We start from the raw sequence: 55,004 nt of genomic DNA on the forward strand, positions 1-55,004 counted from the left end.
CGCCGTCCGCGGGAGCGCGACCGCGGCCGCTCCCGTGCCGAGGGCCGCGAGGAGCACCTGTCGTCGGGACACCGGACCGGGCATGACGCTCCTCCGCGGAGGCGAGCACTCCCGGGACCTCCGGCGTGCTCCTCCGTGATCGGATCGTGACGGAGAGCACACCCGCCGGTGAGGGGACGCCACGTCTCGTTATCTCTTCGTTACCGACTGAACACGGTCAGTTGCATGTCTCGATTCAGCCACCTGCCTCCGGCCGCGGACCGGCGGGTCGGTCGTGGACCGGCCCTCCGGTTGGTCGTCACCGCCTCGGCGGGACGGTGCCGACCGAGCCGGACGCTTGTGGAGCAGACGCTCCACTAAGCTGTGGCAACCCCTCTCCACCTGACCCCGAGGAGCCGCCGGTGCCCCGGCCCCGCGTGCACGCGCCCGGTGCGGTGCTCGACGCCGCCGAGGAGCTGCTGGTGGAGCAGGGCCGGGCGCAGCTGACCGTCCGGGCGCTGGCGGCCCGGTCCGGGGCCTCGAACGGCAGCATCTACCACGCCTTCGGCTCCCTGGAGACCGTCGCCGGCGCCGCCTGGCTGCGCCGCGCGCGGCAGTTCCTCGACCTGCAGCGGGTCGCCGTGGCGGAGGCCGGCCGGGACGGCCGGCGGGCGGTGCAGGCCGCCGCCGACACCCCGGCCCGGCTGGCCGCGCGGGAGCTGCGGGCCGCGCAGCTGCTGTTCCGCCTGCAGCGCGACGAGCTGCTCACCGACGCCGTCGCCCCTGAGGTCGCCGACGGCCTGCGGGCGCTCGACACCGCCCTGCTCGACACCCTGCAGCTGCTCGCCCGCACGGTGTGGGGCCGCGACGACGGCGCCGCGGTCGGCGTCGTCACCGTCTGCGTCGTCCGCCTGCCCACCGCGCTGCTGCTGCCCGAGATCCGCGCCGGGCGGGTGCGGCCGCACACCCGCGCCCAGCTCGCCGCCGCCGTCGCCGCCGTCGTCGACTGCGGCCTGCCCTCCTGACCCCCACCGACCCGAGGAGCCCCCGTGCCCACGCTCGACCGCCACGACGACGTCTTCGTGCTCGACCTCGGCGACGGGGAGAACCGCTTCTCCCCCGACTGGCTCGCCGCCGTGGACGCCGCCCTGGAGGAGGTCGAACGCGCCGACGGGCCGCGCGCGCTGGTCACCGCGGCCACGGGCAAGTTCTTCTCCAACGGCCTGGACCTGGCCTGGCTGCTCGACCACGCCGACCAGCGCGACGCCTACCTCGGCACCGTCGAGCGGCTGTTCGCCCGCCTGCTGTGCTCCCCCGTCTTCTCGGTCGCCGCGGTGCAGGGCCACGCGTTCGCCGCCGGCGCGATGCTCGCCCTGGCGCACGACCAGCGGGTCATGCGGGCCGACCGCGGCTTCTGGTGCCTGCCGGAGATCGACATCGACCTGCCGTTCAGCCCCGGCATGTCCGCGCTGATCCAGGCCCGGCTGACGCCGCAGGTGGCGCACGTGACGATGACCACCGGACGCCGCTACGGCGGCTCCGACGCGCTGGCCGCGGGCATCGTCGACGCCGCCGTCGCCGAGGACGCCGTCCGCTCGGCCGCCGTCGAGGTCGCCGCCGCGCACGCCGGCAAGGCCGGCCCCGTCCTCGGCACGATCAAGTCCCGCCTGTACGGCCCGGTCCTCGCGCTGCTGCGCGGCGGCACCGCGCCCGTCGGCTGAGCGGCCGGGTCCGGTGACGGGCGACCCGGCGACGATCGAGCTGAGCCGGGCCGAGCTGCGCGCGGTCGCCGCCTTCGCGGCGGCCTGCGCGCGGCCGGCGCTGGCGGTCTTCGAGCGCGACCGCCCCGGCGACCCGCGCCCGCGGGCCGCCGTCGACGCCGCGCAGGCGTTCGCCGACGGGGCGGAGCGGACGACGGCGCTCCGGGACCGCGCGTGGGACGCGCAGCGGGCGGCGCGGGAGGCCCGCGACGCGGGGCTGGCCGCGGCGGACGCCGCCGCGCGGGCGGCGCTGGACGCCGCCGGTGCGGCGTTCCTGCACCCGCTGGCGAAGGCCACCCAGGTCCGGCACGTCCTGGGGGCGGCCGCGCACACCGCGCGGGCGTTCGAGCTCGCCGCGGGGGACGACCCCGCCGACGGTGCTGACCACGTCGCGCGGGCGCGGCACCTCGCCGGTCCCGTCGTGGTCGACGTGCTGCGCCGCTACCCGCCCGCCCCGGCCGGCGGCGGGCGGGTCGGCGAACTGCTGCGCGCGCTGGACGCGTCCCTGCGGTGACCCGGTCGGGGTCAGGTGAAGGTGACGCCCCCGAACCGGCCGAGGTCCAGCTGCCGCATGCCGACCTGGTGGTACGGGTTGACGCCGCCCTGCAGGACGCCGAGGCACGCGCACTTGTCGAACCGCGCCTGCCGGACCTCCGCGGGGAAGGACCCCGACCACACCGAGCCGTCCTCGCCCTCGGCGTAGTAGTAGAACCACCGGTTGCCCGTGTCGTTCGGCCGCGTCTCGGTCTCGCCCGGGTCCAGGACGACCCACCCGCGAACGTCCCACGGGTCACCGCAGAAGCCGCAGTCGTGGTCCAGGCGCATGTAGGCGACGAACACCCTGCTGCCGTGGGAGTTGGTGAACCGCACGTCCGCCACGGTCAGCCCCCGTCCTGCTCGCGGATGCGCTCGGCCAGCGGTCTGCGCATCGCGTCGGGGACCTCGGACGGCTCCCGCCGCCGGTGGCGCCCGTCCGTCGACTCCGCCGTCCCGGCCTCGGCCGGCTCGAAGCCCGGCCCGGTCTCGTACAGCTCGGACCGCACGGGCGCGAAGGACCCGTTGTCCTCGTCTCGCCAGCCCGACCGCGCCATCTCGCCTCCCGGACGTCGACCCGATGCGCCCGTCCGATCATCTGCAGGGCGCGTCACCGCCGCGTCACCGCCGCGTGCCCGCCGGGCCGGGGCGGTTGCCCGGGGCCGGGAGGCGGACCAGGCTGGCCGGCGCGGGGGACGTCGACGGAGCCGGGCGACCGGAGGTGGACCGTGCCGCGCGTGGCGATCGTGACCGGCGGGACCTCGGGGATCGGGCGGGCGCTGAGCGCGGCGCTGGTGCGCCGCGGCGACACGGTGGTCCTCACGGGCACCGACGGCGCAGCCGCGGCGCGGGTCGCCGAGCAGGTCGCCGCGGACGGATCAGGCACGGCGTCCGGGATGACCGTGGACGTGCGCGACGCGGCGGCCGTCGGCGCCCTGGTGACGGGCACCGCGTCGCGGTACGGCCGGCTCGACCTGCTGGTCAACAACGCCGGCGTGGGCATCGGCGGCCGCACCGACGAGCTGTCCCTGGCCCACTGGGACCGGGCCGTCGACGTGAACCTGCGGGGCGTGGTGCACGGCGTGCACGCCGCCTACCCGGTGATGGTGCGCCAGGGGTCCGGGCACATCGTGAACACCGCGTCGGTGGCCGGACTGCTGCCCAACCCGGGGTTCGCGCCCTACGCCATGACGAAGTGGGGGGTGGTCGGGCTCTCGCTCGCGCTGCGCGCGGAGGCCGCCTCCCGCGGGGTGCGGGTGACCGTGGTGTGTCCCGGCGGGGTGGACACCCCGATGCTGGACAGGGGGATGCCACCGGACCTCCCGCGAGTGCCGAGCGTCGAGGCGATCGACGTCCGGACGGTGATCCGGAAGCTGAACGGAGGCCGGCTCTACGACGCCGACGACCTGGCCGCCGACGTCCTGCGCGGGGTCGACCGGAACCGGGCGATCGTCGTCGCGCCCCGGCAGGCCCGGATCGCGTGGCGGCTGATGCGCCTGTCGCCGTCGCTGTTCCTGCGCCTGTCCCAGGCGCTCGCCGCCCGCGACCCCGATCTGCGGGTGGCCACCGGCGCAGCGGCACCTCCGGAGGGGGTCGACGTCCCCGGCCGGCGCCTCAGCGGGGGCCGAGGGCGGTGAGCAGGTCGGCGCGGGCGGTGGCCAGCGAGGGCCCGTACCAGGTCAGCGCCCGCCCGGACACCAGCACCGAGCGGACGCCGGGGAACGCCTCGGGGCCGTCGTCGGCGGTGAACGGGTAGGGCTCGTCGGGCAGCAGGACGACGTCGGGCGCGGCCGCGAGCACGTCGTCGACCGCCACGTGCGGGTAGCGGTCCTCCCCCGCCCCGAAGACGTTGACGAGCCCCAGCCGCGCCAGCACGTCCCCGGTGAAGGTGCGCGGGCCCACCACCATCCACGGATCCCGCCACACCGGGACGGCGCAGCGCAGCGGCGGCGCGGGCACCGGCCGCGCCCACTCGGCGGCGGCGGTGGTCAGCCAGCCGGGCTCGGGCACCTGCAGCGCCTCGGCGAACAGCCGCCGCATCGACGCCAGCGCCTCGTCCACCGACTCGATCACCGTCACCCACACCGGGGTGCCCGCCGCCCGCAGCCGGTCGACGTCGAGGCGCCGGTTCTCCTCCCGGTTGCCGACGACGAGGTCGGGCGCGAGCGCCGCGATCGCCGCCCGGTCGGGGTTCTTCGTGCCGCGGACCCGGGCCACGTCCAGGTCGGCCGGGTGCGTGCACCAGTCGGTGGCGCCGACCAGCCGGTCGGGCACGGTGACCGCCAGCGCCTCGGTCAGCGAGGGCACCAGCGACACGATCCGCCGCGGCGGCCGCGGCAGCTCGACCGGGCGACCGAGGTCGTCCTCAGACATTCCGGCGGTACTGGCCGCCCACCTCGAAGAACGCCTCGCTGATCTGGCCCAGCGAGCACACCCGGACGGCGTCCATCAGCGCGGCGAACACGTTGCCGCCCGACGTCGCCGCCTCCTGCAGCGCCGCCAGCGCCGCCGGTGCCTCGTCGGCGTGCCGGGCCTGGAAGTCGGCGAGCCGGCGCAGCTGCGACTCCTTCTCCTCCTCGGTCGCCCGCGCGAGCTCCAGCGGCTTCGGCGGGGTCTCGTCGCGATGCGGGTCGAGGAAGGTGTTGACGCCGACGATCGGCAGCGAGCCGTCGTGCTTGCGGTGCTCGTAGAGCATCGACTCGTCCTGGATCCGGCCGCGCTGGTAGCCGGTCTCCATCGCGCCCAGCACCCCGCCGCGCTCGGCGATCCGGTCGAACTCGGCGAGCACCGCCTCCTCGACCAGGTCGGTGAGCTCCTCGACGATCGCCGAGCCCTGCAGCGGGTTCTCGTTGCCGGCGAGACCCCACTCCCGGTCGATGATCATCTGGATCGCCAGCGCCCGGCGCACCGAGTGCTCCGACGGGGTCGTCACGGCCTCGTCGTAGGCGTTGGTGTGCAGCGAGTTGGCGTTGTCGTAGATCGCGCACAGCGCCTGCAGCGTGGTGCGGATGTCGTTGAAGTCCATCTCCTGCGCGTGCAGCGACCGGCCCGAGGTCTGCACGTGGTACTTCAGCTGCTGGGAGCGGGCGTTGGCGCCGTAGCGGTCGCGCATCGCCACGGCCCAGATCCGCCGCGCCACCCGGCCGATCACCGTGTACTCGGCGTCCATGCCGTTGGAGAAGAAGAAGCTCAGGTTCGGCGCGAAGTCGTCGATCGCCATGCCGCGCGCGAGGTAGGCCTCGACGTAGGTGAAGCCGTTGGCCAGCGTGAAGGCGAGCTGGCTGATGGGGTTCGCCCCGGCCTCGGCGATGTGGTAGCCGGAGATCGACACCGAGTAGAAGTTGCGCACCCGGTGGTCGATGAACCACTGCTGGATGTCGGCCATGCAGCGCAGTGCGAACTCGGTCGAGAAGATGCAGGTGTTCTGGCCCTGGTCCTCCTTGAGGATGTCGGCCTGCACCGTGCCGCGGACGGTGGACAGCACCCAGGCGCGGATCTCCTCGGCCTCGGCGGCGTCGGGCTCGCGGCCCTCCTCCTCCCGGAAGCGGTCCAGCCGCTGCTCGATCGCGGTGTTCATGAACATCGCGAGGATCGCCGGCGCCGGGCCGTTGATGGTCATCGACACCGACGTGGTCGGGGCGCACAGGTCGAACCCGTCGTAGAGCACCCGCATGTCGTCGAGCGTGGCGATCGAGACGCCGGAGGTGCCGACCTTGCCGTAGACGTCGGGTCGCGGGTCGGGGTCGCGGCCGTAGAGCGTGACCGAGTCGAACGCCGTGGACAGCCGGGTGGCCTCGCCGCCGGACGACAGCACCCGGAACCGCCGGTTGGTGCGGAAGGCGTCGCCCTCGCCGGCGAACATCCGCGCCGGCGCCTCGCCGGTGCGCTTGAACGGGAAGACGCCGGCGGTGTACGGGAAGGAGCCGGGCAGGTTCTCCCGCCGCAGGAAGCGCAGCAGGTCGGCGTCGTCGGTGGTGCGCGGCAGCGCCACCCGCGGCACCTTCGTCCCGCTGAGCGTCTCGCGGGTCAGCGGGGTGCGGACCTCCGTGCCGCGCACGGTGTAGACGTACTCGTCCCCGGAGTACTGCTCCACCCGCGCCGGCCACTCCTCCAGCAGCGTGCGCACGTCGGGCAGCAGCTCCCGGGCGGCGGCCTCCGCCGCCTCCCGCGCCGCCTCGGCGGCCGCACCCTCCAGGACCTCGGCCGCGGTGGTCAGGTGCTGCCGGCGCCGGGCGAGCGCGGCCTGCTCCTCGGTGACCCGGTGGTGGCCGCGGACGGCGTCGGCGACCTCGGCGAGGTAGCGCGCCCGCGACGACGGCACGACGCTGCTCAGCCCGGTCGAGGCGCGGACGTCGACCCGCGGCAGCACACCGGCGCCCGCGGGCAGCCCCTGCTCCACCAGCAGGCCGAGCAGGTGCTGGTAGAGCGCGGTGACGCCGTCGTCGTCGAAGCGGGCGGCGCTGGTGCCGAACACCGGCATCTGCTCCCACGGCTGGCCGAACGCCTCGCGGTTGCGCACCATCTGCCGGGCGACGTCGCGGCGGGCGTCCTCGGCGCCGCGCCGCTCGAACTTGTTGATCGCCACGACGTCGGCGAGGTCGAGCATGTCGATCTTCTCGAGCTGCGAGGCGGCGCCGAACTCCGGCGTCATGACGTAGAGCGAGACGTCGCTGAACGGCACGATCGCCGCGTCGCCCTGACCGATGCCCGGCGTCTCCACGACCACCAGGTCGAAGCCGGCGGCCTTCACCGCGGCGATGACGTCGTCGAGGTGCTCGGGCACCTGGGCGCCGGCGGTGCGGGTGGCCATCGAGCGGAAGAAGGTGTGCGCGCCCTCGCCGGACTCCAGCGCGTTCATCCGGATCCGGTCGCCGAGCAGCGCGCCCCCGCCGCGGCGGCGGGTGGGGTCGATCGCGACGACGGCGACCCGCAGCTTGTCCTCCTGGTCGCGGCGCAGCCGGCGCAGCAGCTCGTCGGTGAGCGAGGACTTGCCCGAGCCGCCGGTGCCGGTGATCCCGAGGACCGGCACGGTGCGCCCGGCGGCGGCCTCGCGGACCCGGGCGGCGAGGTCGGCGTCGGCACCGGCCTCCAGCACGCTGATCGTGCGGGCCAGGGCGCGGGGGTCGCCGGTGAGCAGCGCGTCGACGTCGGGCCGCTGCGCGGTGAGGTCGACGTCGCAGGCCCGGATCAGCTCGTTGATCATCCCGGGCAGGCCGAGCCGGGCGCCGTCCTCGGGGCTGAACACCCGCACGCCGCGCTCGGCCAGCAGCGCGATCTCCTCGGACACGATCACGCCGCCGCCCCCGCCGAACACCTGCACGTGCCCGGCGCCGACCTCGGCCAGCCGCTCCTTGAGGTAGCTGAAGTACTCGACGTGCCCGCCCTGGTAGGAGGAGATGGCGACGCCCTGCACGTCCTCCTCCAGCGCGGCCCGGACGACGGCGTCGACCGACCGGTCGTGCCCGAGGTGCACCACCTCCGCGCCCTGGCTCTGCAGCAGCCGGCGCATGACGTTGATCGCCGCGTCGTGCCCGTCGAACAGGCTCGCCGCGGTGACGAACCGGACGGGGTGGACGGGCACGTGCAGCTCCGCGGAGGCCATGCCCGAACGGTAGGCGCGATTTAGTAGGACGTCCAACTACTCGTCGGTAGCCCGCCCGGACGCGCCGCGCGGGAACCCCTCGCCAGTCGCCGGGCGTGGTGTCAGAGTGCCCGCCGTCCCCGAACCGAACGGAGCACCTCCCCCATGGCCTTCCGCAACCTGATGGCGAAGCTCGGCGCCGGCAACGCCACCGTCGACGCCGTCCTCGACACCCCGGTCACCACTCCCGGCGGCACCGTCACCGGCACCGTGCACCTCACCGGCGGCCAGATCGCCCAGGAGATCAACGAGCTGCGGGTGTCGCTGCAGGCCACCGTCGAGGTGGAGAGCGGTGACCACGAGTGGCGCGAGAACGTCACCTTCGGCACCGCGGTGATCGCCGGCGCCGGCCGGATCGAGGCGGGCGCCCGGGCGGCCGTCCCGTTCAGCTTCCCGGTGCCCTGGCAGTGCCCCTTCACCACGCTCGACGGCTGGACGCTGCGCGGGGTGAAGATCGGCCTGCGCACCAAGGTCGACGTCCCCGGCGGCGTCGACCCCGGCGACCTCGACGCGGTCACCGTCGAGCCGCTGCCGGTGCAGCGCACGGTGATCCAGGCGCTGGCGGGCCTCGGCTTCACCTTCCGCGGCGCCGACGTCGAGAAGGGCCGACTGGCCGGCAGCGACCTGCCCTTCTACCAGGAGGTCGAGTTCGCGCCGCCGTCGTCGCTGCGCGGGCGGGTCAACGAGCTGGAGGTGACCTTCCTGGCCTCGCCGCACGGCGTCGAGGTCGTCCTCGAGGTCGACCGGCGCGGCGGGCTGCTCACCGAGGGCCGCGACGTCGGCGGCCGGCTGCACTTCGGCCACCACGACACCGACGTCTCCGCGGTGGCCGCGCAGCTCGACGCCGCCGTGCGCCAGCTCGGCGGCCGGCGCGGCTGGTTCTGACGCTCGACCGGGAGACGGCGGCCGCGCGGCTGCGGGACCTCCCGCGCCGCGCGGCCGCCCGTCCCGACCTGCGCCAGGCCGCCGTCGCCGTCTGCGTGACCGGGCCGCCGGAGCGGCCGGCGCTGCTGCTCACCCGCCGGGCAGCGGGCCTGCGGGCCCACGCCGGGCAGTGGGCGCTGCCCGGCGGCCGGCTCGACGACGGCGAGACACCCGTCGACGGCGCGCTGCGCGAGCTGGCCGAGGAGGTCGGGCTGCACCGCGGTCCCGACGACGTGCTCGGTCTGCTCGACGACTACGTGACCCGGTCGGGCTACGTGATGACGCCGGTGGTGGTGTGGGCCGGCGAGGTGGGCGACCTCTCCCCCGCCGAGACCGAGGTGGCCGCGGTGCACCGGGTGCCGCTGGCCGACCTCGACGTCGACCCGGTGCTGGTGACCATCCCCGAGTCCGACGCGCCGGTCATCCGGCTGCCGCTGCTGGGCGGGTGGCTGCACGCCCCCACCGCGGCGGTCGTCCACCAGTTCTGCCAGGTCGCCTGCCGCGGCCGGCACACCCGCGTCGCCCACCTCGAGCAGCCGGTCTTCGCCTGGCGGTAGCGCACGCCGCGGGCACTTCCACGGAAGTGCCCGGTCCCGACCGGTGCACTTCCGTGGAAGTGCACGGCTCGGCGTCGAGCGCCCTCAGCGGCCGGCGCGGGTGTTGAGCCGGGCGGCCCGGCGGGTCAGGTGGTCGCGCTCGGCGAGGTCGGGCGCCCGCCGGGCCGCCTCGGCGTAGAGCCGTGCCGCCGTGTCCAGGTCGCCCGCGGCCTCGTGCAGGTGCGCGGCCACCGCGGTGTGGCGGGGCAGGGAGTCCTCCAGCTCCGCCAGCGCCGCCAGCCCGGCGCGCGGCCCGTCGGCCTCGCCGACGGCGACCGCACGGTTGAGCCGCACAACCGGACTGTCGGTGAGGCGCACCAGCTCGTCGTACCACTCGACGATCTGCACCCAGTCGGTCTCCGCGGCGGTGGGCGCGTCGGCGTGCAGCGCCGCGATCGCCGCCTGGGCCTGGAACTCGCCGAGCCGGTCGCGCGCGAGGGCGGCCTGCAGGATCGCGACCCCCTCGGTGATCGCCGCGGTGTCCCACCGTGTCCGGTCCTGCCCGGCCAGCGGCACCAGGCTGCCGTCGGGTGCGGTGCGGGCGGCCCGCCGCGCGGAGTGCAGCAGCATCAGCGCGAGCAGCCCGGCCACCTCGGGGTGGTCGACGACGGCGGCGAGCTGCCGGGTCAGCCGGATCGCCTCGGCGGCGAGGTCGACGTCGCCGGAGTACCCCTCGTTGAACACCAGGTAGAGCACGCGCAGCACCGTGGCGACGTCGCCGGGCCGGTCGAACCGCACGCCGGAGACGGTGCGCTTGGCCCGGCTGATCCGCTGGGCCATGGTCGCCTCGGGCACCAGGTACGCGCGGGCGATCTGCCGGGTGGTGAGCCCGCCGACGGCGCGGAGGGTGAGCGCGACCGCCGACGACGGCGTCAGCGACGGGTGGGCGCACAGGAAGTACAGCGCCAGCGTGTCGTCCACCCCGGAGGCCGGGCCGGGCGGCGGCTCCTCCTCGACGAGGTCCTCGCGCCGGCGCCGGGCGGCGTCGGCCCGGGTGGCGTCGAGGAACCGCCGCCAGGCCACGGTGACCAGCCAGGCCCTCGGGTCCCGCGGCGGGTCGGCCGGCCAGACGCGCAGCGCCTCGACCAGCGCCTCCTGGACGGCGTCCTCGGCCGCCGCGAAGTCGGCTCCGCGGCGGACGAGGACGCCGAGCACGCCCGGCGTGAGGCTCCGGAGGAGGACCTCGTCCAGGGGAGCGGTCACTCCGTGACGGTGGGGGCCGCGCCGAGGAACGGGCGCACCTCGAGCCACTCGTGGATCGGCTCGCCGCCGGCCCCGGGGGCCGCCGACAGCTCGCCGGCCAGCTCGATCGCGCGCTCACGGCTGTCGACGTCGACGACCATCCAGCCGGCGACGAGGTCCTTGGTCTCGGCGAACGGGCCGTCGACCACCGGCGGGCGGCCCTCGCCGTCGTAGCGGACCCACATCCCGTCGGCGGCGAGCGCCTGGGCGTCGACGAACTCGCCGGTGCCCTCGAGCCGTGCCGCGAAGTCGTCCATGTAGCGCACGTGCGCCGAGATCTCCTCCGGCGTCCACTTCTCCATGGGGACGTCGTTCACCGCCGCCGGGGCGCCGCGGTAGTGCTTGAGCAGCAGGTACTTGGCCATGTCGTCTCTCCTCGCTGGGTGCGGCCCATCCTGGCCGCGTGCACCCCGGGGACGGAGCCGGTCGGGGGTTCTCGACATCCCTCCGTGCACGTCCGCGGAAGCCCGGTCCCTGCGGTGCACTTCCGCGGAAGTGCCCGGGGGATGTCGAGCACTTCCGCGGAAGTGCCCGGGCCGTGCCGTGCACTTCCGCGGAAGTGCCCGACAGGGGCGGGTCGCTCAGCGGCGGTGCCAGCGGGCGGCGCCGTAGGAGGCCAGCGCCAGCACGACCCCCGACAGGACGGCGCTGCGCGGGCGCACGTCGCCGGTGGCGCGCGAGGTCCACACCGCGGCCGCGTCGAGCGCGGTGAGCAGCAGCGTCACCTCGGTGGTGCGCCGGGCCTGCGGTGCCGGGGTGACCAGCAGGGCGGTGCCCATCGCGATGTTGCGGGCCGCGCCCAGCCGCACCAGCAGCGGCAGCGCGACGTCGTCGCGGGCGGCGTCGGGCCGCACGCCGAGGGTGCCGGCGATCCACCGCGGCGCGAACAGCGCCGCCGTCCCGATCCACACCGACAGCGACCCGACCGCCGTGCGGGTGACGTCCCAGTCCCGATCCCTCACGCCGGGCCCTTGCCCGCGAACCGCCTGGTCGAACCGGCGGTGAGCACCAGCACGACGGCGAGGAAGGGCAGCGTGACCCAGCTGGCCACCACGTCGCTGACCGTGGCCACGGTGAACGCCGCCGCCGACGGCGCACCCAGCGGCCCGAGCACCCCGTCGACGCCGAGCGCGGCCACCGACGCCGGCAGGGTCAGCAGCGCCGACACCGACCCGCCGAGCACGACCCCCGCCAGCACCGCGGCCGGGGAGACCCGGACCGCCCGCAGCGCCGTCGCGGTCCCCCGGCCCAGCGCCCCGCGCGGGCGGACCCGGCCGGCGCCGGGCAGGTCGGTGAGCGCGCCGGTGAGCCACAGCTGGGCCAGCAGGCCGGTGGTGAAGCCGACGACGTCGACCAGGAGCGCGGCGCCGGCGCTCGGGTCGCCGTACACCAGCAGCTGGCGCGCCACGTCGGGCACGGTGTTGACCAGCGTGACCGCCAGCGAGGTGGCGTAGACCGGCCCGGCGTGCCGGCGCAGCAGCGCCAGAGCCGCGCGGACGGTGTCGCCGACGCTCACGCCCGGGTCGCGACGGCCTGGATCCACCGGTCGCCGGCGGCCCGCCGCAGCCGGCCCTCCGGCACGTGCAGGCCGGAGGCGGCCAGCTCCGCGACCAGCTCGTCGGTGGAGAACCGGTCGGCCGGGTGGCGCGACACCGCCCGCAGCGCCGGGGCGTCGACGAACCGGCGGGTCATCTCGGTGAGCGCCAGCTGCCCGCCGGGCCGCAGCACCCGCGCGGCCTCGGCGACGGCGGCCCGCCAGTCGGCGATGTGGTGCAGGGCGTGGAAGTCGACGACGAGGTCGACGCTCGCGTCGTCGACCGGCAGCGCGGTGGCGTCGCCCACCCGGAAGGTGACCCGGTCGGCGAGGTCGGCGCAGCGCACCCGGGCGCGGCCGACGCTGGCCGGGTGGACGTCGAACGCCGTCACCTCGGTCGCGCCGAGCCGCTCGACGGCGACCCGCGCGCCCAGGCCCCGGCGGCCGGTGCCGATCTCCACCGCGCGGGCGCCGTGCGCGCCGAGCCGGCGCAGGACGGCACCCTCCACCCGGTACCCGATCTCGTACCGCAGGCGGGAGTCCACCCACAGCCGGTTGGCGTTCACGAAGGTCGGGGGCACGGCACGGCTGCCGCGCAGGTCGGGGCGCATGCCGCGCGGCTACCCCGTCCGCGGCGGGACAGTCACGGCGCGAGTGCGGCGTACACCTCGCGCGCGTGGTCGAAGACCAGGAAGTGCCCCTCGCCGGCGTACCAGTGGGCGCGGCAGCGGGGCAGCATGGCCGCCAGCACCCGACCCAGCCCGACCGGCACCTGCCAGTCCTGGGTGCCGTGCCAGACGTGCACCTGCTGGCGCACCTCCCCGACCGGGAAGCCCCACGGCCGGAACAGCAGCGCCCGGTCCTCGGCCAGCGACGCGGCACCCTGCCGCAGCCCCTCGGTGAACGTCGCGGCCAGCACCCGGCGGACGGCGGGGCGGCCGATGACCCGCCGGTCGGCGGGGTTGAGCCGCACCTGCAGGTAGCGCGGCAGCAGCGCCGGGCGGACGGTCAGCGGCGCGAAGACCGGCCGCAGCAGCGCCGACGTCGCCGGCGAGGGCCGGTGCACGGCGGCGCGGACCGTCGGCGGCAACCAGCCCGGCCAGGGCCAGGGCACGTCCGGCGGCGGCGCGCCGCCGAGGACGCCGACGGTGTGCACCCGGTCGGGCAGCGCGTGCGCGCAGGCCAGCGCGTACGCCGCACCGCCGGAGAGGCTCAGCGTGGCGAACCGGTCGACGCCGAGGGAGTCGAGCAGCTCGACGACGTCGCCGGGCCAGTCGGTGACCCGCCGGCCCGGCCGCGGGTCGGACCGGCCGAAGCCGGGCCGGTCCGGGACGATCAGCCGCACGCCCCAGCGGCGGTAGGCGGCGGGGTCCTCGACGTGCCGCTCCAGGCGCGAGCTCGGCGAGCCGTGGCAGCCGAGCACCGGCCGGCCCTCGGGGTCGCCCCACTCGGCGTAGGCCATCGTGCGCCCGTCGCGCAGCTGCAGCCGGCCCTCGCGGGGCCCGTCGGCGGGGTCGGTGCTGCCGGTGTGCATGGCGGGGCGCTACCCCCGGCCGTCGGACGCATGCGGCAGCCTGGGCGCGATGGGACCCCAGACGCCCCCGCGCCGGCTGGACGCCGCCGAGCCCGCCCACCTGCGCGACCCGCGCGACGCCACCGCCGTCGTCCACCGCTACGCGGCCGACGGGCCCCTGGCCGCGCTCGTGCGGCGCTTCTGGATCCCGGTGTGGTCGGTCCCGCCCGGGTGCGAGTCGGTGCAGCGGGTGCTGCAGCACCCCGCCTGCCTGCTGGTCGTCTCCCCCGACTCGGCGCGCTTCCACGGCGTGGTCACCGGCCTGTCCACGACGACGCTGACCGGCGAGGGCTGGGCGGCCGGCGTCATGCTCACCCCGGCCGCCGGCGCGCTGGTCGCGGGCGGTCCGGTGGCCCCGTTCACCGACCGGTCGGTCGACCTCGGCGAGGTGCTCGGCGACGATGGCGCCCGGCTGGCCGGGCGGGTCCGGGCGGCGATGGCCGCCGACCCCTCCTCCCCCGCCGCGCACGCCGCCGCGACCGCCGCCTACGCCGACGTGCTGCGCCGCTTCCTGCCGGTGGACGAGGAGGGGCTCCTGGTCGACCGGGTGGTGGCGCTGGTGGAGTCGCGGCCGGACCTGACCCGGGTGGACCAGCTGTGCGCCGCGACCGGGCTGTCGGAGCGGGCGCTGCAGCGGCTGGTGTCCCGACGGCTCGGGCTGACCCCGAAGTGGCTGGTGCAGCGGCGCCGGCTGCAGGAGGCGGCCGGCCGGCTGCGGGAGCGCGCGGTGACCCTCGCCGAGGTCGCCGCCGACCTCGGCTACGCCGACCAGCCGCACCTGACCCGCGACTTCGCCCGCGTGACCGGGATGACGCCGGGCGAGTTCGCCGCCCGCTACGGCGAGGCCCGACCGCGGGCGGCCGACCGCCCGCCACGCCCCGGGTAGTCTCCTCGGCGCGCGTCACACAGCCGGCGTGCAGGAGGGGGCCTCGCCCCACCCGTACGGGGTCCTGGAACCACCGGGTCCCCCGACCTGCAGCCGGCACCCACCGCCGGCCACCCCGGCCCCCGGAGTACGACACGTGACCCGCCCCGACGACGACCTCTTCTGCGCTGCCCTCCTCGACCTCGGCCTGGTCCCCGCCGACCGGCCCCTGCCGCTGCTGCTCGAACAGGTCGCCGCCCTGGCCGCCGACGTGCTGGGCGCCCGGCCGGCGCTGTCGGTGACCGTCGTGGGTCCCGACCGCGGCAGCACGGTCGGGGCCAGCGCCCAGGTCGCGGCCTCGCTCGACGAGGTCCAGTACACCGCCGGGGAGGGGCCCTGCCTGACGGCCGCCACGACCGGCGAGGTGGCGGTGGTCGCCGACACCGAGCGCGAGCAGCGCTGGCCCGCGCTGACCGCGGCCGCCGCCGCGGGCGGCGTCCGGAGCCTGGTGTCGACGCCCTTCCCCTCCCGGTCCGTGGCCGGGGGGCTCAACCTCTACCTGCAGCCGCCACTGACCGCCGGCGGCGTGCCCTGCGACCGCGCCGAGCGGTTCGCGCGCCACGCCACCGTCGCCGTGGCCAACAGCCACCTCTACGGCCGCAGCGTGCAGCAGGCGCAGAACCTGCACGCAGCGCTGGAGTCCCGCGCGGTCATCGACCAGGCGAAGGGCGTCCTGGTGGAGCGCTACCGGCTCACCGTGACCCAGGCGTTCGAGGCGCTGGTCCGCGTCTCCAACGAGACGAACACCAAGGTCCGCGACCTCGCGGCACACCTGGTCGACACCGGCGAGTTCCCGCCGGCCTGACCCGCCGGGCGGGCGGTCCTGCCGCCCGGGATCTCGAGCGGCAGGACCTGACCGGCCCCGGCCCCCCGGGTGGCGGCGCCGGCTGCGACCAGTGTCGGGGCCGGTCCGCCCGGCCGCGACCGCCGGCCGGCGCTCGCGTCCCCCTGCCGCGTCGCCCGGCCGGCGCTCAGCCGTGCGCGGCGTGCCCGTGGCTGTGCACGCCGTCGGGCCCGTGCCGCTCGTCGGGCACCGGACCGCCGTCGTCGGCCGCGCGGTCGACGCCGTCGCGGTCGGCGGCCCGGTTGCGCCGCAGGTCGACCACGCCGAGCACCAGCGCGGCCGCGGCGCCCAGCACCGACACCCCCAGCCCCGCCGCCGCGGCGAGGGGGTAGTCGTCGCCGGTGGCGCCGAGCACGAGGTAGAACAGGCCGGGCAGCGCCGCGGTGCCGACCGCCGCGCCGAAGCGCTGGGCGGTCTGCAGGCCGCCGCCGGCCGAGCCGGCCATGGCCACCGGCACGTCGCGCAGGGTCATCGTGATGTTGGGCGAGATCACCAGGCCGCCGCCGATGCCGCCCAGCAGCAGCGCCGGCGCGATGGCCCACCCCGCCGCCGACGGCGGGACGAGCAGCAGCACGCACGCGGCCGCCGCCAGGCCGGCGATCACCGTTCCGAGCCCGAGCACGGTCAGCTTCCGCCCGTACCGCTCGACCAGCCGCCCGGCCACCACCGCCGAGGACGCCGACCCCAGCGCGAAGGGCGTCACCGCCAGTCCCGACTGCAGCGGCGTGTAGCCCAGGCCGGTCTGGAAGAACAGCGCGAGCACCAGCCAGATGCCGCTGAAGCCGACGAAGTAGACGGTGCCCAGCGCCGCGCCGATGCCGTACCCGCGGGTCTGCGTGACCAGGCGGGGGTCGAACACCGGCTGGCCGTCGCGGGCCACCACCCGCCGCTCCCAGGCCACGAAGCCGGCCAGCAGCGCCGCGCCGACGACGAACAGCCACCACAGCCGTGACAGCCCGCCGGCCTCGGCCTGCACCAGCGGGAAGAGGACGGCCAGCGCCCCGGCGCCGAGCAGCAGCACCCCGAGGACGTCGATCCGCCCGCGCCCGCCCGACCCGCCGCGCGGCAGCAGCCGCAGGGCCAGCAGGAAGGCGACGACGCCGATCGGCACGTTGACGTAGAACAGCCAGCGCCAGCCGTCGGGGCCCGACGCCAGGCCGAGGATCGCCCCGCCGGCGACCGGCCCGACGGCGGTGGAGATGCCGACCGTGGCACCGAACAGGCCGAAGGCCCGGCCGCGCTCGGCCCCGCGGAACAGCTGCTGGATGAACGCGGAGTTCTGCGGCGCGAGGCACCCGGCGGCCAGCCCCTGCACCAGCCGCGCGGCGACGAGCCAGCCGATCGACGGCGCCGCGCCGGCGGCCGCGCTGGCCAGCACGAACCCGGCGAGGCCGGCGAGGAACAGCCGCCGCCGGCCGAGGGCGTCGCCCAGCCGCCCGGCGGGGACCAGCGCCAGCCCGAAGGTCAGCGCGTAGCCCGACACCACCCACTGCACCGTGGCCGGCGTGGCGCCGAGGTCGTCCTGCAGCGAGGGCAGCGCCACCGACACGATGCTGACGTCGAGCAGCGACATGAACCCGACGACGAGGGTGACCGACAGCGCCTGCCAGCGCCGGGGGTCGGGCCGGTACCCCTCGTCCGGGCCGGCGGCGGAGCGGGGCGCGGTCTCGGCCGGGGAGCGGGGTGGCACGACGGGGGGCCCTACCCGGTCGTGCGCGACCGACACCCGCCGCCCGCGCGTCGCACCGGCCGGGACAGCGCAAGAACGGTCGGGCGCCGCGGGCGCGGCGCTCGCCAGACTGGTCCCCGTGACCCCACCCGGACGCGACCGGCTGCGCGAGCTCCTCGACGCCGTCCTCGACGAGGACAACCGCACGCTCACCGACATGGCCGGCGACGCCTACGCCTCCCCGTTCCACTTCAGCCGGCAGGTGTCGGTCGGCGCCGGCGAGTCACCGGTGGCGCTGCGCCGCCGGGTGGTGCTGGAGCGCGCGGCCTGGCAGCTGCGGCAGGGCGCCAGCGTCACCGAGGTGGCCCTCGCGGCCGGCTACGAGTCGGTCGAGGGGTTCAGCCGGGCCTTCGCGCGGGCCTACGGCCGCACGCCGGGCAGCCTGACCACCGGCGACGGCGGCGTGCGGGCGCGCGACGAGCACTGGCTGCCCGCGCCCAACGGCCTGCACTTCCACCCGCCGTCGTCGCTGTGGGTGTCCGACGAGCCGGTGCGCCGCGGCGGCGACGCGGTCACCGCGCTGCTGGTGCACCACGGCGTCGAGGACACCCGGGCGCTGCTCGAGCTCGCCAAGGGCCTGCCCGACGAGGAGTACCGGCGGGTGCGCGCCCCCGGCCTGTCGGTGCTCGCGTGGAGCGGCACGGAGGAGACGCTGGCCGCCGTCCTCGACGAGCTGGTGTGGACCCTCGAGGTCTGGGTGGCCTCCATCGAGGGCGGCGACACCCCCGCGCGCGGCGCCGACGACCCGGCCGCGCTGCTGGACCGGCACGACGCCGTCGCACCGCGGTGGCTGGCGGCCGTGCGGGAGGTGTCCCGGCGCGGCGCGTGGAACGACCGGCTGGTCGACGCGCTGTGCGAGCCGCCGGAGAGCTTCGTCCTCGGCAGCGTCGTCGCGCACGTCCTCACCTTCTCCGCGCACCGCCGCCTCCTGGCGCGGCACTGGCTGCGCGCGGCCGGCGTCGAGGTCGACGCCGGCGACCCCATCGAGTGGCTCTCCCGGAGGGACCGATGACCCGCACCGTCTACTACACCGCCACCTCGCTGGACGGCTTCATCGCCGACGCCGAGAACTCGCTGTCCTGGCTGCTGTCGCGCCAGGTCGACCAGGAGGGGCCGATGGGCTTCTCGACGTTCGAGAAGTCACTCGGCGCGATGGTCATGGGCGCCACCAGCTACGAGTGGATCCGCGAGAACGGCGGGCCCGACCCCTGGTCCTACGCCCAGCCGGCCTGGGTGCTCACCCACCGCCGGCTCGAGCCGTTCCCGGGCGCCGACATCCGGTTCGCCGCGCCGGGCACGCCGGAGGAGCTGCGCGCGCTGCACGCGGACATGGCCGCGGCGGCCGGGGACCTCGACCTGTGGGTGGTCGGCGGCGGGCCGGTGGCCGCACAGCTGGCGGGCGTCGGGCTGCTCGACGAGGTGGTCGTCGCCATCGCGCCGGTGACGCTGGGCGGGGGTGCGCCGCTGCTGCCGGCGCGGGTGGAGCTGGTGACCCGCGAGGTGGCGCAGAACGGCGAGTTCACCTGCGTCCGCTACGACGTCGTCCGCTAGCTACTGGTCGGCGCGGATCACCGAGACGTCGAACTCGACCTGGATGCGGTCGCTGACCAGCACGCCGCCGGTGTCCAGCGGGGTGTTCCAGGTCAGGCCCCAGTCGCTGCGCTTGATCGCCAGCGCGCCCTCGAAGCCCACGCGGGTGTTGCCGAACGGGTCGCGCGCCGAGCCGGTGAGCGTGAACTCCACGGTCACCGGCCGGGTGACGTCGCGGATGGTGAGGTCGCCGGTGACCTCGTAGACGCCGTCGTCGACCTGCTCGACGTCGGTGGAGGCGAAGACGAGCTCCGGCCACCGCTCCACGTCGAGGAAGTCCGGCGAGCGCAGGTGGGCGTCGCGGTCGGCCTGGCCGGTGTCGATGCTGGCCGTCCGGATGCGGATGCCGACCGTGCTCGCGCCGGGCTTGGCGACGTCGAGGTGCGCCTCGCCCTCGAAGTCGGTGAACGCGCCGCGGACCGTCGTCACCATGGCGTGCCGCGCCCGGATGCCGATGCGGGTGTGCGCGACGTCGATCGTGTAGTCACCCGAGACGTCGGACAGCGCGGCCGTCGCCGCGTCGAAGTCGGTGGGACCGCCGTCGGGTGCCCGGTGCTTGGCCACGTGGTCGTCCTTCCCCCAGTCAGCCTCCCCATCCTCTCCGATCAGCCCGGCGCTGCCACCGCCGGGCTCCCCGGGGGCGGTCAGCGGCCGGGGCGGAAGGGGTTGCGCCCGGGCCGGAACAGCGTCTCCTGGGCGAGGCTGGCGGCCAGGACGCCGTCGCCGGTGGTCACCGAGCCGGTGTACCAGCCGCGCCCGCCGGAGACGGTGTGCGGGACGAGGTCGACCAGCACCCACTCGTCGAGCCGGGCCGCGCGGTGGAACCACACGGCGTGGTCGAGCGTGGGCCCCGGCGCCGCCTCGTCCTCGGGCAGCGCGGCCAGCCCGGTGCCGATGTCGGAGAGGTAGGTCAGCGCGCACGCCTGCAGCAGCGGGTCGCCGGGCAGCGGCACCGTGGCCCGCGCCCAGAACCGGGTGGGCGAGGAGGCACCGGGGTGGGGCTGGGCCGGGCGGCGGCTCTCCATGGTGAACAGCCGCGGCAGGGTGAACGGCACGCTGTCCTGCGGCGGCTCGGCGGCCGGCGCCGCCGCCACCTGCAGGTCGGGGCCGGCGGTGGGCGCCTGGAAGGACGCCGACATCGACAGCACGACCTCGCCGCCCTGCACCGCGACGACGCGGCGCGCGGAGAACGAGCCGCCGTCGCGGTCGCGGTCGACGCGGAACACCGTCGGGCGGGCGGCGTCGCCGCTGCGCAGGAAGTAGCCGTGCAGCGAGTGCGGCAGCCGCTCGGGCGCCACCGTGCGACCGGCGGCGAGCAGCGCCTGGGCGGCGACCTGGCCGCCGTAGAGCGGCAGCGGGTCGGTGAACACCAGCGTGCTGCGGTAGAGGTCCCGGTCGATCTCCTCGAGCGTCAGGACGTCGAGCAGCGTGGGCCCGTCGGCGGTCGCCGTCACGACCGCCGACCGTAACCGGGCGCCGGGACCGCCCCGCAGGGCGGCCCCGGTCGGAGGACCCCCGTGCCCCCCACCCCTCGCACGCTCGGGGCGGGCCCCCGCACGGGGCCGCCCCGAGCGCGGCGAGGAGGCGAGCTCAGGACGCGACTAGAGGAGCTCGAGGATGGTGGCGTTGGCCTGGCCGCCGCCCTCGCACATCGTCTGCAGGCCGTAGCGGATGCCGTTGTCGCGCATGTGGTGCACGAGCGTGGTCATGATGCGCGCGCCCGAGCCGCCGAGGGGGTGGCCGAGGGCGATGGCGCCGCCGTTGGGGTTGAGCGCCTTGGCGTCGGCGCCGATGTCGGCCAGCCACGCGAGCGGCACCGGCGCGAAGGCCTCGTTGACCTCGAAGGCGCCGATCTCGTCGACCGACAGCCCCGACTTCGCCAGCGCCTTCTGCGTGGCCGGGATCGGCGCGGTGAGCATGACCACCGGGTCGGCGCCGGCCAGCACCGCGGTGTGCACCCGGGCGACCGGGCGCAGCCCCAGTTCGGCGGCCTTCTCGCTGGTGGTCATCAGCAGCGCGGCGGCGCCGTCGGAGATCTGCGAGGAGTTGCCGGCGGTGATGACGCCGTCCTCGCGGAAGGCGGTCTTCAGCGTGCCGAGCTTCTCCACCGTGGACTCGCGGATGCCCTCGTCCTGGCTCACCACCGTGCCGTCGGGCGTGGTCACCGGCGCGATCTGGGCGTCGAAGCGGCCCTCGGCGCGGGCGGCCGCGGCCTTCTCGTGGCTGGCGACGGAGAACTCGTCGCACTGCTGCCGGGAGAGGCCCCAGCGCTGCGCGATCGTCTCCGCGCCCAGCCCCTGGTTGATCTTCGCGCCGGCGTAGCGCTCGAGGAACCGGGTGCCGAAGGGGTTGGCGTCCTGCCGTGCGCTGCCCATGGGCACCCGCGACATCGACTCCACGCCCCCGGCGACGACGACGTCGTAGTGCCCGGCCACCAGCCCGGCGGCGGCGAAGTGCACCGACTGCTGCGAGGACCCGCACTGCCGGTCGACGGTCACGCCGGTGACCGTCTCCGGCCACCCGGCCGCCAGCGCCGCCGTGCGGGCGATGTCGAAGGTCTGCTCCCCGACCTGGGACACGCAGCCCCAGATGACGTCCTCGATCTGCGCCGGGTCGACGCCGGCCCGCTCGGCCAGCGAGGTCAGCACGTGCGCCGACAGGTCGACCGGGTGCACCCCCGACAGCCCGCCGTTGCGCTTGCCCACCGGCGTGCGCACCGCCTCCACGATCACCGCGTCACGCATCGTTGCTCCCCTCGACAGGTGTGGTCACCGGCACACTAACCCCCGCCCGCGGGGGTGCCGCGGGACCGCAGCAGGAGTCCCGCCGGCACGGCCGCGAGCGTCGCGGCGGTGACCCAGCCCAGGGGCGTCCCGGCCAGCGGCAGGGACGTCCCCGCGCTCGCCCCGGCGACGAGCAGCACGACCGCCACGCCCAGCGCCGTGCCCAGCTGGGCGGCGGTGTTGAGCACGCCGGCAGCCGTCCCCTGCAGCTCGGGGACGACGTCGGTGCCGAGCGCGGTGGCCGCCACCGACGACAGCCCGATGCCGAGCCCGGAGACGGCGACCCCGGCCGGGACGGCCTGCGGGCCCGCGGCCGCGGCGAGCAGGACGAGGTCACCGGCGGCGACGACCGCCAGGCCCGCCGCGGCGGCCGTGCGCGCCGGGACCCGGCCGAGCACCCGGGCGGCTCCGGCGGCGCCGGCCACCACGCACAGGCTGAAGGGCACCAGCGCCAGGCCCGCGGCCGCCGCCCCGAACGCCTCGGCCTCCTGCAGGTGCAGCGTGGCGAGGGTGACCGCCGAGCTCGTCCCGGCGGTGTTGGCGGCCGAGGCGAGCACGCCGGCGCGCAGCCCGGGGTGGCGCACGGCGGCCCGGGGCAGCAGCGGGTCGGCGGCGCGGCGCTCCACCGCCGGGAGCACCGCGGCGGCCGCCAGCCCGGCGACGACCAGCAGCGCCCCGGGGAGGCGGCGCCCGGGGTCCTCGACCAGCGAGGCCCCGGTGACGACGGCGGCCACCGCGACGGTGAGCACGCCGGCGCCGGCCAGGTCCAGGGCGCCCGCGGCGCGGCGCGGGACGGGCGGCGCGGTCCGGCGCACCGCGGCGAGCAGCAGGACCGACAGCGGCACGGTCAGCCAGAACAGCACCCGCCAGCCGGCCAGCTCGGTGAGCACGCCGCCGAGGACCAGGCCCGACGCCCCCGCCGCCGCGCCGGTCGCGCTCCAGGCGGCCAGCGCCCGGCGGCGCGGCGCCCCGTCCGCGGTCGCGGCGGTGAGCAGCCGCAGCGCGGGCGGCACCGACAGCGCGGCGGCCACCCCCAGCGCGCCGCGGGCGGCCACCAGCACGCCCACCGACGGCGCGGTCGACGCGCCCAGGGACGCGATCCCGAAGACCGCGAGCCCGGCCTGCAGGACCCGGACGTGCCCGTACCGGTCGCCGAGCCGGGCGCCGAGCACCAGCAGGGCACCGAAGAGGACGGCGTAGACGGTGACCACCGGGGTCGCCGCGGACGCCGGTGCGCCGAGGTCGGCCAGCACCGTGGGCAGCGCCGCGACCACCAGCGTCGTGCCGAGGACGTCGACGAACTGGACCGCGCACAGCACCGGCACCGCACCGTGGGCGGTCCGGGGGGCGTCGACCTCGGGGGTCATGTCCGAGGCGGGTACCCGGCTTCTTCATCGATGAAGCACGGATCATGGGCCCGTGCCCGCCGACCGCCCCCGGACGCTGCGCGACGTCGCGGCGCAGCTGGGCGTCTCGGCCAAGACGGTGTCCAACGCGTTCTCCCGCCCCGACCAGCTCTCCCCCGCGCTGCGCGAGCAGGTGCTGGCCACCGCCGCGCGGCTGGGCTACCCGGGTCCCAACCCGCTGGCCGCGGGGCTGCGCCGGGGCCGGGTCGGCGCGATCGGCGTCGCCTACGACAACGGGCTGTCCTACGCCTTCGACGACCCGGTCGCCGTCGCGCTGCTGGCGGGGGCCTCCACGGTGGCCGAGCCCGAGGGCGCCGGGCTGCTGCTGGTCCCCGGGTCGACCGACGCGCGCCGGCGCCTGGCCGCGGTGCACTCCGCCGTCGTCGACGGGCTGGTGGTCTGCTCCCTCGGCGACGACGACCCGCTGCTGGCCGCGGCCGTCGCCCGCGGGCTGCCGCTGGCCGTCGTCGACCAGCCCCGGCCGGCGCGGCTGGCCGCGCTCGGCGCGCCGGGGACGCCGTGGGTGGGCGTCGACGACCGGGCCGCCGCGGCCGCGCTGGCCCGGCACCTGCTCGACCTCGGGCACCGCAGGCTGGCCGTCGTCTCCTTCGGGATGCACCGGGAGCCCATCCGCCGCGGGCCGGCCGACGAGGCGGTGCAGGCGGCGGCCACCTACGCCGTCACGCGCGACCGGCTCGCCGGCTACCGCGAGGCCGTCGAGGGCGCCGGCCTGGCGTGGTCGGCGGTGCCGGTGTTCCACGGCGAGGACAGCACGCCGGCGGTGGGCGAGGCCGGCGCGGCCGCCGTCCTCGCCGCCGACCCCCGGCCGACGGCGCTGCTGTGCCTGAGCGACCGGATCGCCGAGGGGGTGCTCGCGGTCGCCGCCCGCCTGGGCCTGCGGGTGCCGCGGGACCTGTCGGTCGCCGGGTTCGACGACGCCGCCCCCGCGGCCGGCCTCGGGCTGACCACCGTGCGGCAGCCGACCCGGGAGAAGGGCGGCGCGGCGGCGCGGGCCCTGCTCGACCGGATCGCCGGCCGGCCGGCGCCGGGGCCGGTGCTGCTGCCCACCGAGCTGGTGGTGCGGACCTCGACCGGCCCGGCGCCGGGGAGCTAGCGACCCCGCCAGACCGGCGGTCGGCGCTCGGCGAACGCGGTCGCGCCCTCGCGGGCGTCCTCGGAGGAGAACACCGGCTCGATGAGCTCCTGCTGGCGCGCCCAGCCCTCCTCGGCGGTCCAGTCGGCGGTGCCGCGGGCGATCTCCTTCGTCGCGGCGACGGCGAGCGGGCCGTTGGCGGCGATCACGCCGGCGAGCTCGACGGCGGCCTCCAGGGCGCCGCCCTCCTCGACGACCCGGTTGACCAGCCCGACCGCGGCGGCCCGCTCGGCGTCGACCGGCTGACCGGTCAGCAGCATCTCCATGGCGACCGCCCGCGGGATCCGCCGCGGCAGGAACAGCGCGGCGCCGGCCGCGGCCACCAGCGAGCGGCTGACCTCGGGCACGCCGAAGCGCGCCGTCCGCCCGGCGACGACGAGGTCGCAGGCGAGCACCAGCTCGAACCCGCCGGCCAGCGCCCAGCCCTCGACGGCGGCGACCAGCGGCTTGCGCGGCGGGGTCTGGGTGATGCCGCACAGCCCGCGGCCCTCGATCGCCGGCCGCTCCCCGCGCAGGAAGGCCTTGAGGTCCATGCCGGCCGAGAAGGTGCCGCCGGCGCCGGTGAGCACGCCCGCGCGCAGGTCGCCGTCGGCGTCGAGCTCGTCGACGGCGGCGGCCACGCGCTGCGCGACGGCGGCGTCGAGGGCGTTCTTGGCCTCCGGCCGGTTGATCGTGATGACCTGCACGGCGCCGCGGCGCTCCACCAGCACGGGATCGGGCACGCTGTCGGTCACGGGCGGACCTCCTCGTCTCGGCGCCCCGCTCAGCGGGGACGCGACCACTCCTCCAGGACGGCGGCGGCGTCGGCCGGTCCCGGCGACACCGGTGCGGCCGGACCGGCCGGGGTCCGGGAGAACCGCGGCGCGGGCGCCGCCTGCACCACGCCCTCGACCTCGGTGAACGTGCCGCGCGCGGCCAGGTGCGGGTGCCCGGGCGCCTCGGCGGGGTCCAGCACGGGGGTGACGCAGGCGTCGGTGCCCTCGAACACCCGCTCCCAGTGCGCGCGCGGGTGCGCGGCGAAGGCCGCGGTGAACGCCTCGCGCAGCCGGGGCCAGCCCTGGCGGTCCGACTGCGGCGGCAGGCCGGCGTCGGCGAGCCCGAGGCCGGCGAGCAGCTCGGCGTAGAACTGCGGCTCCAGCGCCCCGACGGCGACGAACCGCCCGTCGGCGCAGGGGTAGACGTCGTAGAAGGGCGCGCCGCCGTCGAGCAGGTTGGTGCCGGGGCGGTCGGACCACGCGCCCATCCCCCGCATCGACCACATCAGCTGCGACACCAGCGCGACGCCGTCGACCATCGCGGCGTCGACCACCTGGCCGCGGCCCGACCGCGACCGCTCGTGCAGCGCGGCGAGGACGCCGACGAGCAGCAGCATCGACCCGCCGGCGTAGTCGGCGACCAGGTTGAGCGGGGCCTGCGGCGTCCGCCCGTCGCGGCCCAGCGCGGCCAGGGTGCCGGTGAGGCCGAGGTAGTTGACGTCGTGCCCGGCGCGGTCGGCCCACGGCCCGTCCTGGCCCCAGCCGGTCATCCGCGCGTACACCAGCCCGGGGTTGCGGGACCGGCACTCCTCCGGGCCCAGGCCGAGGCGCTCGGCGACGCCGGGCCGGAAGACGTCGAGCAGCACGTCGGCGCGTGCCACCAGCGAGAGCACGAGCTCGCGGCCCTCGGGCGTCTTGACGTCGGCGACGACCGGGCGGCGCCCGCGCAGCACGACGTCGCGTCCCGCGCCGCCGACCCGCAGCCCGCCGGAGGGCCGCTCCACCCGGACGACGTCGGCGCCGAGGTCGGCGAGCACCATCGCCGCGTGCGGGCCGGGCCCGATGCCGCCGAGCTCGACGACGCGCAGCCCCGCCAGCGGCCCGCTCACGCCGCCGTCCGCAGGTGCCGGTCGAGGAAGCGCAGGATCCGTCCCCACGCGTCCTCGGCCGAGGGCCGGTGGTGGCCGCCGCCGAGCACCTTCTCCAGCGCGGTGATCGCCCCGGGGTGCCGGTTGAGGAAGGAGTGCCCGGCGTCGGGGTACTCGTGCACGTCGTGCTCGACGCCGAGGTCGGTGAGCACCCGGTCCAGCCGGCCGGCGGCGCCGCGCAGCGCGGGGTCGCGGCGGCCGTAGCTGGCCACGACCGGGCAGGCGCCGGCCAGCACCCGCTCGGCGTCCTCCGGCAGGAACCCGTAGTTGGGCGCGGAGACGTCGAAGCCCCGGGTGGCGGCCACCAGCGCGAACCCGCCGCCCAGGCAGAACCCGAGGACGCCGACCCGGCCGGTGCAGTCGTCGCGGTCGGCGAGGAAGCGGCGGGCGGCCTCGAGGTCGCCGAACGCCGGGCCCTCGCCGCGGCTGAGCGCCCGGAACGTGGCGCGCAGGCAGCGCCGGGCCCCGCCGGCGCTGAACAGGTCGGGTGCGACCGCCAGGTAGCCCGCGGCCGCGAGCCGGTCGGCGTGGTCGCGGACGTCGTCGGTCAGCCCGAACACCTCGTGGACGACGACCACGCCGGGCCAGGGTCCCTCCCCCACCGGCGGGACGGCGAGGTGCGCGGACAGCTGCGGGGTGCTGACGCCACCGGGGACGACGGTGCTGGGCAGGACGGCCTCCGGGGTCTCGGGCGGCGGGTCGGCGGGCCCGACGCTAGCCCGCCGGTGTGGCCGGCGTCTCACCGGGCCGGGTGCCGCGCGGATCACGGTCCGGGGGCTGGCGCGGACGCCGCGGCGGGAGGACAGTTGGATTTGCAGACCCAGCAGGTGGAAGCCGGTTTCCTGTGACCGGCACCGCACCTGGCGGGCCCGCCGGGGACGGCCGGGAGCGACCGTCGCCGTGGACCGTCGCCCGGAAGGAACCGTCATGACCCGCCTCCGCTCCGCCCTCACCGCCGCTCGCGCCAGCGCCCGGACCCGCCGCGACGAGCGCGCCCTGCAGCGCGCCCTCGCCGCCGCTCCCACCCAGGAGTCGGCGCACGAGATCGCCGCGCTGGCCGCCCGCCGCTGACGCGCCGGCACCTCCCTCCGGCCCCGCGACCCCCGGTCGCGGGGCCGAGCCGTCTCGGCCAGGTGTGGTCTGCGCAACACCTCCGGCGCTAGGGTGGCACTCAGTGCCATCCCCGGCGCAGCCCGGCCCGACGGGTCCGACGGAGCAGGAGACGACATGGCGAACGCGTGGTTCGAGACGGTGGCCGAGGCCCAGCGGCGGGCGAGGCGGCGGCTGCCCAAGGGCGTCTACGGCGCGCTGGTGGCCGGGTCGGAGAAGGGCCTGACCGTCGACGACAACCTGCGCGCCTTCGACGAGCTGGGCTTCGCCCCGCACACGGCGGGCCTGTCCAACAAGCGCGAGATGGCCACCCGCGTCATGGGCCAGGACGTGTCCATGCCGGTCCTGATCAGCCCCACCGGCGTGCAGGCGGTGCACCCCGACGGCGAGGTCGCCGTCGCCCGCGCCGCGGCCGCCCGCGGGGTGGCGATGGGGCTGTCCTCGTTCGCCAGCAAGCCGGTCGAGGAGGTCGTGGCGGCCAACCCGCAGACGTTCTTCCAGATGTACTGGGTGGGCACCCGCGAGGAGATGCTCGCCCGCATGGACCGCGCGAAGCGGGCCGGCGCCGTCGGGATGATCGCCACCCTCGACTGGTCCTTCGCCTACGGCCGCGACTGGGGCAGCCCGTTCATCCCGTCGAAGATCGACTTCGAGGCCGCCCGCCGCTACGCGCCGCAGGTGCTGCTGCGCCCGCGCTGGCTGTGGGACTTCGCGAGGACCGGGCAGATCCCCGACCTCACCGTCCCGAACATGGTCCCCACCCCGGGCGAGACCGCGCCGACGTTCTTCGGGGCGTACGGCATGTGGATGCAGTCGCCCATGCCGAGCTGGGAGGACGTCGCCTGGCTGCGCGCGCAGTGGGACGGCCCGTTCATGCTCAAGGGCGTCATGCGGGTCGACGACGCCCGGCGCGCCGTCGACGCCGGCGTCACCGCGATCTCGGTGTCCAACCACGGCGGCAACAACCTCGACGGCACCCCCGCCTCCATCCGCGCGCTGCCGGCCGTCGCCGAGGCGGTCGGCGACCAGGTGGAGGTCCTGCTCGACGGCGGCATCCGCCGCGGCAGCGACGTCGCCAAGGCCCTGGCGCTCGGCGCGAGGGCCGTCCTGATCGGCCGGGCCTACCTCTGGGGGCTGGCCGCCAACGGGCAGGCCGGCGTGGAGAACGTGCTCGACCTGCTGCGCGACGGCCTCGGCTCCTGCCTCACCGGCCTCGGCCGGGAGTCCACCGCCGAGCTGTCCCGCGACGACGTCGTCGTCCCGCCCGGCTTCGAGCGGCGGCTCGGTGTCGAGGGTCCCGACGCGCCGGTCGAGTCGGCGCCGCCCTCGCGACCGAGGCGCGGCCGCAGCTCCGCCTGAACGACCGACGCCGCGGGGGCGGCGGTGACCGGATCGGGGTGGTTCCCGCCACAGGAGGCTGACCCGGACCGCCGACGCCACCTATGCTCTCGCCGTCATGGGCACGGGGGGTGCCGGAACCGTCGCGTTCCGGGTGTTGGGTGAGGTCGGCGCCGTCCGGGACGGGGTGCCCCTCGACCTCGGGGGTCGCCGGCAGCGGTCGGTGATCGCCCGGCTGCTGGTCGCCGGTGGCCGCATGGTCCCGGCCGAGATGCTGGTCGCCGACCTGTGGCGGGCCGCCTCCCCCGCCGACGCGATGGGGTCCCTGCAGGCCCACGTCAGCCACCTGCGCCGCATCCTCGAGCCCGGCCGCGCGCCGCGGACGCCGGCCCGGCTGCTGGTCACCGTGCCGCCCGGCTACGCCCTGCGCCCCGACGAGGACGCCGTCGACGTGCTACAGGCGCTGCGGCTGCTCGACGAGGGCGACCGGCTCGCCGCGACCGACCCGGGTGCGGCCCGGGACCGCTACAGCGCCGCGATCGACCTGTGGCGGGGCCCGGCCTACGCCGAGTACGCCGACGAGCCGTGGGCCGCGCCGGAGGCCGCCCGCCTCGACGAGCTGCGCCTGACGGCGATCGAGCGGCGCGCCGCGGTGGCCCTCGACGCCCCCGGCGGGCGCGACCCGCTGCCGCTACTGCGCGCCCACGTGGCCGAGCACCCGCTGCGCGAGGAGGGCTGGCGGCTGCTGGCGCTCGGGCTCTACCGCGCCGGCCGGCAGGGCGAGGCGCTGGCCGCGCTGCGCGACGTCCGCACGCGGCTGGCCGACGAGCTCGGCGTCGACCCCGGCCCGGAGCTGCGGGCGCTGGAGGAGGCGGTGCTGGCCCAGTCGCCGTCCCTGCTGCCCGCACGCCCGCCGGCCCCCGCCGTCGGCCGACCCGGGCCGGTCGCCGCCGAGCCCGCACCGGTCCCGGTGCCGGTCCCCGGGCCGGCGCCGGAGGTGCCCCGCCCGGTCGGCCGGGACGCCGAGCTCGCCGCGCTGGACGCGGCGGCGGCCCGCGCCGCGGAGGGCCGGCTGCAGGTCGCCGTGCTCGCCGGGGAGGCCGGCAGCGGGAAGTCCACCGTGCTCGACCACCTGCGCGCGCAGTACGCCGGGCGGGGCTGGACCACGCTCGCGGTGTCCTGTCCGGAGACCGACGGCGCGCCGCCCGCGTGGCCGTGGGCCGCCGCGCTGCGCGCGCTGGCCGCCACCGTCCCGCCCGCGGACCCCGCGCCGCTGGCCCGGCTGCTGACCGACGACGCCCCCGCCGACACCGGCGGTGACCCGACCGGCAACCGGTTCCGGCTGCACCGCGCGGTGGCCGGCTGGCTCTCCGCCGTCGCCTCGGCCACGCCGCTGCTGGTCACCGTCGACGACCTGCACCGCGCCGACCGCGAGACCACCGCCCTGCTGCTGGACCTGCTGCCGGCGCTGGCCGGGTGCCCGGTGCTGGTGGTCGCCGGGCACCGCGCCGAGGAGAGCGGCGGGCTGGCCGACGTCCTGGCCGCCCTCGCCCGCCGCTCGCCGCTCGGCCTGTCGCTGCGCGGCCTGGACCGCGGTGCCGTCGACGCGCTGGTGGAGGACTGGGCGCTCACGCCGGTCGACGGCCGCACCCGCGCCGCGATCGCCGCCCGCGCCGACGGCAACCCGTTCTACGTGCGCGAGCTGCTGCGGCTGGTCGACGCCGGCGCCGACGTCGACGCCGTCCCCGGCACCGTGCGCGACGTCGTCCGGCACCGGCTGGCCACGCTGCCCGCGCGCACCGGCACCCTGCTGCGGCTGGCCGCCGTCCTCGGCCGCGACGTCGACGCCGAGGTGCTGCTGGCCGCGGCCGCCCCGGCCGACGGCGCCGACGACGAGGACGCGCTGGTCGAGGCGCTGGAGACGGCGCTGGTCAGCGGGCTGCTGGTCGAGCCCGGCGCCGGCCGGCTGCGCTTCCTGCACGCCCTGGTCCGCGACACCCTCTACGAGGACCTGTCCTCGCTGCGCCGCACCCGGCTGCACGGCCGGGTGGCCGCCGTCCTGGAGCGCCTGCGGCCCGACGACGTCACGGCGCTCGCCCACCACACCGCCGCGGCCGGGCCGGGGTCGGCCGCGGCCGCGGGGCGCTGGGCGCAGGCCGCCGCCGAGCTCGCCGAGCGCCGCTTCGCCCACGCCGACGCCGCGGTCATGTGGGGCCGGGCGGCCGAGGCCACCGCGACGGCCCGGCCCGGCGACGGGGCGGCCCTCGCCCGGCTGCTGGGCGCCCAGGCGCACGCCACCGCGCTGGCCGGCGCCGTCGGGGAGGCGCGCGCGCTGCGCACCCGAGCGCTGGCGGCGCTGCCCGAGGACGCGCCGCCCGGGCTGACCGCCTCGGTGCTGCTGTCCTCGGACGTGCCGACCTTCTGGAACGCCTGGGTCGACCCCGTCGACGACCGGTTCGTCGAGCGCACCGAGCGCACCGTCGCCGCCCTGCCCGCGGGGGACCCCCAGCGCGCCCGGCTGCTGACGGTGCTCGCCGTCGAGCTCGAGGAGCGGCACGAGGACCGCGCCGTCGAGGTCTCCGCGCGGGCGCTGGCCGACGCCCGCCTCGGCGGGGACCCGCTGGCGCTGGCCCACGCCCTGACCGTCCGGCAGTTCCACGCCGTGCGCGGGACCGACCGCAGCGAGGCCACGGCGCTGGGCACCGAACTGCTCGCCGTCGCCCAGCGCGAGGGCTTCGGCCTGTTCGAGGCGGTGGCGCGGCTGGTGCTGCTGCAGGACGCCTGCACCGTGCTCGACCTCGAGGCCGCCGACGTGCACGCCCGGGAGGCCGAGCGGCTGTCGTCGGCCTACGGGCTGCCGCTGCTGCACGGCATCGCCCGCTGCTACGCCGGCCTGCGCGCCGCCGTCGCCGGGCGCACGGCCGACGCCGAGGCCGCCTACGACGTGGCCGAGCAGGCCCTGCTCGACGCCGGCTACTACCCGCAGGTCGCGCGGGCGCTGCGCCTGACCACCCAGCTCTCCCTGCAGCTCGCCGACCCCGGCGCCTGGACGGTCCCGCCGGAGGAGATGGCCGCCCTCGCACCGATCTCGCCGGAGCTCGCGGCCGAGATGCAGGCGCTGGCCCTGGTGCTGGCCGGGCGGGCGGAGGAGGCGCGGTCGCTGGGCCCGTCACGCCACCGCGTGGTGCGGGACCTGTTCACCCCGTTCCTGCAGTACTGCCGCGGCCTGGTGGGGCTGGCCCTCGGCGACGCCGCGCGGATGGCCGAGGCCGAGACCGAGCTGCTCCCCTACCGGGACACAGTCTGCGGGACGCACACCGCCCAGATGGCGCTCGGCCCGACGGCGACCCTGCTGGCCCGGCTGGCCGCCGCGCGCGGTGACCTGGCCGCGGCCGCGGCGCACCGCGAGGTCGCCGTCGCCGTCGCCGCGCGGACCGGCCACCCCGGCTGGATCGCCGACGCCCGCGACCTGCCCGGCCGGCGCGACTAACCGCCGGCGGCGGTCCCGACGACGAGGTCGCGCCGGCGCCGCCAGCCGGGCTCGGCCAGCCGCAGGACCACCCGCAGCGGAGCCGGGGTCGCGGCCAGCAGCCCGGCCCGCTCGGCGGGGTCCCGGCAGGTGTCGGCGAGCCACGGCAGCGCGAACGCCGCCTGCCGCAGGCCGGTGCCCCGGGCGCAGCGCGCCTCGTAGCGGGCCAGGTCCCGCACCGACACGCACCGGCGCACCACCGGGAAGACCTCCCGCTCCTCCTCCTCGACGTGCTCGTCGAGCGCGTCGGCCAGCTCCGCGAGGGCGGTGGCGGACGCGCCCGCGGCGGCGGGATCCGCGGCGGCGAGCCCGGGCAGCGCCGCCCCCGCCCGTCCGATCAGGGCGCGCAGGGCGGCGTGGTCCTCGGTCAGCGGCTGCAGGTCGGCGGCGTGCGCCCCGGCGCAGGCGGCGACCACCGGCCACAGCACGGCGTCCTCGCGCTCGGTGTGCGCCCGCACCTCGCCGAGCACGGCCCGCCCGAAGGCGACCAGCGCCCGCCGCCGCTCGGGAGGGCACGGCGCGCCGCCGGCGACCTCGGCGGCGACGTCGGCCAGCAGCCGGCAGCCGCGGCGCAGCGCGCGGTGGGCCAGCGCCAGGCGCGTGACGTCGGCCTCGGGCTCCCCCGGGCGGCGGGGGGTGACGGGGAACGGCAGCGGGGCGGTCGCGGTCACGGTCGGACCGTCCCGCGGTCCGGTTGCCGGTGACTTGCGACCGACTGCCGCAGCTCCGGAAGAGCCCGGGAGGGCCAGGGGTTGCACCGGGCAACGACCGTCGTCGCCGTCCCCAGGAGCTCCCCCATGCGCGTCCCGCTGTCCGTGCTCGACCTCGCCCCCGTCGCCCGCGGGGAGACCGTCGGGGAGAGCATCGCCGCCAGCGTGGCCCTCGCGCAGCGCGCGGAGGAGGCCGGCTACCGGCGGGTCTGGTACGCCGAGCACCACAACATGCCGGCCATCGCCTCCTCGGCGACCAGCGTGCTCATCGCCCACGTGGCGGCCCACACGCGCACGATCCGGCTCGGCGCCGGTGGGGTCATGCTGCCCAACCACTCGCCGCTGGTGATCGCCGAGCAGTTCGGCACGCTGGCCTCGGTGCACCCGGGCCGCATCGACCTCGGCCTCGGCCGGGCACCGGGCTCGGACCAGAACACCGCCTGGGCGCTGCGCCGTGACCCCGCCGCCGCGGAGCGCTTCCCGCAGGACGTGCTGGAGCTGCAGGGCTACCTGACCGGCCGCTCGCGGGTCCCCGGCGTCCAGGCGGTCCCCGGGCGCGGGACCGACGTGCCGCTCTACGTCCTGGGGTCGTCGATGTTCGGTGCGGGGCTGGCCGCCGCGCTGGGTCTGCCCTACGCCTTCGCCTCGCACTTCGCGCCGCAGCTGCTCGAGCCGGCCGTGGCCGCCTACCGGCGGGACTTCCGCCCGTCGGAGCAGCTCGACGCCCCCTACGTCGTCGCCGGGGTCAACGCGCTGGCCGCGGACAGCGCCGAGGCCGCACAGGCGGGGCTCGCGGCCACCCGCCGGCGGCTGGCGGTCGGCCTGTTCGGCCAGGGCCGCGACCTGTCCGACGACGAGGCGGACCTGCTGCTGTCCTCCGGCGCCGGCCGGCACGTGGACTCGATGCTCACCCACACCGCCGCCGGCACCCCCGACCAGGTGCGCGAGCAGCTGACCGCCTTCGCGCGGCTGGCCGACGCCGACGAGCTGATCGTCGCCCACCAGGCGCCCACCGCCGAGGCCCGGCTGCGCTCGGTCACCCTGGTCGCCGAGGCGATGGACGCCGTCGCCGCCTAGCACCTGCCCGGGGGTGGCGGGACGGACACCGCCGCCCCCTCGGGGAGGATGCGCGGGTGCACCCCGAGACCGTCCTGCTGCTCGCCCTCGCCGCGGTCGCGGTCATCGTCGCGGCCCGCTGGCTGGCCGAACGGACCGGTCTCCCGGCGGCCGCGCTGCTCACCGTGACCGGGCTGGTCTACGCGCTGCTACCCGGTCCGAACCTGACGCTGGATCCCGAGGTCGTCCTCACCGTCCTCATCCCGCCGCTGCTCTACAGCGCCGCGCTGGACTCCTCGCTCATCGCGATCCGGGCCAACCTGCGCACCGTCGTCGGGCTCTCGGTGCTGCTGGTGCTGGTCACCGCGCTGGTCATCGGCGCCGGCTTCGCGCTGTGGGTGCCCGGCGCCACGCTCGCGGCCGGCATCGCCCTCGGCGCCGCCGTCGCCCCGCCGGACCCCGTCGCCGCGCTGGCCGTCGGCCGCCGGGTCGGCCTGCCCCCGCGGCTGGTCACGCTCATCCAGGGCGAGGGGCTGCTCAACGACGCGACCGCGCTGACCCTGCTCACCGTCGCGGTCGCCGCGGCCTCCGGCGACGGGTTCTCCACGTGGGGCGCGCTGGGCCAGTTCGCGCTGGCCGCGGCCGGCGGGGTCGCCGCGGGCCTGCTCGTCGCCCACGGCATCCGGCCGCTGCGCCGGCTGCGCCGCGACCCGCTGACGTCCAACGCGATCTCCCTGGCCACGCCGTTCGTCGCCTACCTGCTGGCCGAGAGCGTGCACGTGTCCGGCGTGCTGGCCGTCGTCGTCGCCGGTCTCGTCATCGCGCACAACGCGCCGTACTGGCAGTCGGGGGCCACCCGGCTGCAGACCGACGCGGTGTGGCGGCTGGTCGACTTCCTGCTCGAGGGCGTCGTCTTCCTGCTCATCGGCCAGCAGCTGCCCGCGGTCATCCGCGGCCTCGGCCAGTACGCGCCCTCCACCGTGGTCGTCGCCTCGGCGATCACCGTCGGGGCGGTCCTGCTGGTGCGGCCGCTGTGGCTGTGGCTCACCGAGCACGCCCCGCAGGCGCTGCACATGCGCCTGGGCGGCTCGCCGGTCGAGGACGAGACGACCCCGCCGGGCGGGCGCTCCCCCGCGGCGCCGCGGCTGTCCGGCCGGGAGATCACCGTGCTGAGCTGGGCCGGCACCCGCGGCGTCATCAGCCTGGCCGCCGTCTTCACCATCCCGCTGGTCACCGACACCGGCGACCCCTTCCCCGACCGCGACCTGCTGCTGTTCTGCGCGTTCCTCGCCGTGCTGGTCACCCTGGTCGGCCAGGGCGCCACGTTCGCGCCGCTGGTCCGCCGGCTGGGCCTGCGCGCCGACGCCGCCGACGCCGCCCGGCTGCGCAACCAGGCGCGGGTCGCCGCCGTCGAGGCGGGGCTGACCCGGCTCGACGAGCTGCAGGCCGAGCAGCACGACCACGTCGACGACGCCGCCATCGCGTCGATCCGCGCCGCGCTGCGCACGCGGGTGGACCGCTACCGGCGGCGGCTGGAGGTCCTCGAGGACGCCGCCGGGGAGGTGCCGATGTCCCCGGAGTACGAGGCGGCGCTGCGGGTGCGCCGGGCGGTGATCGACGCCGAGCGCCAGGAGCTGCTGCGCTGGCGCGACCTGGGCCGGCTGCCCGACGACGGGCTGCGCACCCTGGAGCGCGAGCTCGACCACCAGGAGCACCTGCTGCCGGCGCGCCCGGTCTGACGGCGCCGGTCAGGGGCGGTAGCGGGTCTGGCCGTGCGGCCCGCCGAAGAGGAGCACCTTCGCCGGCGCGACCCGGTAGACCCAGGCGCCGCCCTCGGTGGCGCCGCCGGAGTCGCTGAGCTCGACGAACTCCTCGCCCCGGACCTCGAAGTGCCAGTCCTCGCCGTACTTGGCGTACCAGGCGGCCGCCAGCGCCTGCAGCGCCCCCGGGTCGGTCACCCGCACCGCGGTGCCCTCGACCACGACGTCCCGGCCGCTGTCCCAGCCGTGCGCGCCGGTGCTGCCGGTGGTCACGGCCACGTGCGGGTTGGTCTCGAGGTTGCGCCGCTTCTGCTCGGCGGCGCCGGTGCAGAGGCGAAGGCGCCGTCGTGCCAGACGCCGACCAGCGGGACGGCGTGGGGGCGTCCGTCGGCGCGGACGGTGACGATCCAGTAGAGCTGCGCGTCGGCGAGCAGCCGTTCGACGTCGGCCCACGGTGGTGCGGAGGCCGAGGCGTCGCCGTAGCGGGGGTCGATCCGTCCGGTCGTCATGTCGGGAGGACCGGCCTGCCGGCGGCGACTCATCGCCCGGCGGCGGGCGCTCCCGGGCCGGTGCAGGCGAACAGGAAGGCCGGCGGCACGTTCCACGGCGTGACGACGGTGCGCACCGCGGCGAACCGGCGGCGCAGCTCGCCGCGCACCAGCGGCGAGTACTGGATGACCAGCGCCGTCCCGCCGGGGCGCAGCGCGCGCGGCAGCACGTCGAGCAGCCGGCGTCGCAGCCCTGCCTCCAGCGAGGTGAACGGCAGCATCGAGACGACGACGTCGGCCCGCTCGCCGTCGAGGTGGGCGTCGAGGTCCTCGGCGGAGCCGCACACCACCTGCAGCCGCGGGTCGCCGAACCGCTCGGTGAGCAGGCGGGCCAGCCGCGGCTCGATCTCGACGGCGACCAGCCGGGCGGCGGGCCCGAGCCGGGCGAGGAGCTCCCGGGTGGCCACCCCGGTGCCGGCACCGAGCTCCACCACGAGCCCGGCCGACGGGACGTCGGCGAGGTCGAGCATGGCGCGCACCGCGGTGCGCGAGGTGGGCAGCACCGCGCCGATCTGCCGCGGGTTGGTGGCGAAGGCGCGCAGCAGGCGCAGCCCGTCGCCGAGGGCGTGGGTCACCGTTCCTCCCGTCCGTCGCTCGGCCCCGCTGCCCGGGACCCTGTCACGGACCGGCGGCCGCCGCCGCGCGAGCGCGTCAGCTCCCGCGGTGGGCGTCGAGCCAGGCGACGACGTCGTCGAGCACCCGGTCCTTCTCCGGCTCGTTGTGCGGCTCGTGGTAGAGCCCGTCGTAGAGGCGCACCGTGAGGTCCGGGGACCCGGCGTGCTGCCGCACGACGTCGCTGGCCGACGGCGGCATCAGCCGGTCGTCGCCGCCGTGGAGCACCAGCAGCGGCAGCCGCAGGTCCCGCAGCCGGGCGGGCATGCCGGCGGCGCCGAGCATGATCTCGGTGCCGGTGCGGGCGACCATCTTCCCGGTGTGGTTGAGCGGGTCGGCCCGGTAGGCGGCCACCACCTCGGGGTCGCGGCTGACCGTCTCGGCGTCGAGGGTGAGCACGCCGAGGCCGGGGGCGACCCGGGCGAGCACCGGCGCGAGCGCGCGCTGCGCCGGGGTGGCGGTGCTGGTGTCGAGGGCCGGCGCGGAGACGACCGCACCGGCGACGCGCTCGTGCGGCGTGCCGGTGAGGTACTGCAGCGCCACCAGGCCGCCGAGGCTGTGCCCGTAGACGAACAGCGGGACGCCGGGGTGGCGGTCGGCGGCCGCCCGGGCGGTCTGCGCGACGCCCTCGACGGCCGCGGCCAGGCTGCGGATGTCGCCGCGGCGGCCCGGGGAGCGGCCGTGGCCGGGGTGGTCGGGGGCGTAGGACGCGTACCCGGCGGCGCCGAGCCGCTCGGCGACGTGCGCGTACCGGCCGCCGTGCTCGTGGGCACCGTGCACCAGCACCACGACGCCGACCGGGTCGGGCACCGCCCAGCCCTGCCAGTACTGCCCCGTGGCCAGCGTCCCCTGACCGTGCCTGACCGGTGTGGTCACGCGCCCTCCCCGTCCCGTCGGTGCCGGCGCAGACCGTAGCGGGTGGCGCCCGGCCGCGGACGGGGTCCACGGGAGGTCGGCGGGAGGTCAGCGGGAGGTCACCGGGAGGTCAGCGGGAGGACACCGCCACCCGGACGCCGAGGCCGACGAGGGCGGTGCCGCTGGCCGTCTCCAGCGCCTGCCGCACCCGCCGCCGCCGGAACCACCCACCGGCGCGGGCCACCCCGGCGGCCAGCGACAGGTACAGCACCAGCTCGATCGCGACCTGCAGCAGCGCCAGCACCGCGGTGGTGGCGAACAGCGGCCGGTCGGCCGGCACGAACTGCGGGTAGAAGGCGATCATGAAGACGGCGGCCTTCGGGTTGGCGAGCTGCACGAGCAGCCCCTCGCCGAACGCCACCCACCGACCGCGGCGCCCGACGGGCGGCGGTAACGGCACCAGCGGGCCCGCGGCGGCGGCGCGGTGCTCCCGCCACGCCGAGCGCCACGCCTGCAGGCCCAGCCAGACCAGCACGACGGCGCCCACGACCCGCAGCACCAGGAAGGCGACCTCGGAGGCGGCGACCAGCGCGGCGAACCCGGCCGCGGCGAGCAGCGCCCACGCGTAGAGGCCGAGCTCCAGGCCCAGCACGGTCGGGACCGTCGCGCGGAACCCGCGCAGTGCGGCCCGGCGCAGGATCAGGGCCATCGCCGGCCCCGGCGAGGCCGAGATGAGCACCACCGCCAGGAGGAACGCCGGCAGCGACGAGAGCAGGTCCACACCCCGCATGCTGGCACCGGCCCGCCCGCCCGTCGCCCGGTTTCCCGGGCAGGGCGGCACGCGGTCAGGGGACGACGGGTTCGACGTCGCGCGTGCAGAACATGCAGACCGAGGCGTCCACCGGGATGAAGCTCTTGCAGTGGTCGCACTCCCGGTTGCCCTGCGCGCCGGCGGTCTCCCGGCCGGTGGCCCGGCGGATCGCCTGCACCAGGAACATGATCGTCACCGCGAGCAGCAGGAACGAGACGAACGCGGTGAGGAACGAACCGTAGCGGATCTGCGCGCCGTTGACGGTGAGCACGAGGGCGTCGAAGTCCGGCTGGCCGAAGACCGCCGCCACCAGCGGCAGGATCACGTCGCCGACCAGCGACTCGACCACGGTGGCGAAGGCCGCCCCGATCGCCAGGCCGACCGCGAGGTCGACCAGGCTGCCCGAGAAGGCGAAGTTCCGGAAGTTGGTCAGCAGCGTGCGCACGTCGTCCTCCCCGTCGGTCCCGACGGGCGGAGGGTAGGGCGTGCAGCTCAGCGCGGCTCGGCGGGCGGCACGCCGTCGGCGGGTCCGGGACCGAGGTCGCGCTGCAACCAGGTGACGTCCCGCCAGGCGCCGTCCTTCCAGCCGACCCGCCGGTAGGTGCCCACCGGCTCGAAGCCGAGGGCGCGGTGCAGGCCGAGGCTGGCGTCGTTGGGCAGCGCGACGCCGGCCAGCGCGACGAGGTACCCGCGGCCGGCGAGGCGCTCGAGCAGCGCGTCGTACAGCGCCCGGCCGGCGCCGGTGCGCCGGCGGCCGGGCTCCAGGTACACGCTTACCGCGCAGGACCAGCGGTAGGCGGCGCGGCCCGTGAAGGGCCCGCCGTACGCGAAGCCGCGCACCGCGCCGTCGGCCTCGAGCACCAGCCAGGCGTGGCGCTCCTGGGCGGCGGCGATCCGCGTCGCCATCTCCGCCACCGTCGGCGGGGTGGTCTCGAAGGAGACGGCGGTGCCGGTGACGTAGGGGGTGTAGACGGCGGCGCACGCGACGGCGTCGCCGGGGGTGGCGTCGCGGACGGTGCCGGTCACCGCCCCGACGCTAGCCGGTTCCGTCCACCGCGCTGCGTGTGCGCCACGTCACTCTGGTGAGCGAGTCGTGGGCGTGTCGCCCGTCCGGGTGGCACGATCAAGCGCACCCGGAGGGGGGAGCGCGTCGAACCACGGAGCGCCTCCGCCCACGTCGCGACCGGAGCCACGTCCGGCTGGAGGTGCCGCGGTGCACCCTGTGACCACCGTAGCCGTCCCCCGTCCCCGACCCGAACTCACCGGCTGGCTGCTGGCGGCGGCCCGCCGCTGGCACGCCGCCGAGGACCCGGATGCCGCCGTCCGGGCCGTGCTCGACGACGTGGCGACCCTGCTGCCGCCGGGGTCGTCGGTGTCGCTGACCCTGCTCGGCACCGGCCGCCGACCGGTCCCGCCCCGGGGGGACGCCGGCCCCGCGGCGGCGCTGGACGCCGGACAGGTCGGCCGCGGGCAGGGGCCGCTCCTGACGGCCCTGTCCGGCACCCCGTCCGGCAGCGGCGACCTCGGCCGCGACCTGCGGTGGCCGGCGCTGGCGCAGGCGGCCGCCGCCGCGGGCGTGCGGGCGGCCACCTGCCTGCCCCTCGACACCGGCACCGAGGTGATCGGCGCGCTGTCGGTGTACGCCACCGGCCACGGCGCCGACCGCGCGACGCTGGTGCCGGTGGCCGGGCAGGCCGCGCTGGCGCTGCACACCGTGCGGCGGACCACGAACCTGGCCGTGGCGCTGGACAGCCGCGACCTCATCGGGCAGGCGAAGGGGGTGCTGATGGAGCGCTACCGCATCACCGCCGACACCGCCTTCGGCATCCTCGTGCGCGCCTCCCAGGACACCCACCGCAAGGTCCGCGACGTCGCCGCGCTGGTCACCGAGACCGGCGAGACGCCGCGTCCGGTCGCCGCGGGGAGCGACGGGCGGGCTCCCGATGGCTCCTGAGCGGACGAGCGCCGGCCGGCACGACTGGGTGGTCCTCGACAGCGAGGAGGCGCACGCCCAGGTGGTCGGTGACTTCGTCGCCGAGGGCGTGCGCCGCGGTGAGCAGGTGCTGCTGGTGGGCCTGGGGGCACGCGAGGAGCGGATGTGGACCCGGCTGAGCCGGCAGGGGCTGCTCGGCCCGGGCCACCCGGGCGCCACGTCGGCGCAGGCCCTCGACCGCCCGGTCCGGATCCTGCCGCCGGACCCGGACGCCGTCCGCGCCGCGATCACCGGCGCGGTCGCCGAGGGCTGGCCCGGCGTCCGGTTCAGCGGCGCGCTCACCTCCGCCGGGGGCAACCCGTTCGAGGCGGTGGTGACCGAGCTGGTCGCCCACCTGCCGCTCACCGTGCTCTGCCCCTACTTCCGGGACCTGCTCGTGCCCGGCCAGCGGGAGCAGCTCACGCAGCTGCACGACCACGAGCACGACGCCGGGGCCGAGTACGACGACGGGGTCTTCCGGCTCGTCGTCGCCGGGACGGTGCTGCGGATGGCCGGTGAGCTGGACTCGGCCAACGCCGACGCGCTGCGCGCCGTCCTCGGGGCCACCCTGCAGGTCTCCGCGCGGCCGGCGACCTGGGACGTGACCGACCTGCGGTTCCTCGACGTGGGTGCCGCCGACGCGCTGGTCGCCGCCGCCGCCGGCCCGCCGGGGCTGACGCTGGTCGGCGCCTCGCGGCTGACCGGGCGGCTGATCACCCTGATGGCCGGGCGGCACCCGGGCCGCGAGGTACGGCTGGCGGACGGCGGCGGGGCGGGGCGGTGACCGCGACACCCCTCCCGGTGCACCGGTGCGCCTTCTCCACCGGAGCGGAGGAGGCCGGCCGGCTCGCCGTCGAGTTCTGCCGCCGCGCGGTCGTGGCGGGGTCGCCGGTGGTGGCCCACGTCGACGACGTCGTCCGGCGGGCACTCGCCGAGGCCGTGCCCGGCACGCCGGTGACCTTCGCGCCGCAGCAGCGGGTGCTGCAGGTCCCGCCCGCGGAACTCGCCGACGAGTGGTCCCGGCTGCGGCACCCGGGGTCGGCGGCCCCGGTCGTGGTGCTCGTCCAGCCGCCCACCGCGTTGGTGTCCGACCTCGCCCGCTGGCGCGGCGCGGAGCACGAGGTCACCGTCGCCGTGGCGGTCCGGCCGGTCGAGGTGACCTGCCTGCTCGACACCGCCGTCCTCGAGCCGGCCGCCGTCGCGACGGCCCGCAGCACCCACCCGCTGCTGTGGTGCTCGGGCACCGACCTGCCCAACCCCGACCTGGAGGTGGCACCGCGGCCGGCCGCCGGCACGGCGCTGGCGGAGGGCACGCTCGACCCGCACGCCCCGGTGGGCAACCGTGCGTGGTGGACGGCGGTCCTGACCGACGCCGGCCTGTCCGGCACCCGGCGCGACGAGCTGGTGCTGGTCCTGCACGAGGCGGTCCGCACCGCCGCGGAATTCGCCGGGCACCCCGACGGCGTGCCGGTGCGGGTGGCGCGCGACGGCGCGGCGATCGCCTGCGAGGTCGGGGTCGGGGGCTCGTTCCCGGCGCTGCACCCGCACGAGGTCCCCGCCGACCGGCGGCTGCTGCTGCTGTGGCTGGCGGAGAAGGTCTCCCCCGCCGTGTCCGTGGCCGTGCTCCCCACCGCGAGCGGCAGCCGGCTGGTGGTCCGCGCCGAGCACCCCGACGGCGGCTGAGACGGGCCGGAGGCCCGGCCCGCCTCAGCGGTGCAGCAGCCGCCCGAGGACGCCCCGGACGGTGCAGACCGGTCGCTGGGCCTGCACCAGCCAGGCGTTGCACACGACGACCGCCCCGGCCAGTGTCGGGACGGCGGCCTGCGCCACCCGCTGCCGGCCCTGCCAGGTCGCGATCTCCGCCGGGGTGCCCGCCGAGGGCAGGGTGGCGTCCTTGACGTCGACGCCGCCGTCCCGGTCGGCCTTCTCGGCCAGCTCCCCGATCTTCTTGCCCGTGTAGGCGGCGTAGGCCGTCGCGCCGGCCCCGGCCACGGTCAGCGCCGCCTTGAGCGCACCGACCCTCCCGTAGCCCGCCTGCAGGGCCAGTCGCCCGCGGTTGGCGCGGGTCAGCTGCAGGCCGGCGCCCAGGGTGGCGGCGATGCCGCCCCACTGCGCCGGCGCGAACCGGCTCCAGGCCGAGCTGGCCACCCGGACCTTGTCGATCCCGGAGGTCAGGTCGCTGCCCGACTTGTTCACGCCGGCGATCCCCATCACGGCGCCGCCGAGCCAGAGCGCCGTCCCGAGGTCGTGCACCGCCTGGGCCACGAAGTGGTCGTCCGTCGTCCTCGTCACCGGTGCTGGCTACCCCCGGGACGCCGGGGTCACTCCGAGGCGGTCGCCGTGTTCCCCTCCCGCTGCTCGCTGCTGTGCGGGCCGATCCACACGGTCGTGGCGTTCATGAACTCGTACATGCCGAGCTCGGTCAGCTCGCGGCCGTAGCCGCTCTGCTTGACCCCGCCGAAGGGCAGCTCCGGGTAGCTGGTGACCATCCCGTTGACGAACGCCATGCCGCTCTCGACGTCGCGCACGAACGTCGCGCGCTCCTGCTCGTCCTCGCTCCACAGGTTCGCGCCCAGGCCGTAGGGGTGGCTGTTGGCGATCTCGATGGCCTCCTCCAGGCCGTCGACGGTCCACAGCGCGGCCACCGGGCCGAAGACCTCCTCGTCGTAGAGGTCCATCTCCTTCGTGATCCCGGTGAGCAGGGTCGGCTCGTAGTACCAGCCGGGCCCGTCGGGCCGGTTCCCGCCGACGACGACGGTCGCGCCCTTGTCGACGGCGTCCTGCACGTACCGCTCGACGTCCTCCCGGCCGGACTCGGTGGCCAGCGGGCCGACCTGGGTGCCCTCGTCCATCGGGTCGCCGACGGTGAGCGCGCCGAGCTTCTCGGCGAACAGCCGGGTGAACTCCTCGGCGACGTCGCGGTGCACGAAGAACCGCTTGGCGGCGATGCAGCTCTGCCCGTTGTTCTGGCAGCGCGCAGTGACGGCCACCTCGGCGGCGCGGTCGAGGTCGGCGGAGGGCATGACGATGAACGGGTCGCTGCCACCGAGCTCGAGCACGGTCTTCTTGAGCACGTCGCCGGCGATGGCGGCGACCGACTGCCCCGCGGGGGCGCTGCCGGTGAGCGTGGCGGCGGCGACCCGGTCGTCGCGCAGCACCCGCTCGATGGACGAGGAGCCGATGAGCAGGGTCTGGAAGACGTCGGCGGGGAAGCCGGCCTTGCGGAAGAGCTCCTCCAGGTAGAGCGCCGTCTGCGGCACGTTGCTGGCGTGCTTGAGCAGCCCGACGTTGCCGGCCATGAGCGCCGGGGCGGCGAAGCGCATCGCCTGCCAGAGCGGGAAGTTCCACGGCATGATCGCCAGGACCACCCCGATCGGCCGGTGCACGAGGAAGGCGCGCTCGGCGCCCACGGCGGCGGCGTCGGCGGGCTTCGGCTCGAGCATCGCCGGGCCGTGCTCGGCGTAGTACCGCAGCGCCTTCGCGCACTTGGCCGCCTCGGCCTTCGCCGCGGCCAGCGTCTTGCCCATCTCGGTGACCATGAGCGCGGCCACGGTGTCGGTGTCGGCGTCGAGCACGTCGGCGGCCGCGCGCAGCCAGCCCACGCGCTCCTCGGGGCTGGTCAGCCGGTAGGCGCGGTACGCGGCCGCGGCCCGGCCGATCTTCTCGTCGACGGCGTCGTCCGACAGCGGGTCGTAGGTCTTCAGCGTCTCGCCGGTGGCCGGGTTGATCGTCGCGATCGCCATCTCTGCCTCCCGTCCGGGGCGGGCCGGGCTGCCCGCCGCCCTCGGCCGGAGCCCTACCCGGCCGGCCGCCGGTCACCCACGCTCACGCCACCGGCAGCCCGGCGAGGCCCGCGGCGAGCCCGAGGACGGCGCAGACGCCGAGCGTCCGCAGCACCGACCAGCGCAGCCGGAACAGCAGGACGGCGGCGAGCGCCGCGACGGCCCAGGCCACCGGGCGCACCGCGGTGGGGTCGGGCAGCTCCAGCGCCAGGGGGCCGACCCGCACGGTGTCGGAGAACAGCGTGTGGACGGCGAAGTAGAGGCCGAGGCTGGCGATGACCCCGACGACCGCGGCGGTGATGCCGGTGAGCGCCGCCGACAGCGACCGGTTGCCCCGCAGCCGTTCGATGTAGGGGGCGCCGAGCAGGACGAACAGGAAGCTCGGCACGAACGTCACCCAGGTGACCAGCAGCGAGGCGAGCACCGCCGCGGCCCAGGGGTCGAGCCCGCCGGGCGCGCGGAACGCGCCGAGGAAGGCGACGAACTGCACGACCATGATGAGCGGCCCGGGGGTGGTCTCGGCCAGCGCCAGCCCGCGCACCATCTCCCCCGGCGCCAGCCAGCCGTAGGTGCCGACGGCGGCCTGCGCGACGTAGGCGAGCACCGCGTAGGCGCCGCCGAAGGTGACCACCGCGGCGCCGGAGAAGAACAGGCCCTGCTCGGTGAGCGTGCTGCCCGGGCCGGTGAGCAGGACGACGGCGGCCAGCGGCACGCCCCACGCGAGCAGCCCGGCGGTGAGCACGGTGAGCGTGCGGCGGCCCGACGGGCGCTCGGAGTGCAGGGCGTCGTCGGCGATCACCGGCGCGGGGCCGTCGTCGGCGGGTGGCTCGGCGACCGCCGCCGGGCGCCGGCGGCCGAGCACCCACCCGGCCAGGCCGGCGGCGAGCACGACGAGCGGGAACGGGACGGCGAACAGCGCCAGCGCCAGGAAGGCGGCGACGGCGATGGCCACCAGCGGCGGGCTGGTGAGCGCGCGCTTGGCCACCCGATGCACCGCCTGCGCGACGATCGCCACCACCGCCGGCGCGAGCCCGGCGAACAGCGCGGCCACCGCGGTGGTGTCACCGAAGGCGACGTAGACCGCCGACAGGAGCAGCAGCGCGAGGACGCCGGGGAGGACGAACAGCCCGCCGGCGACCAGGCCGCCACGCGTGCCGTGCAGCAGCCAGCCGACGTAGGTGGCCAGCTGCTGGGCCTCGGGGCCGGGCAGCAGCATGCAGTAGTTCATGGCGTGCAGGAACCGGCGCTGCCCGATCCAGCGGCGCTCGTCGACCAGCTCGCGCTGCATGACGGCGATCTGGCCGGCGGGGCCGCCGAAGGTCTGCAGCGACACCAGGAACCAGGTGCGGACGGCGGCGCGGAACGGCGGCACCGCCGTCGCCGCGCGGGGCTCGGCGGGGGTCGGGCGTGGCTCGGGGGTCACGGGTCTCCGTCGGGGTCAGGCCGGCTCGCGGCCGAGCAGCAGGCGGCGGCGGACGTACTCGTGGAGCCCGTCGAACAGCGGCCCGGAGACGGCGAGGGTGCGCTCGTCGTCGCCGGTCATCGACAGGCCGCGCAGCAGGACGTCGAGGCCCGGTGCCTCGGGGGCGTCGAAGCGGCCGTCGTCGAGGTCGGCCTCGTGCACGATCTCGCCGATCCGCTCCAGTGCGGGGTCGGTCAGGCCGTGGACGCGCAGGATCGTCTCGAACGAGCAGTCCCCGCCGACGTGGCCGAGCGCCGCGCCGCGCATGTCGAAGGGCGTGGCGTCGGCCGGGACGTCGGCGGGGTCGGAGACGAAGACGAACTCGGCGTCGGGGTCGACGAACCGGCGGATCAGCCAGGCGCAGGCGGCGCGGTCGACGTGCACCCCGGCCCGGGTCGCCCACCTCACGACCGGCTCCCCCGCCCGGCCGCGAGCGGCTCACCGACCGCCTGGGACAGCGCCCGGAGCGCCGCGCCGGCCGTGTCCCGCTCGGCCGGCGGGAAGAAGTCGCGGCGGCCGATGGCGCGCCACTCGCCGCGCAGCCGCCGCAGCGCGCGGGCCCGGTCGGCCTCGGGGGCGGCGAGCGCCGCGTCGCAGTCCGCGGTGAACGCGCGGTACTCCTCCGCCCGGGCCGCGGCCATCCCCGTGGCCAGCTCGCGCTCCTGGGCGGTGCCGGCCGGGCGGGCGAGCCAGACCCCGGCGCTGCCACCGGCGGCGAGCACGTCGTCGGCGAGCCACTCGAGGGACTCGCGGGTGCGCGCGTCGGCGGGGAGAGCCACCACGCCGTCGCCGAGCTGGGCCACGCCGAGCCGGCGCAGCCGCCGCCACAGCGTCGTCCGCGGCCCCGACGGTTCCCGGGGCAGGCGGTACGAGAGCAGCACCCACTCCCCGACGGCCGCCACGGCGGTGATGCAACCACGGTTGCAGCGCTCCTGTCGAGCCGGCTGCCGCGCGGGGTCGCGTGTCAGCGGCGCGGCGTCACCCCGGCAGGACCCACGGCGCGTTCCCGAACGGGGCGCCCGTGCGCTTTCCGCACCGCCGGCAGATCTTGTCGTCCGGACCCGACGGCTGCTCCCCGTCCGGGTGTCGCTGGACGTAGGAGTGCCACCCGAACCGGCACCGCAGTGGCTTCCGACTCATGGCCCGACGCTAGGAGTCGCCGATGCCGCCGGACAGGGCACCACGGCCCGGCGCGCCACGACCGCCGCATCCTCAGGATGCGCCGCTCCGGGACGAGGGCGACTCGCCCTGGAGGCGGCCTCTGGGACACCACCTGCGGACCACCGTTGCCGCAGGCCTGGATCCGTGCACCACACCGCTCAGGACGCGTCGCTACGCGCTCCACGACGTCGACCGCAGGACATGGGACGTGACGCGGCCTGGCGTGACGTGCTGTGTCGGCTCCCGCGCTGACGCGCTGGTGCTACGTGGATGACGCGGGCCCGGCGAACGGTCGCCGGTCGTCGGCCGCCGGCACCGGTGCCGGCTCAGCGGCCGGGAGACCGGCATGGCCCTGCTGCGGTCACGAGCCGCGTCCCCGGTGGATGACCGGCTGCTCTCCGCAGAGGCGGAGAGCCGCGACGGCTCCAGGCGTGCACTGCTGCGGACGTCGGAATCCCCGGCTGGTGACCGCGATCTGCGTCATCAGCGGCGGGTGGCGGCGTGTCAGTCGTAGAGCCTCCCGACGGGGGCCCGACGAGAGGGAGACCGATGCGAATCCGTTCCACTGCCATGACCCTGGCCAGCGTCGCCGCACTCGGGTGCGGGGGTGTGGCCCTCGCCGCACCTGCCAGCGCACAGCCCGTCTTCACCGGCGGACTCGTGAACGTGAACATCGAGGACGTCAACGTGCAGATCCCGATCGGCGTCGCGGCCAACGTCTGTGGCGTCTCCGTGGCCGTCATCGCCGAGGTGCAGCCGGCACCGTTCGACTGCGATGCCGCCGTGATGCAGGACCTGCCCGTGGCCTTCCAGTAGGTCACCCCCGCCGCCGTGCGGGACGAGGGCACACGGGGATCGCTCCATGCGCCTCCTCGCCCGCACGGCGGCACAGGCGGCCGACGTCGCGGACGAGGAGGAGGCGTCGACAGGCCACCCGCCGCTGCCCATCTCTGGACGTCGGCACCGCCCGGACGAGACAAGGCGACCGAGCGGACCCCCGCCGCGGTGACCGCTGGTCAACCGCCCGGCGGCTGACGAGTCCATCAGCGAGAGATGGTCTGACGGACGCGAGAGTCCCCGGCTGTGCGAGGCCGAGCGGCGGAGCCGCCATGATCCGGGTCATCGTCGTCGATCACCGCTTGGGGCGTGACGCGGTCACCGGAGCAGCCACCAGGTCGGCCAGGTGCCGGAACCTCGCGTGGAGCCACGTGGTCAGCCATCCCGGGGACGTCGAGCATCAGCAGAGGCTGGTCAGGCCGGGCTCCCGACGATCCGTGGCTCACAGGTGGCGTCGTCCCATCGTGGGCCGCTCCGGGACACCACAGCAGCGCGGCGCAGAGCAGCCGACAGCGCGAGGGCGCGCCAACGAGCGCAGGCAGCGGTCGCCCAAAGGCACGACCGGTCAGGCGGCAGGGACGAGCGGTGTCGGGGTGGTGATCTCGCTGCCGTCGGGTCGCCAGGTGCGCCATCGCCCGTCCGGTTGGCGTTCGACGCGGAAGCCGTGGTGGTCGGCCCTCGCGTAGGGGCCCGCCGCGAGCTGGCGAGTGGCGGGGGACGCGGGGGTCCTTCCACCAGTGCACGAGGTGGTGCACGTCGGCCCAGTGGCTCGGCGCATCACAGCCGGCGAAGACGCAGCCGCCGTCGCGCAGTTCGACGGCCCGGCGCAGCTGCCGGCTGACCAGCCGCTGACTCCTGCCGAGGTCCAGCGGGACCCCGTCGGGGCCGAACACCACCCGGGAGATGGTCCCGTCGCAGGCCAGCCAGCGGGCGCGGGCGGCGGAGATCACCGCCCCGAAGCCCATGGTGGCCGCGCCCGCGCCGGTCGCCGGGTCGGTCAGGTCGTCCAGATCGACGCGGACGGCCACGTGCGGCTTGACCGTCCGCAGCACCGGCAGGCTGCCGGCGGCCAGCGCGTTGTCGGCCCACTGCACCCAGGCATCCCCCAGCCGCTGGGCTCGCGTGCGCTCGTCGCCAGCGGGCCGGTCGGCCTGCACGTGCGCCTCCAGCGCCGCCTGCACCTTCTCCCCACCCACGGCGTCCAGGTGCCCGCGGAAGCTGACCGACCCGTCGGCGTGCTTCGACAGCGTCAGCGACCGGCCCTCGGTGGGATCCGGTTCGGGCCCGTCGGGATTGAGCGCGTCGCAGTAGCGCCGCACCACCAGCACGAGGTCGGCGTGCTCGCCGTCGACGGCGACCTGGGTCAGCGCCGCGTCGATCGCGGCCAGGTCCACCCTCTGCGCGGCCGCCGCCGCCCGCCGGCGCGGAGTGACCACCCGGACTGCCTCGGCCACCTGCTCCGCACTCACCCAGCCGGCCTCGTGCGCCTCGGCGAGGGTCGGCAGGTGCTCCAGCGCCCGCCCGACGGTCACCAGCCGGGCGGCCGCGGCGTCGGTGAGCCGGCAGTGCCCCCGCAGCCACGAGCTCATGGACTTCAGCCCGTCGCGCTCCGGGGCCTGGGCCAGCTCCGCCGCCCGCACCCGCCGGGCCAATGCCGCGTCGATCCGGTTGCGCTCGGCGATGAGCGCGGCGACGTCGTCCAGCACGTCCTCCGCGCCCTGCCACTCACCCGAACACATGTACGAAGAATAGCGGATCCGCGGTGGTCCTGCGACCCGTATCCGCAGGTCAGAGGCTCATCCACACATCCGGTACACCCCTTGACACCACCTCGAGCGATGAGTCCGGGAGCCCTGCGACGTCGACACCCCATGACCCTCGTCATCGGCGACATCACGGTCTCCCTCGACGGCTTCGTGGCCGGCCCGGACGACGCCGTCGAGGTCCTCCACACCTGGGCGCTGCACAGCGACGACCCCGTCGACCGCGGAGTGCTCGAGCGGCACGTCGCCACCTCCGGTGCCGTCGTCATGGGCCGGCACACCTTCGACGAGGTCGACCGCGGGTGGGTCGACGGCATGGGCTACGGCGCGGCACTGGACGCCCGCCCGCCGTTCCTCGTCGTCACCGGCAGCCCGCCGGCGGAGCACCGGCTCGCGGCCACCCACGACGTCACGTTCGCCACCGACGGCCCGGAGGCCGCCCTGCAGCAGGCCCGCCAGGCCGCCGGCGACCTCGACGTCTTCGTCATGGGCGGCGGGGCGCTGGTCGGCTCGTGCCTGCGGGACGGGCTGCTCGACGAGCTGCGCCTGCACCTCGCCCCGGCGGTCCTGGGCGGCGGCACCCCGCTGTTTCCCGGCGCCGGCCGGCACCGGCTCGAGCAGACGTCGGTCGAGGCGAGCCGGACGTGCACCCACCTCACCTACCGCGTGCGCCGCTGAGTCAGGACCGGCGCGAGCGGAAGTCGCCGCGGCCGGTGTCGCGGCGCCAGTCGTCGAAGGACTCCCCGGTGAGCTCCTCGAGCAGCGTGATGTCGGGCAGCAGCGGGGCGAGCACCGCGCGGCGCACCTCCACCGGCAGCGGCGGCCGGGGCGCCCGCCCGGCGTGCAGCGCGGCGAGCAGCGGCCGCGAGACCTGCCGCCACACCTGCGGCGGCGCGTACGCGCCCAGCGCCGCGCCGGCCCGCACCACCCGGGCCAGCGCCCGGTACCGGGGCGTGTCCGGGACGTACGGCTTGACGTTCTCCGGCGCCACCGTGTGCGCCACCCCCGGCTCGACACCGAGGAAGGCACTGACCCGGTCGAGCGTCTCGCGGGGGGTGTCGACCAGCTGCCGGTAGCGCAGCAGGAGCACCTGCGACCGCGGCAGCACGGCGTACAGGTCGCGCAGCTGCTCGCCGTAGCGCCCCAGCCCGCGGTAGTGCCAGAACGGCGCCCAGCCGGCCGCCACCCGCGCGTCCTCCCGCGAGACGGCGGTGCGGAAGTCCGCCTCGGGCTCCAGGCCGTCGGCGCGCAGGTGCACCCAGTTCGACCACGCGCGGTCCACCGGGTCGCGCACGACGACCACCACGCGGATCCCCGGGACGTCGGCGGCCAGGCGGCGCTGCGCGGCGCGGTCGTGCAGGTAGAACGGCGTGCTCTCCCCGCGCACCGTCCCGGGCGGGGCACCGTCGAACAGCCGCAGGTAGTCCGCGCGCCGCCACACCCACTCCCGGGCGCTGTGCGCGTCCCCGGGTCCCCGCTGGCGGCTGCGCGGCGGCGGGCGCCCGTCGGTCAGGTAGTACTTCGGCTCCTTCACCGGCGACAGGTACAGCCCCGGGTGGGTGGCCAGCGCCGCGTGCAGCGCCGTCGTCCCGGCCTTGGGGGCACCGGCGATCACGAACTGCGGGAGCCGCTCGGCGTCAGCGGACACCCGGCCCACCCCCGTCCCGCGGTGTACACACGGGGAGGTCCGCCACCTGCCCGAGAGGAGCCGCCGAGTGACCGCGCCCCGCCCCCCGGCGCCCGACCGCTTCTGGGCCGACGCCGAGGTCGTCGCCGAGCCGGAGGACCCGCGCCCCGGCTCGTGGGCCGGCGCGCCGTCGGCCCAGCTGGTCGACGGCACGTGGTGGCTGGCCCACCGGCTGCGCCGCCCGGTCGGCGAGGGGCGCGGCTTCGGCACCGTGGTGGCCCGGTCCGACGACGGCGTGCGCTTCGAGCCGGTCCTCGCCCTCGGCAAGGACCGCTTCGGCGCCGAGTCGCTGGAGCGCCCGGCCCTGGTGCACACGCCTGACGGCCGCTGGCGGCTCTACGTCAGCTGCGCGACGCCGGGCACCCGGCACTGGCGGGTGGACCTGCTGGAGGCCGACACCGTGGCAGGGCTGGGCGCCGCCGAGCCGCGCACCGTACTGCCCGGCAGCGCCACCGAGGCGCCCAAGGACCCGGTCGTGCGGTGGGACGGTGGCCAGTGGCACCTGTGGGCCTCGGTGCACCCGCTCGACGACCCCGGCGCCACCGACCGGATGACCACCGAGCACGCCACCAGCCCCGACGGCGTCACCTGGACGTGGCAGGGCACCGCGCTGGCCGGCACCCCGGGCGGCTGGGACGCCCGCGGCGTGCGGTTCAGCACGGTCGTCCTCGACGGCGACCGCACCTGGGCGCTCTACGACGGCCGGGCCACCGCGGAGGAGAACTGGGAGGAGCGCACCGGCCTCGCCCGGCTCGACGGCGGCGGCTTCCGCGCCGCCCCGGGTGGGCCGTACCTGCAGAGTCCGCACGCCCCGCACGGGCTGCGCTACGCCGACGTCGTCGCGCTGCCCGGCGGGGGCGCCCGGTGGTTCTACGAGGCCACCCGCGCCGACGGCGCGCACGAGCTGCGGACCGTCCTGCTCCCCGACTGACGTCGTCTCCCCGGTCCCGACACGCGACACGCCAAAGTGCACCACGGCGATCGACTTGACACACATTGACCGGCCGGGTCGGATGGCCCCGTGGCACCCGCCCTGACGCTCACCCGCCGGTCCGCCGTGGACCTGCTGCGGGTCGCCAGCGCGCTGTGTCCGGCTGCCTGAGCGCCCGACCACCGCCACCTCCCGCGCCCGCCCCCCGACGGGGCGCCGGCGCGCCCTGCACCCGGAGTCCCGATGCCCCCGCTCACCTCCCTGCTGTCCGACGCCGCCCGCGACCAGCTCACGACCGACACCACCACCGCCCGCACCACCTCCGCCGCCACGGTCGCCGCCGCCCTGGCCGCCGTCGCCGAGGCCTGGCTGCCGCGGGTCGAGTACCGCGCCGAGAGCCGCTGGACCGGCCTGCTGCCGGCCGAGGACGCCGCCGCCCTGCTCGACCCCGCCCTGGCCGCCGACGTCGCCGGCGCGCAGGTCTGGCTGCTGACCTGGCTGCCCGGCCAGGGCACGCCGCTGCACGACCACGGCGGCTCGGCCGGCGCCTTCGCCGTCGTCCGGGGGACGCTGACCGAGGACACCGTGGGCGGTCCGGTCGGCGCCGTCCGGGAGGCGCGCGCCGAGCTGACCGCCGGGCGGGTGCGGCCCTTCGGCCCGCACCACGTCCACCGGGTGGCCAACCGGGGCACCGCGGCGGCCGTGAGCGTGCACGCCTACACCCCCGGGCTCCGCCAGATGAGCACCTACGACCTCGAGGGCGGGGTGCTGCTGCACACCGGCACCGAGCGCGCCGGTGTCGACTGGTGAGCGCCCGCCCGCCCGGCGCCAGGAGCGTCGACCAGCTGCTGGCCGAGGCCCGGTCCCGGATCACCCGCCTCACCCCGGCCGAGGCCGCTCGGCGGGTGGCCCACGGCGCGGTGCTGGTCGACATCCGGCCGCAGTCGCAGCGCGAGACCGAGGGCGAGGTGCCCGGCGCGCTGGTCGTCGAGCGCAACCACCTCGAGTGGCGGTTCGACCCGGAGAGCGACGCGCGGCTGCCGCAGGCCACCGGGTACGACGTGGACGTCGTCGTCCTCTGCCAGGAGGGCTACACCTCCAGCCTGGCCGCCGACGCGCTGCGCTCGCTGGGCCTGGCGACGGCGAGCGACGTCGTCGGCGGGCACCGCGCGTGGGTGGCGGCCGGGCTGCCCGGCGCCGGCTGAGACCGGCCGCGGCGCGCACCTGCCGGAGGACGGCGTAGGTCCGCGAGGCCATCAGCCCGGCGTCGAGGTCGCGCTCGGCCCGCGCCCGGGCCCGTACCCCGAGGTCCGCGCGCTGGGCGGGGTCGGTGAGCAGCCCGCGCAGCGCCCCGGCCAGCGCGCCGGCGTCCTCCACCGGCACGACGACGGCGTCCTCCCCCACCGCGCGCCGGACGTCGCCGACGTCGGTGGACACGCACGGCAGGCCCTCGGCCATCGCCTCCAGCAGCACCAGGGGCAGCGCCTCGACCCGCGAGGACAGCACGAACAGGTCCAGCCCGGCGAGGAAGCCGCGGACGTCGGAGACCCAGCCGGGGAGGTCCACCGGCAGGCCGGCGGCCGCGGCCCGCAGCGCCTCGCCGTCGCGGCCGGCCCCGCCGATGACGGCGTCGAACGGCACGTCCAGGCGGCGCAGCGCGGCGAGCAGCACGTCGAAGCCCTTCTGCGCGGTGAGCCGGCCGAACGCGCCGACCCGCGGCACCGGGCGCCCGGCCGGCCCGGCGGGATCGGGCGGCACGTCGACGCCGTTGGGCACCACGTGCGCCCGGGCCGGGTCGACGCCGAGGTCGGCCACCAGCTGCGCGCGGCCCTCCTCCGAGGGGCTGACCACCGCGGCCATGCGCCGGTAGAGCGCGGTCAGCACGGCGCGCTCCTCCCCCGCCCGGGTGTCGCCGACCAGGTGCAGCACGCCGACGGTGGGCGCCACCTGCTGCGCGGCGGCGACCGCGGCGGCGTTGGACGCGGGGTCGACGAGGTTGACCACGACGACGTCGGGGCGCTGCGCGGCCAGCGCCGCCCGGGTGCGCGGCGCCGCGGCCGTGTGCCGGGTCAGCGGGACGACGGCGCGCTCGACGTCGAGGTGCGCGAAGCCGGACGCCACCGGCTCGGCGCACACCAGCGACGCCGTCGCGCCGTGCTCGGCGGCCCGGCGCAGGTGGTGGGTCAGCCACACCTCGGCGCCGCCCCACCCGCTGGAGTCGGCGAGGAAGGAGACCCTCACGAGGCGGCCAGCTCGCGCGCCGCACCGGCCACCGCGGACGGCGAGACGGTCAGCGCGCAGCGGAACTCGATCGGGCAGGCCAGGTGCGGGCAGGGCGCGCAGGCGACGGCCGGCGTCAGGGCGCGGTGCCGGGGCCCGGGGTGCGCCCAGCGCACCGGGTCGCCGGGGAGGAAGACCGTCACGGAGCGGGCGCCGACGGCGGCGGCGAGGTGCGCCGAGCCGGTGTCGTTGCCGACGAGCACCGCGCTGTCGCGCAGCAGCGCGGCCAGCCCGCCCAGGCTGGTGGCGCCGGTGAGGTCGACGGCCGGGGCGCGCATCGCCGCGACCACCCGCGCCGAGATGTCCCGCTCGGCGGCCACCCCGGTGACGACGACGGCCAGCCCGTCGGCGGCCAGCGCGTCGCCGACCGCGGCGTAGCGGTCCACCGGCCAGCGCCGGGTGGGCGCCGACGCGCCGGGGTGCAGGACGGCGTAGCGGCCCGGCTCGAGCCCCGCCGCGGCGAGGGTGGCGGCGTGCTCGGCCTCGTCGTCGGCGGTGAGCGGGAAGCCCATCGCGGCGTCCCCGCCGGGCGGCAGGCCCAGGTGCTCCAGCAGCGCGACGTGCCGCGCGGCCTCGTGCAGGTGCAGCGGGTAGCGCAGGTGCAGCGCCTCGGTGCTCGGCGGGGGCGGCCACCCGGTGGGCGCGAACCCGCCGGTGAGCCGGGCGCCGAGCGCGGCGGTGACC

Annotated in this window: 60 protein-coding genes and 1 pseudogene (2 of these 61 cut by a window edge); 25 read left to right on the forward strand and 36 right to left on the reverse strand. The window is 77.1% G+C overall.

Annotated elements, in window-relative coordinates:
* Positions 1–84, reverse strand: the start of a protein-coding gene (locus tag ACI8AD_RS01510) for a vanadium-dependent haloperoxidase (RefSeq protein ID WP_456868790.1). 1,290 nt of this gene lie to the left of the window's left edge; 84 of the gene's 1,374 nt are visible here — the first part of the coding sequence; its start codon is at positions 82–84; its stop codon lies off the left edge, out of view.
* Positions 85–401: 317 nt separating this feature from the next.
* Here ACI8AD_RS01510 and ACI8AD_RS01515 point away from each other — a divergent pair, with 317 nt between their 5' ends.
* The 3 genes from ACI8AD_RS01515 to ACI8AD_RS01525 are packed head-to-tail and all read left to right on the forward strand — an operon-like array spanning position 402 to position 2,253.
* A complete protein-coding gene (locus ACI8AD_RS01515) occupies positions 402–1,004 on the forward strand; it encodes a TetR/AcrR family transcriptional regulator (RefSeq protein ID WP_456868791.1) in 603 nt (200 codons plus the stop codon).
* A gap of 24 nt (positions 1,005–1,028) precedes the next feature.
* Positions 1,029–1,700 (forward strand): enoyl-CoA hydratase-related protein, encoded by a 672-nt coding sequence (locus ACI8AD_RS01520; RefSeq protein ID WP_456868792.1) that lies wholly within the window; start codon positions 1,029–1,031, stop codon positions 1,698–1,700.
* 13 nt (positions 1,701–1,713) lie between these two features.
* Positions 1,714–2,253 (forward strand): putative immunity protein, encoded by a 540-nt coding sequence (locus tag ACI8AD_RS01525; protein WP_456868793.1) that lies wholly within the window; start codon positions 1,714–1,716, stop codon positions 2,251–2,253.
* Positions 2,254–2,264: 11 nt separating this feature from the next.
* Here the strand turns inward: ACI8AD_RS01525 and ACI8AD_RS01530 are convergent, their stop codons facing one another.
* Positions 2,265–2,618 (reverse strand): hypothetical protein, encoded by a 354-nt coding sequence (locus ACI8AD_RS01530; RefSeq protein WP_456868794.1) that lies wholly within the window; start codon positions 2,616–2,618, stop codon positions 2,265–2,267.
* Between the two features lie 2 nt (positions 2,619–2,620).
* Entirely contained in the window at positions 2,621–2,830 is a 210-nt protein-coding gene (locus ACI8AD_RS01535; protein WP_456868795.1) for a hypothetical protein, read from the reverse strand.
* Between the two features lie 180 nt (positions 2,831–3,010).
* Between ACI8AD_RS01535 and ACI8AD_RS01540 the strand changes: the two genes are divergently transcribed.
* Positions 3,011–3,910 (forward strand): SDR family NAD(P)-dependent oxidoreductase, encoded by a 900-nt coding sequence (locus ACI8AD_RS01540; RefSeq protein ID WP_456868796.1) that lies wholly within the window; start codon positions 3,011–3,013, stop codon positions 3,908–3,910.
* Here ACI8AD_RS01540 and ACI8AD_RS01545 read toward each other — a convergent pair.
* The gene (locus ACI8AD_RS01545; protein WP_456868797.1) at positions 3,888–4,646 is read right to left on the reverse strand and encodes a helical backbone metal receptor; all 759 of its coding nucleotides are present in this window, start codon (positions 4,644–4,646) and stop codon (positions 3,888–3,890) included. The two genes, ACI8AD_RS01540 and ACI8AD_RS01545, sit on opposite strands and share 23 nt — an antisense overlap.
* Positions 4,639–7,875 carry a fused isobutyryl-CoA mutase/GTPase IcmF gene (gene icmF / locus ACI8AD_RS01550; protein WP_456868798.1) on the reverse strand — a complete coding sequence of 1,079 codons (3,237 nt, stop codon included), beginning with the start codon at positions 7,873–7,875 and terminating at the stop codon, positions 4,639–4,641. The genes ACI8AD_RS01545 and icmF overlap by 8 nt, the downstream gene beginning before the upstream one ends.
* A gap of 144 nt (positions 7,876–8,019) precedes the next feature.
* Between icmF and ACI8AD_RS01555 the strand changes: the two genes are divergently transcribed.
* On the forward strand, positions 8,020–8,799 hold the full coding sequence (locus ACI8AD_RS01555; RefSeq protein WP_456868799.1) for a sporulation protein: 780 nt from the start codon (positions 8,020–8,022) through the stop codon (positions 8,797–8,799).
* Between the two features lie 68 nt (positions 8,800–8,867).
* A complete protein-coding gene (locus ACI8AD_RS01560) occupies positions 8,868–9,395 on the forward strand; it encodes an NUDIX hydrolase (RefSeq protein ID WP_456868865.1) in 528 nt (175 codons plus the stop codon).
* An 84-nt stretch (positions 9,396–9,479) separates the two neighbouring features.
* Here ACI8AD_RS01560 and ACI8AD_RS01565 read toward each other — a convergent pair whose 3' ends face one another.
* The 6 genes from ACI8AD_RS01565 to ACI8AD_RS01590 form a co-directional block, all read right to left on the reverse strand.
* Entirely contained in the window at positions 9,480–10,637 is a 1,158-nt protein-coding gene (locus ACI8AD_RS01565) for an RNA polymerase sigma factor (RefSeq protein ID WP_456868800.1), read from the reverse strand.
* On the reverse strand, positions 10,634–11,041 hold the full coding sequence (locus ACI8AD_RS01570; protein WP_456868801.1) for a YciI family protein: 408 nt from the start codon (positions 11,039–11,041) through the stop codon (positions 10,634–10,636). The genes ACI8AD_RS01565 and ACI8AD_RS01570 overlap by 4 nt, the downstream gene beginning before the upstream one ends.
* A gap of 216 nt (positions 11,042–11,257) precedes the next feature.
* A complete protein-coding gene (locus ACI8AD_RS01575) occupies positions 11,258–11,638 on the reverse strand; it encodes a DUF4267 domain-containing protein (protein WP_456868802.1) in 381 nt (126 codons plus the stop codon).
* Positions 11,635–12,192, reverse strand: coding sequence for a hypothetical protein (locus ACI8AD_RS01580; protein WP_456868803.1), 558 nt, complete (start codon positions 12,190–12,192; stop codon positions 11,635–11,637). Before ACI8AD_RS01580 ends, ACI8AD_RS01575 begins: the two co-directional genes overlap by 4 nt.
* The gene (locus tag ACI8AD_RS01585; RefSeq protein WP_456868804.1) at positions 12,189–12,821 is read right to left on the reverse strand and encodes a class I SAM-dependent methyltransferase; all 633 of its coding nucleotides are present in this window, start codon (positions 12,819–12,821) and stop codon (positions 12,189–12,191) included. Before ACI8AD_RS01585 ends, ACI8AD_RS01580 begins: the two co-directional genes overlap by 4 nt.
* Before the next feature lie 32 nt (positions 12,822–12,853).
* Positions 12,854–13,744 carry an alpha/beta fold hydrolase gene (locus ACI8AD_RS01590; protein ID WP_456868805.1) on the reverse strand — a complete coding sequence of 297 codons (891 nt, stop codon included), beginning with the start codon at positions 13,742–13,744 and terminating at the stop codon, positions 12,854–12,856.
* Between the two features lie 49 nt (positions 13,745–13,793).
* Between ACI8AD_RS01590 and ACI8AD_RS01595 the strand changes: the two genes are divergently transcribed.
* Both ACI8AD_RS01595 and ACI8AD_RS01600 read left to right on the forward strand, forming a co-directional pair.
* Positions 13,794–14,669, forward strand: a complete 876-nt coding sequence (locus ACI8AD_RS01595; protein WP_456868806.1) for a helix-turn-helix domain-containing protein — start codon at positions 13,794–13,796, stop codon at positions 14,667–14,669.
* 136 nt (positions 14,670–14,805) lie between these two features.
* Positions 14,806–15,513: an ANTAR domain-containing protein gene (locus ACI8AD_RS01600; protein ID WP_456868807.1), complete on the forward strand. Its 708-nt coding sequence runs from the start codon at positions 14,806–14,808 to the stop codon at positions 15,511–15,513.
* Between the two features lie 166 nt (positions 15,514–15,679).
* Here the strand turns inward: ACI8AD_RS01600 and ACI8AD_RS01605 are convergent, their stop codons facing one another.
* The gene (locus ACI8AD_RS01605; protein ID WP_456868808.1) at positions 15,680–17,242 is read right to left on the reverse strand and encodes an MFS transporter; all 1,563 of its coding nucleotides are present in this window, start codon (positions 17,240–17,242) and stop codon (positions 15,680–15,682) included.
* Positions 17,243–17,360: 118 nt separating this feature from the next.
* Between ACI8AD_RS01605 and ACI8AD_RS01610 the strand changes: the two genes are divergently transcribed.
* Both ACI8AD_RS01610 and ACI8AD_RS01615 read left to right on the forward strand, forming a co-directional pair.
* On the forward strand, positions 17,361–18,293 hold the full coding sequence (locus ACI8AD_RS01610; RefSeq protein ID WP_456868809.1) for a helix-turn-helix domain-containing protein: 933 nt from the start codon (positions 17,361–17,363) through the stop codon (positions 18,291–18,293).
* Positions 18,290–18,832 (forward strand): dihydrofolate reductase family protein, encoded by a 543-nt coding sequence (locus tag ACI8AD_RS01615; RefSeq protein ID WP_456868810.1) that lies wholly within the window; start codon positions 18,290–18,292, stop codon positions 18,830–18,832. Before ACI8AD_RS01610 ends, ACI8AD_RS01615 begins: the two co-directional genes overlap by 4 nt.
* On the opposite strand, the gene ACI8AD_RS01620 is transcribed toward ACI8AD_RS01615, so the two are convergent.
* From ACI8AD_RS01620 to ACI8AD_RS01635, 4 genes are all read right to left on the reverse strand, one after another.
* The gene (locus tag ACI8AD_RS01620) at positions 18,833–19,435 is read right to left on the reverse strand and encodes a YceI family protein (RefSeq protein ID WP_456868811.1); all 603 of its coding nucleotides are present in this window, start codon (positions 19,433–19,435) and stop codon (positions 18,833–18,835) included.
* 80 nt (positions 19,436–19,515) lie between these two features.
* The gene (locus ACI8AD_RS01625) at positions 19,516–20,325 is read right to left on the reverse strand and encodes an acyl-CoA thioesterase (protein WP_456868812.1); all 810 of its coding nucleotides are present in this window, start codon (positions 20,323–20,325) and stop codon (positions 19,516–19,518) included.
* A gap of 147 nt (positions 20,326–20,472) precedes the next feature.
* Positions 20,473–21,615 carry a thiolase family protein gene (locus tag ACI8AD_RS01630; protein WP_456868813.1) on the reverse strand — a complete coding sequence of 381 codons (1,143 nt, stop codon included), beginning with the start codon at positions 21,613–21,615 and terminating at the stop codon, positions 20,473–20,475.
* Between the two features lie 35 nt (positions 21,616–21,650).
* Positions 21,651–23,021, reverse strand: coding sequence for an MFS transporter (locus ACI8AD_RS01635; protein WP_456868814.1), 1,371 nt, complete (start codon positions 23,019–23,021; stop codon positions 21,651–21,653).
* A 52-nt stretch (positions 23,022–23,073) separates the two neighbouring features.
* Between ACI8AD_RS01635 and ACI8AD_RS01640 the strand changes: the two genes are divergently transcribed.
* A complete protein-coding gene (locus tag ACI8AD_RS01640) occupies positions 23,074–24,174 on the forward strand; it encodes a LacI family DNA-binding transcriptional regulator (RefSeq protein ID WP_456868815.1) in 1,101 nt (366 codons plus the stop codon).
* Here ACI8AD_RS01640 and ACI8AD_RS01645 read toward each other — a convergent pair.
* The 3 genes from ACI8AD_RS01645 to ACI8AD_RS01655 are packed head-to-tail and all read right to left on the reverse strand — an operon-like array spanning position 24,171 to position 26,859.
* Positions 24,171–24,947 carry a crotonase/enoyl-CoA hydratase family protein gene (locus tag ACI8AD_RS01645; protein ID WP_456868816.1) on the reverse strand — a complete coding sequence of 259 codons (777 nt, stop codon included), beginning with the start codon at positions 24,945–24,947 and terminating at the stop codon, positions 24,171–24,173. The two genes, ACI8AD_RS01640 and ACI8AD_RS01645, sit on opposite strands and share 4 nt — an antisense overlap.
* Before the next feature lie 29 nt (positions 24,948–24,976).
* The gene (locus ACI8AD_RS01650) at positions 24,977–26,077 is read right to left on the reverse strand and encodes a CaiB/BaiF CoA transferase family protein (RefSeq protein WP_456868817.1); all 1,101 of its coding nucleotides are present in this window, start codon (positions 26,075–26,077) and stop codon (positions 24,977–24,979) included.
* Positions 26,074–26,859, reverse strand: coding sequence for a dienelactone hydrolase family protein (locus ACI8AD_RS01655; RefSeq protein WP_456868818.1), 786 nt, complete (start codon positions 26,857–26,859; stop codon positions 26,074–26,076). The genes ACI8AD_RS01650 and ACI8AD_RS01655 overlap by 4 nt, the downstream gene beginning before the upstream one ends.
* 184 nt (positions 26,860–27,043) lie before the next feature.
* Here ACI8AD_RS01655 and ACI8AD_RS01660 point away from each other — a divergent pair, with 184 nt between their 5' ends.
* The 3 genes from ACI8AD_RS01660 to ACI8AD_RS01670 all read left to right on the forward strand — a co-directional run bounded on the left by ACI8AD_RS01660 (position 27,044) and on the right by ACI8AD_RS01670 (position 32,054).
* On the forward strand, positions 27,044–27,187 hold the full coding sequence (locus ACI8AD_RS01660) for a hypothetical protein (protein ID WP_456868819.1): 144 nt from the start codon (positions 27,044–27,046) through the stop codon (positions 27,185–27,187).
* 156 nt (positions 27,188–27,343) lie between these two features.
* On the forward strand, positions 27,344–28,585 hold the full coding sequence (gene mftD, locus ACI8AD_RS01665) for a pre-mycofactocin synthase MftD (protein WP_456868820.1): 1,242 nt from the start codon (positions 27,344–27,346) through the stop codon (positions 28,583–28,585).
* A gap of 97 nt (positions 28,586–28,682) precedes the next feature.
* Positions 28,683–32,054 (forward strand): BTAD domain-containing putative transcriptional regulator, encoded by a 3,372-nt coding sequence (locus ACI8AD_RS01670; protein ID WP_456868821.1) that lies wholly within the window; start codon positions 28,683–28,685, stop codon positions 32,052–32,054.
* On the opposite strand, the gene ACI8AD_RS01675 is transcribed toward ACI8AD_RS01670, so the two are convergent.
* A complete protein-coding gene (locus ACI8AD_RS01675; RefSeq protein WP_456868822.1) occupies positions 32,051–32,764 on the reverse strand; it encodes a hemerythrin domain-containing protein in 714 nt (237 codons plus the stop codon). The genes ACI8AD_RS01670 and ACI8AD_RS01675 overlap by 4 nt on opposite strands.
* 126 nt (positions 32,765–32,890) lie before the next feature.
* Here ACI8AD_RS01675 and ACI8AD_RS01680 point away from each other — a divergent pair, with 126 nt between their 5' ends.
* Both ACI8AD_RS01680 and ACI8AD_RS01685 read left to right on the forward strand, forming a co-directional pair.
* Positions 32,891–33,880, forward strand: coding sequence for an LLM class flavin-dependent oxidoreductase (locus ACI8AD_RS01680; RefSeq protein WP_456868823.1), 990 nt, complete (start codon positions 32,891–32,893; stop codon positions 33,878–33,880).
* 56 nt (positions 33,881–33,936) lie between these two features.
* Complete coding sequence (locus ACI8AD_RS01685; protein ID WP_456868824.1) at positions 33,937–35,598, forward strand: Na+/H+ antiporter; 1,662 nt, start codon at positions 33,937–33,939, stop codon at positions 35,596–35,598.
* 9 nt (positions 35,599–35,607) lie between these two features.
* Here ACI8AD_RS01685 and ACI8AD_RS01690 read toward each other — a convergent pair whose 3' ends face one another.
* The 7 genes from ACI8AD_RS01690 to ACI8AD_RS01720 all read right to left on the reverse strand — a co-directional run bounded on the left by ACI8AD_RS01690 (position 35,608) and on the right by ACI8AD_RS01720 (position 39,471).
* Positions 35,608–35,973, reverse strand: coding sequence for a pyridoxamine 5'-phosphate oxidase family protein (locus ACI8AD_RS01690; protein WP_456868866.1), 366 nt, complete (start codon positions 35,971–35,973; stop codon positions 35,608–35,610).
* Entirely contained in the window at positions 35,889–36,128 is a 240-nt protein-coding gene (locus tag ACI8AD_RS01695) for a pyridoxamine 5'-phosphate oxidase family protein (protein WP_456868871.1), read from the reverse strand. Before ACI8AD_RS01695 ends, ACI8AD_RS01690 begins: the two co-directional genes overlap by 85 nt.
* Before the next feature lie 29 nt (positions 36,129–36,157).
* Complete coding sequence (locus ACI8AD_RS01700) at positions 36,158–36,742, reverse strand: class I SAM-dependent methyltransferase (protein WP_456868825.1); 585 nt, start codon at positions 36,740–36,742, stop codon at positions 36,158–36,160.
* A 76-nt stretch (positions 36,743–36,818) separates the two neighbouring features.
* The gene (locus tag ACI8AD_RS01705) at positions 36,819–37,655 is read right to left on the reverse strand and encodes an alpha/beta hydrolase (protein WP_456868826.1); all 837 of its coding nucleotides are present in this window, start codon (positions 37,653–37,655) and stop codon (positions 36,819–36,821) included.
* Between the two features lie 109 nt (positions 37,656–37,764).
* Entirely contained in the window at positions 37,765–38,415 is a 651-nt protein-coding gene (locus ACI8AD_RS01710) for a LysE family translocator (protein ID WP_456868827.1), read from the reverse strand.
* Positions 38,416–38,479: 64 nt separating this feature from the next.
* Positions 38,480–38,890 carry a large conductance mechanosensitive channel protein MscL gene (mscL, locus tag ACI8AD_RS01715; RefSeq protein ID WP_456868828.1) on the reverse strand — a complete coding sequence of 137 codons (411 nt, stop codon included), beginning with the start codon at positions 38,888–38,890 and terminating at the stop codon, positions 38,480–38,482.
* A 47-nt stretch (positions 38,891–38,937) separates the two neighbouring features.
* The gene (locus tag ACI8AD_RS01720) at positions 38,938–39,471 is read right to left on the reverse strand and encodes an N-acetyltransferase family protein (RefSeq protein ID WP_456868829.1); all 534 of its coding nucleotides are present in this window, start codon (positions 39,469–39,471) and stop codon (positions 38,938–38,940) included.
* A gap of 196 nt (positions 39,472–39,667) precedes the next feature.
* On the opposite strand from ACI8AD_RS01720, the gene ACI8AD_RS01725 reads away from it, so the two are divergent.
* From ACI8AD_RS01725 to ACI8AD_RS01735, 3 genes are read left to right on the forward strand one after another with little or no spacing between them, the layout of a single operon-like run.
* Positions 39,668–40,399, forward strand: coding sequence for an ANTAR domain-containing protein (locus ACI8AD_RS01725; RefSeq protein ID WP_456868830.1), 732 nt, complete (start codon positions 39,668–39,670; stop codon positions 40,397–40,399).
* Positions 40,389–41,201, forward strand: a complete 813-nt coding sequence (locus tag ACI8AD_RS01730) for an MEDS domain-containing protein (protein ID WP_456868831.1) — start codon at positions 40,389–40,391, stop codon at positions 41,199–41,201. The genes ACI8AD_RS01725 and ACI8AD_RS01730 overlap by 11 nt, the downstream gene beginning before the upstream one ends.
* Positions 41,198–42,100 (forward strand): hypothetical protein, encoded by a 903-nt coding sequence (locus tag ACI8AD_RS01735; RefSeq protein ID WP_456868832.1) that lies wholly within the window; start codon positions 41,198–41,200, stop codon positions 42,098–42,100. Before ACI8AD_RS01730 ends, ACI8AD_RS01735 begins: the two co-directional genes overlap by 4 nt.
* Positions 42,101–42,124: 24 nt before the next feature.
* Here the strand turns inward: ACI8AD_RS01735 and ACI8AD_RS01740 are convergent, their stop codons facing one another.
* The 5 genes from ACI8AD_RS01740 to ACI8AD_RS01760 all read right to left on the reverse strand — a co-directional run bounded on the left by ACI8AD_RS01740 (position 42,125) and on the right by ACI8AD_RS01760 (position 46,563).
* On the reverse strand, positions 42,125–42,709 hold the full coding sequence (locus ACI8AD_RS01740) for a hypothetical protein (RefSeq protein ID WP_456868833.1): 585 nt from the start codon (positions 42,707–42,709) through the stop codon (positions 42,125–42,127).
* 29 nt (positions 42,710–42,738) lie between these two features.
* Positions 42,739–44,160 carry an NADP-dependent succinic semialdehyde dehydrogenase gene (locus ACI8AD_RS01745; RefSeq protein ID WP_456868834.1) on the reverse strand — a complete coding sequence of 474 codons (1,422 nt, stop codon included), beginning with the start codon at positions 44,158–44,160 and terminating at the stop codon, positions 42,739–42,741.
* Positions 44,161–44,242: 82 nt separating this feature from the next.
* Positions 44,243–45,622, reverse strand: a complete 1,380-nt coding sequence (chrA, locus tag ACI8AD_RS01750; RefSeq protein ID WP_456868835.1) for a chromate efflux transporter — start codon at positions 45,620–45,622, stop codon at positions 44,243–44,245.
* 15 nt (positions 45,623–45,637) lie between these two features.
* Complete coding sequence (locus tag ACI8AD_RS01755; RefSeq protein WP_456868836.1) at positions 45,638–46,069, reverse strand: chromate resistance protein ChrB domain-containing protein; 432 nt, start codon at positions 46,067–46,069, stop codon at positions 45,638–45,640.
* The gene (locus ACI8AD_RS01760) at positions 46,066–46,563 is read right to left on the reverse strand and encodes a Chromate resistance protein ChrB (protein ID WP_456868837.1); all 498 of its coding nucleotides are present in this window, start codon (positions 46,561–46,563) and stop codon (positions 46,066–46,068) included. Before ACI8AD_RS01760 ends, ACI8AD_RS01755 begins: the two co-directional genes overlap by 4 nt.
* Before the next feature lie 829 nt (positions 46,564–47,392).
* Here ACI8AD_RS01760 and ACI8AD_RS01765 point away from each other — a divergent pair.
* A complete protein-coding gene (locus tag ACI8AD_RS01765; protein ID WP_456868838.1) occupies positions 47,393–47,638 on the forward strand; it encodes a hypothetical protein in 246 nt (81 codons plus the stop codon).
* Between the two features lie 227 nt (positions 47,639–47,865).
* On the opposite strand, the gene ACI8AD_RS01770 is transcribed toward ACI8AD_RS01765, so the two are convergent.
* Positions 47,866–49,398, reverse strand: coding sequence for a DUF222 domain-containing protein (locus ACI8AD_RS01770; protein ID WP_456868839.1), 1,533 nt, complete (start codon positions 49,396–49,398; stop codon positions 47,866–47,868).
* A gap of 132 nt (positions 49,399–49,530) precedes the next feature.
* On the opposite strand from ACI8AD_RS01770, the gene ACI8AD_RS01775 reads away from it, so the two are divergent.
* Entirely contained in the window at positions 49,531–50,100 is a 570-nt protein-coding gene (locus tag ACI8AD_RS01775; RefSeq protein ID WP_456868840.1) for a dihydrofolate reductase family protein, read from the forward strand.
* Between the two features lies 1 nt (position 50,101).
* Here ACI8AD_RS01775 and ACI8AD_RS01780 read toward each other — a convergent pair whose 3' ends face one another.
* Positions 50,102–51,070 carry a sulfotransferase gene (locus ACI8AD_RS01780; RefSeq protein WP_456868841.1) on the reverse strand — a complete coding sequence of 323 codons (969 nt, stop codon included), beginning with the start codon at positions 51,068–51,070 and terminating at the stop codon, positions 50,102–50,104.
* 67 nt (positions 51,071–51,137) lie between these two features.
* Between ACI8AD_RS01780 and ACI8AD_RS01785 the strand changes: the two genes are divergently transcribed.
* The 4 genes from ACI8AD_RS01785 (at position 51,138) to ACI8AD_RS01800 (ending at position 53,245) form a co-directional block, all read left to right on the forward strand.
* Complete coding sequence (locus ACI8AD_RS01785) at positions 51,138–52,040, forward strand: hypothetical protein (RefSeq protein WP_456868842.1); 903 nt, start codon at positions 51,138–51,140, stop codon at positions 52,038–52,040.
* Positions 52,041–52,130: 90 nt separating this feature from the next.
* Positions 52,131–52,211: a putative leader peptide gene (locus ACI8AD_RS01790; RefSeq protein WP_425283680.1), complete on the forward strand. Its 81-nt coding sequence runs from the start codon at positions 52,131–52,133 to the stop codon at positions 52,209–52,211.
* A 72-nt stretch (positions 52,212–52,283) separates the two neighbouring features.
* On the forward strand, positions 52,284–52,850 hold the full coding sequence (locus ACI8AD_RS01795) for a cysteine dioxygenase (RefSeq protein WP_456868843.1): 567 nt from the start codon (positions 52,284–52,286) through the stop codon (positions 52,848–52,850).
* A gap of 110 nt (positions 52,851–52,960) precedes the next feature.
* Complete coding sequence (locus tag ACI8AD_RS01800; RefSeq protein WP_456868867.1) at positions 52,961–53,245, forward strand: rhodanese-like domain-containing protein; 285 nt, start codon at positions 52,961–52,963, stop codon at positions 53,243–53,245.
* A gap of 94 nt (positions 53,246–53,339) precedes the next feature.
* On the opposite strand, the pseudogene ACI8AD_RS01805 reads toward ACI8AD_RS01800, so the two are convergent.
* Together ACI8AD_RS01805 and ACI8AD_RS01810 are read right to left on the reverse strand one after the other, a co-directional pair.
* Positions 53,340–54,281 (reverse strand): annotated as a pseudogene (locus tag ACI8AD_RS01805) (glycosyltransferase); the annotation flags it as partial.
* On the reverse strand, positions 54,278–55,004 hold the 3' portion of the coding sequence (locus tag ACI8AD_RS01810; RefSeq protein ID WP_456868844.1) for a glycosyltransferase family 9 protein. The gene runs 332 nt beyond the window's last position; the window shows 727 of its 1,059 coding nt (coding positions 333–1,059); the start codon falls outside the window, past its right edge — the gene reads right to left on this strand; the stop codon is at positions 54,278–54,280. The pseudogene ACI8AD_RS01805 and the gene ACI8AD_RS01810, both read right to left, overlap by 4 nt.

The organism is Geodermatophilus sp. SYSU D00766 (genome assembly GCF_054049915.1).

Bases quoted from the DNA above. Each gene is read 5' to 3' on its own strand.
- mftD (WP_456868820.1), top strand. From the start codon at position 27,344: ATGGCGAACGCGTGGTTCGAGACGGTGGCCGAGGCCCAGCGGCGGGCG.
- ACI8AD_RS01730 (WP_456868831.1), top strand. From the start codon at position 40,389: ATGGCTCCTGAGCGGACGAGCGCCGGCCGGCACGACTGGGTGGTCCTC.
- ACI8AD_RS01535 (WP_456868795.1), bottom strand. From the start codon at position 2,830: ATGGCGCGGTCGGGCTGGCGAGACGAGGACAACGGGTCCTTCGCGCCC.
- ACI8AD_RS01770 (WP_456868839.1), bottom strand. From the start codon at position 49,398: ATGTGTTCGGGTGAGTGGCAGGGCGCGGAGGACGTGCTGGACGACGTC.
- ACI8AD_RS01660 (WP_456868819.1), top strand. From the start codon at position 27,044: ATGACCCGCCTCCGCTCCGCCCTCACCGCCGCTCGCGCCAGCGCCCGG.
- ACI8AD_RS01775 (WP_456868840.1), top strand. From the start codon at position 49,531: ATGACCCTCGTCATCGGCGACATCACGGTCTCCCTCGACGGCTTCGTG.
- ACI8AD_RS01595 (WP_456868806.1), top strand. From the start codon at position 13,794: ATGGGACCCCAGACGCCCCCGCGCCGGCTGGACGCCGCCGAGCCCGCC.
- ACI8AD_RS01745 (WP_456868834.1), bottom strand. From the start codon at position 44,160: ATGGCGATCGCGACGATCAACCCGGCCACCGGCGAGACGCTGAAGACC.
- ACI8AD_RS01545 (WP_456868797.1), bottom strand. From the start codon at position 4,646: ATGTCTGAGGACGACCTCGGTCGCCCGGTCGAGCTGCCGCGGCCGCCG.
- ACI8AD_RS01695 (WP_456868871.1), bottom strand. From the start codon at position 36,128: ATGACGACCGGACGGATCGACCCCCGCTACGGCGACGCCTCGGCCTCC.
- ACI8AD_RS01670 (WP_456868821.1), top strand. From the start codon at position 28,683: ATGGGCACGGGGGGTGCCGGAACCGTCGCGTTCCGGGTGTTGGGTGAG.
- ACI8AD_RS01590 (WP_456868805.1), bottom strand. From the start codon at position 13,744: ATGCACACCGGCAGCACCGACCCCGCCGACGGGCCCCGCGAGGGCCGG.
- ACI8AD_RS01555 (WP_456868799.1), top strand. From the start codon at position 8,020: ATGGCCTTCCGCAACCTGATGGCGAAGCTCGGCGCCGGCAACGCCACC.
- ACI8AD_RS01630 (WP_456868813.1), bottom strand. From the start codon at position 21,615: ATGCGTGACGCGGTGATCGTGGAGGCGGTGCGCACGCCGGTGGGCAAG.
- ACI8AD_RS01570 (WP_456868801.1), bottom strand. From the start codon at position 11,041: ATGGCCAAGTACCTGCTGCTCAAGCACTACCGCGGCGCCCCGGCGGCG.
- icmF (WP_456868798.1), bottom strand. From the start codon at position 7,875: ATGGCCTCCGCGGAGCTGCACGTGCCCGTCCACCCCGTCCGGTTCGTC.
- ACI8AD_RS01635 (WP_456868814.1), bottom strand. From the start codon at position 23,021: ATGACCCCCGAGGTCGACGCCCCCCGGACCGCCCACGGTGCGGTGCCG.
- ACI8AD_RS01765 (WP_456868838.1), top strand. From the start codon at position 47,393: ATGACCCTGGCCAGCGTCGCCGCACTCGGGTGCGGGGGTGTGGCCCTC.
- ACI8AD_RS01680 (WP_456868823.1), top strand. From the start codon at position 32,891: ATGCGCGTCCCGCTGTCCGTGCTCGACCTCGCCCCCGTCGCCCGCGGG.
- ACI8AD_RS01795 (WP_456868843.1), top strand. From the start codon at position 52,284: ATGCCCCCGCTCACCTCCCTGCTGTCCGACGCCGCCCGCGACCAGCTC.
- ACI8AD_RS01615 (WP_456868810.1), top strand. From the start codon at position 18,290: ATGACCCGCACCGTCTACTACACCGCCACCTCGCTGGACGGCTTCATC.
- ACI8AD_RS01585 (WP_456868804.1), bottom strand. From the start codon at position 12,821: ATGCGCCCCGACCTGCGCGGCAGCCGTGCCGTGCCCCCGACCTTCGTG.